Source organism: Pseudomonas citronellolis, from assembly GCF_900112375.1.
GTDB lineage: Bacteria > Pseudomonadota > Gammaproteobacteria > Pseudomonadales > Pseudomonadaceae > Pseudomonas > Pseudomonas citronellolis.
The window spans coordinates 1-41,664 of sequence record NZ_FOLS01000019.1 but is presented as its reverse complement, the minus strand read 5'-3'; the positions used below and the strand labels follow the sequence as shown (position 1 = coordinate 41,664).

Here is a 41,664-nt window from a genome sequence, read left to right as displayed (position 1 = left end):
TTGGCCTTGGTTGCGGGGTGCTTCGGGTTGAACAGCAGCATTCGTGATCGCTGGCGGTGTGGCGGCGTATAACCGCGAACGGTTATACGCCCTACGTCAGGCGCCGTAGACCTTCTGGGGCGGGGTGGCGCGGTCGATGAGGGCGTCGACCGCCTCGCCGATTTCTTCCGGCAGCCAGCGCGCGCCCTTGTCACGTTCCGGGCCGCGGCGCCAGCCGTCGGCGATGGAGAGCTTGCCGCCTTCCACTTCGAACAGCCTGCCGCTGACGTGCTGCGAGGCTTCGCTGACCAGCCAGGCCACCAGCGGCGCGACGTTTTCCGGGGCGAAGTGGTCGAAGCCCGCTTCGGGCTTTTTCATCACCTCGGCGAACACCTGCTCGGTCATGCCGGTGCGCGCCGCCGGGGCCAGGGCGTTGGCGGTGATGCCGTAGCGCGCCAGCTCCGCCGCCTGCACCAGGGTCAGGGCGGCGATGCCGCCCTTGGCGGCCGAATAGTTGGACTGGCCGATGCTGCCCTGCAGGCCGGCGCCGGAGCTGGTGTTGATCAGGCGGGCCTGGACTCTGGCGCCGGCCTTGACCTGCTCGCGCCAGTGGCGCACGGCGTGGCTGGCGATGCAGAAGTGGCCCTTCAGGTGCACGTTCATCACCGCGTCCCAGTCGGCCTCGGTGAGGCTGGCGAACATGCGGTCGCGGCAGATGCCGGCGTTGTTCACCACCGCGTGCAGCTCGCCGAAGGCGGCGATGGCGGCCTGGACGATCTCGCCGGCCTCGGCGTAGTCGGTGATGTCGTGGCAGTCGCCGATGGCGTTGCCGCCCTGGTCGCGGATCAGCGCCACCACGCCGGCGACGGCTTCGCGGTTGATGTCGTTGACCACGACGTTGGCGCCTTCGGCGGCCAGGGCCAGGGCGTAGGCGCGGCCGAGGCCGCCTCCGGCGCCGGTGATGATGACGGTGCGGGCTTTGCAGAGGGGCATGGGTGTACTCCTGGAATCAATGCGGTAAGTCTCTGGGTTCCCGCGTTCGCGGGAATGACGGGGGAACCAATATCCGGGCGTCATTCCCGCGAACGCGGGAACCCAGTGAACCGCTACAGCCGTTCGATAATGGTCACGTTGGCCTGGCCGCCGCCTTCGCACATGGTCTGCAGGCCGTAGCGGCCGCCGCTGCGTTCCAGTTCGTGGAGCAGCGTGGTCATCAGCCTGGCGCCGGTGGCGCCCAGAGGGTGGCCGAGGGCGATGGCGCCGCCGTTGACGTTGGTGCGCTCGTGGGGGTAGCCGGTCTCGCGCAGCCAGGCCAGGACCACCGAGGCGAAGGCCTCGTTGATCTCCACCCGGTCGATGTCGTCCAGGCGCATGCCGGCCTTCTTCAGCGCGTATTCGGTGGCCGGGATGGGCGCGGTGAGCATCCACACGGGGTCATCCGCGCGCACGCTGAGATGGTGGATGCGCGCGCGTGGCGTCAGGCCGTAGCGCCTAAGGGCGCGTTCGGAGACGATCAGCAGCGCGCTGGCGGCGTCGCAGGTCTGGCTCGACACGCCGGCGGTGACGCGGTCGCAGCCGAACAGGCTTTCCAGCTCGGTCATCTTCGCCAGGCTGGTGTGGCGCGGCGTCTCGTCATGCTGCACACCGGCCAGCGGGACTATCTCGCGGGCGAATCGGCCTGCCTCGATGGCGCGTAGCGCGCGCTGGTGCGACTCCAGCGCGTAGGCTTCCAGCGCCTCGCGCCCGAGGCCCCATTTCTCGGCGATCATCTGCGCCGAGCGGAACTGGCTCGGCGGCGTGGCGCCGTAGCGCTTCACCCAGCCCTCGGAGCCGCTGAAGGGGTCGCCGAAGCCCAGCGGCTCGGCGGCGGTCATGGCCGAGGAAATCGGAATCTGCGTCATGGTCTGCACGCCGCCGGCCACCACCACGTCCTGGGTGCCGCTCATCACCGCCTGGGCGGCGAAGTGCACGGCCTGCTGCGAGGAGCCGCACTGGCGGTCCACCGTGGTGCCGGGCACGCCCTGGTCGAGGCCGGCGGCCAGCCAGCAGGTGCGGGCGATGTCGCCGGCCAGCGGGCCGATGGTGTCGACGCAGCCGAAGATGACGTCGTCGTAGTCCGCGTCGGGGATGCCGTTGCGCTGCACCAGCTCGCGCAGCACGTGGGCGCCCAGGTCGGCGGCATGGATGTGCGCCAGGCCGCCCTTGCGCTTGCCGGTGGGCGTGCGCAGGGCGTCGACTATGTAGGCTTCTGCCATTTCGCTCTCCTCAGCGGCCGAAGGTGTGGCCGGCGCCGGCCTGGACAGCGCCGGCGAACAGCGCCTGGCACAGCCGCGCCTTGTGCAGGCTGCGGTCGCCCCAGACCTTGTCCAGGGCCCAGGCGCGCTTCATGTACAGCTGCAGGTCGACCTCCCAGGTGTAACCCATGGCGCCGTGTACCTGGATGGCGTTCTTCGCCGCCAGCTGCGAGGCCTCGGCACAGGCCAGGCGCGCCTGGGACACTTGCAGCGCGGCCAGCCGGTGGCCCTCGGCGAGGGACTGCGCGGCGCGGTACAGCGGGCCCTTGGCGAACTCGATGAGCACCGCGACGTTGGCCATCAGGTGTTTGACCGCCTGGAAGCTGCCGATCGGCTTGCCGAACTGCTTGCGCTCGAAGCTGTAGTCCACCGCCAGGTCGACCATGCGCCGCGCCAGGCCCAGCTGCTGCGCGGCGCAGGCCAGGGCGCCGCGCTCGAAGGCGGCGCCCCACAGGGCGCGGGCCTGCTCGCCGCGGGCGACGCAGGTGGTGGCGGACGGCGTCCAGGCCACGGCGAACAGGCGCCGCGCCGGGTCCAGCACCGCGTTGCCGGTGAACTGCACGGCCTCGCGCGGCACGGCGTGCACTTCATCATGGCTGCCGAGGATCAGCAGGTCGGCGACGTGGGCATCGGCCACCAGCAGGTTGTCCGGGTGCCCCACCGCCAGGCGCGCGCGGCCTTCGGCGATGCGCCCCAGCCAGTCGGCCTTGAGCGCCTCGTGCTCGTCGCCCAGGGCGGCCAGCAGCGGCGCGCCGACCAGCACGGTGTCCAGCAGCGGCTCGGCCAGCGCCGCGTAGCCGCATTCCTGGGCCGGCAGGACCCAGTCGGTTTCGTCCAGGCCCAGGCCGCCGTAGGCCTCGGGCAGGTTGAGGGCGGTCAGGCCCAGCTCGGCCAGTTGCGCCCAGAGTTCGTCGCTGCGCCCGCTGTCGCCGGCCCACAGCTCGCGCTGGCGCTCGGGGGGCACCTGGTTGGTGAGGAAGGCGCGCACGCTGTCGTGGAAGCGCAGCTGGTCGTCGTTGAAGGTGAAGTCCATGGCCATGCTCCTCAGGCGCGCGGCATGCCGAGCATGCGCTCGGCGATGATGTTGCGCTGGATTTCGTTGGTGCCGGCGTAGATCGGCCCGGCCAGGGAGAACAGGAAGCCGTCCAGCCAGCGCCCCACCTCGCCCGCGGCGGGCGCGCCGGGCAGCAGTTCGGCGCGGGCGCCGAGGATGCTCAGGGCGGTGTCGTGCATGCGCTGGTCCAGTTCCGACCAGAAGATCTTGTTGGTCGAGGACTCCGCGCCGATGCGCCCGCCCTGCTGCAGGCGCGAGGCGGTCATGTAGGTGCTCAGGGTGTAGGCCTCGGCATCGAGCCAGGCGCGCATCACCGCCTCGCCGATGGCCGGGTCGCGGTCGGCCGCCTCGCGGTTGTCCAGGTACAGCTGCAGCAGGCGCCGCGCGGTTTCCTGGAAGCGCGCCGGCGAGCGCAGCATCAGCCCGCGCTCGAAGCCGGCGGTGGACATCGCCACGTGCCAGCCCTGGCCTTCGCCGCCCAGCACGTTCTCCACCGGCACCCGCACGTCGTCGAAGAAGATTTCGGCGAACCCCGGCAGGCCGTCGAGTTGGGCAATGGGGCGGATGGTGATGCCGGGGCTGTCCAGCGGCACCAGGATGAAGGTCAGGCCATGGTGGCGGCTGGAGGCCGGGTCGGTGCGGAACAGGCCGAACAGCCAGTCGGCCCAGACCGCGCGGGTGGACCAGGTCTTCTGGCCGTTGATGACGAAGTGCTCGCCGTCGCGCTCGGCGCGCGAGCGGATGGCCGCCATGTCGGAGCCGGCGCCCGGTTCCGACCAGCCCTGGGCCCAGACGTCCTCGCCGCGCGCCATGCGCGGCAGGAAGCGGGCCTTCTGCGCCTCGCTGCCGAACTCCATCAGCGTCGGGCCGAGCAGGAAGATGCCGTTCTGGTTGACCCGCCCGGGGGCGCCGGCGCGGTAGTACTCTTCCTCGAAGATCAGCCACTGGATCAGGTCGCAGCCGCGCCCGCCGTAGGCTTCCGGCCAGGTGACCATGCCCCAGTGGCCGTCGTGCAGGCGTGCCTCCCATTCGCGGTGCAGGCGGAAGCCTTCCTCGGTGTCGTAGGAGGGCAAGGGGCGCTTCGGCACGTTGGCCGCGAGCCAGCTGCGGACCTCTTCGCGGAAGGCCTGTTGTTCGTTGTTGTAGTTCAGGTCCATGGGCTGTCGCCTGCGGTCAGTTGAATTGCGCTTCGCGCTTTTCCACGAAGGAGTCGCGCGCTTCCTGGGAATCCAGCGAGCGGTAGGCCTCGAGGGTGAAGCCCTGCTCCCAGCGGTACTTGTCTTCGAGGTTGCCGTCCTCGATGCCGGTCAGCGCTTCCTTGGCCAGGGCGATCATCCGCGGGCTCTTGGCGGCGATCCTGCGCGCCACCTCCAACGCCGCCTCGCGCAGCTTCTCGCGCGGCACCACGCGCTCCACCGCGCCCAGGCGGTAGGCCTCGTAGGCGTCGATGGGCTCGCCGGTGAAGTACATGTGGCGCACCTTCTGCACCGGGAACAGGCGCTGCAGGTGGGCGCCGCCGCCCATGGCGCCGCGGTCCACCTCGGGCACGCCGAAGCTGGCGCATTCGCTGGCGATGACGATGTCCGCCGCGCCGCACAGGCCGATGCCGCCGCCGAGGACGAAGCCGTGCACGGCGGCGATCACCGGCTTGGGATTGCGGTGCACGGCCTTGAAGCTGTCGTAGTTGCCCTTGTTCACCGCCACGATCAGGTTGCCGTCGGCGGCCAGTTCCTTGATGTCGACGCCGGCGCAGAAGCCGCGGCCCTCGGCGCGGATGACGATGACCCGCACCGCGTCGTCGCGGCCCAGGCGTTCCAGCGCCTCGGCGATGGCCGCCCAGCCGGCGCAGTCGAAGGCGTTCACCGGCGGGCGGTCGAACACCAGCTCGGCGATGTGCTCGTGGATGTCAACGCGAAACGGTGGCATGGCGGTTCTCCTGGGACAGTTGCGGGTCCACCCGGCGGGCCAGCTCGGCGAGCCGCGCCCCGGCCTGGGCGACGATGGTCTGGATGATCTCGGCGCACGGCGGGCGGCCGGCGAGCAACGCGGCGACCTGCCCGGCCGGCAGCACGCCGTCCTGCGGCTGGCCGTCGACCATGGCCTTCTGGATCACCATGGGCGCGTTGGCCGCCAGCAGCGCCTGGCTCAGGCTCAGTTCGCCGCGCTCGCGCAGGGCCTGGAGCATCTGCCCCCAGCCGATGCCGGACAGGCGCCGGTAGGCCAGCGCGCAGTGCAGCGCCAGGCGCAGGCGGCGCAGCGGGCCGGCGGCCTCCAGGGCGTCGAGCAGTTCGTTGCGGATCATCCGCTGCGGCAGGCCGTCGAGGGCGCGGCTGACGATCACCGCCGCCGGGTCCTTCACGCCCAGGTAGCGCGCCAGGGTGGCCTCGGGCACCGGGCTCTCGCGGCTCATCAAAAAGCGCGTGCCCATGGCCACGCCCTCGGCGCCCAGGGCCAGCGCAGCCACCAGGCCGGCGCCGTCGTGGAAGCCGCCGGCGGCCACCACCGGCACCTGCACGGCCTCGCGCACCTGGGCCAGCAGCAGCGAGGTCGGCACCGAGCCGGTGTGCCCGCCGCCCTCCCCGCCCTGCACGGTGACGATGTCGGCGCCCAGCTCCACGGCCTTCTGCGCGTGCTTGAGGGCGCCCACGGTGGGCATGCAGACCACCCCGGCCTCCTTCAGCCGGGCGATCAGCTTCGGCCCCGGCGAGCGGCTGTAGCTGACCGCACGCACGCCGTGGCGCAGCACCAGCTCGACGATCTCGCCGGCGTTGGGTTGGTACATGTGGAAGTTGACGCCGAACGGCTGGGCACTCAGCGCCTTGGTTTCGAGAATCGCCGCCTCCATGCGCTGCGGCTCGATGGTCGCCCCGGCGAGGAAGCCGAAGCCGCCGGCGTTGCCGGTGGCCGCCACCAGGCGCGGGTCGGCCACCCAGCCCATGGCGGTCTGGATGATCGGGTAGCGGCAGCCGAGCAGGCGGCTGACGCGGGTGCTCAGGTCCGCGCTCATCGGCCGCCCTCCGCCGGCTCGCGCTGGGAGCTGGCCATGGCGCGGGCGTCGTAGCCGCCCAGGCGGTCGCCGGAGACCAGTTCGTTGTGGGCGTGGGCGAAGTGGTGCAGGCCGAACACCATGTCCATGGTGGCGCGCTTGCCCATCAGGTCCTCGGCGTTGTTCACCGCCTGCTTGGCCAGCTGCAGGCCCAGGCGCGGCATTTCGGCGATGCGCCGGGCCATGTCGAGGGTCACGTCCGGCAGCACGTCGCGCGGCACCACCTTGTTGACCATGCCCAGCTGCCAGGCGCGCTCGGCCGGCATGCGCTCGCCGAGGAAGAGGAATTCCTTGGCGATGCGCGGGTTCAGTTCATGCACGTGGGCGAAGTACTCCACGCCGGGGATGCCCATGCGCACCACCGGGTCGCGGAAGTAGGCATCGTCGCTGGCGACGATCAGGTCGCACACCCAGGCCAGCATCAGCCCGCCGGCGATGCAGGCGCCCTGCACCATGGCCACGGTCGGCTTGGGCATCTCGCGCCAGCGCCGGCACATGCCCAGGTACACCTCCTGCTCGCGGGCGTAGAGGAACTCGCCGCCGGGCTTGTTGACGTGGTCGTACCACAGGCTGGCGCGCTCGAAGCTCTGGTCGACGTCGCGCCCCGGGGTGCCGATGTCGTGGCCGGCGGAAAAGTGCTTGCCGGCCCCGCGCAGGACGATGACCTTGACCGCGTCGTCGTCGCAGGCGCGGCGGAAGGCTGCGTCCAGTGCATAGGTCATCCGCGAGTTCTGTGCGTTGTGGTACTCGGGACGGTTCATGGTGACCAGGGCCAGCGGGCCCTGCACCTCGTAGAGCACGACTTCCTCGTTCATGGCCGTGCTCCTGCGGCGCGGCGGTCGCCCGGCGGGTCGTCCTTGAGCTGGCGGGCGCGCAGGTTGTGCGGGTCGAGGCGGCGGATGAGTTCCAGCTGCTGCGCCGTGGGCGCTGCGGTGGTCGGAATCCGTGCCGGCAGCGCCAGGTCGAAGCCGGTGTTGTCCAGCACCTGGGCCAGCTCCACGCCGGGGTGCAGCGAGCGCACGCGCATCTGCCGCTGCGGGCCCTGGAAGTCGAGCACGCAGAGGTCGGTGACGACCAGGCGGATGTCGATGTCGTCCAGCGACCAGCCGCGGGCCAGGCGCGCCGGGTTGTAGCCCACCGAGGCGACCATGTCGACCTCGCCCTCGACGAACACCCGGCGGCTGTGCGCCGGCACGAAGAAGGAGTTGGCGTGGCTGATGGAGTTGCCGGGGAAGCCGCGCACCCCGAGCATCTGCGCCTTGGGCCGGGCGTAGTCGCCGATGCAGGAGATGTTCGCCTGGCCGAAGCGGTCGACCTGGGTCGGCCCCACCAGCGCGTGGCGGCGCCCACCCCAGACGTTGTCGAAGATGCGCGAGAAACCCATCCAGCTGTCGAACTTGGGCACATAGCCGTTGCGCGCGCCCAGCGGCACCGGCTCGCCGACCATGAAGGCCTCGGAGTCGGTCATCAAGAGGTCGCGGTTGCAGCTCTGCATGGCCAGGGAAGCGGCCAGCCGGGGGATCACCCCGATGCCGGTGGCGAGCACCTCGCCGTCGTCGCGCCAGCACTCGCTGGCGGCGCTGATCAGCAGTTCGGCGAGGCTGTAGGAAGCGTTTGCGTCAGTCATGGTTCGGCCTCGTCAGAACACCGGCAGGGGCAGCTTGCGGAGCGCGTCGAGCCCGCCGACCTTGTCCAGGTAGGCCGCCTCGCCGTCGCGGATGAATTCGTCGTAGTAGCGCTGCCAGCCGCCCTCCTCCTGGGCCGAGGCGTTGTAGCGCTGCAGGTGCGCCACGTCGAAGCCGTACAGCGGCGCGCAGGCGCTGGGGTGGGCGCCGCCGGGGATGTGCGCCACGCCGCGGGTGAGGTTGCGCTCCCAGAACACCTGGCGCGCGGCCTGCGGGTTGGCGTGGAAGTACTCGGGCTCGACCAGCTCGTCGCAGCTCACGTAGGTGTTGGCGGCGGCGCGGGCGAAGAGATCGTCCATGTAGTGGTCCGGCCCCTCGATCTGGCAGACGCCGCGGGCGTCGGCGCGGTCGACGTGGAGCAGCGCGGCGTCCAGCTTCAGCGCCGGCATGGCGACCCAGTCGCGGCCGTCGGCGTAGGGCGAGGCCACCAGTTTTATCTGCGGGTTGTGCGTCAGCACGTCGGTGCCCAGGCCCACCGCGGTGGGGATGAAGGGCACGTGCATGGCCGCGGCGCGCAGGCCCAGCAGCAGCATGCCTTCGTCGATCTCCATCACCTCCAGCTCGCCGGCCTGGCGCGCCTTGCGGAAGTAGGGCTCCAGCGGGATGAAATCCAGCGAGACGAAGGCGAACACCAGCTTCCTGACCTTGCCGGCGGCGCAGAGCATGCCGACGTCGGCGCCGCCGTAGGCGACGATGGTGAGGTCCTTGAGGCCTGAGCGGAGAATCTCGCGGACCAGGGCCATGGGTTTGCGCCGCGGGCCCCAGCCACCGATGCCGAGGGTCATGCCGTCGCGCAGCTGGGCGACCACCTCGGTGGCCGTCATGCGTTTGTCCATGCTGCTCTCCTTACTGCCGGCCGACGCTGAAGTCGTGGCCCCAATGGCTGACCACGGTGCTTTCGAAGGGGGTGTGCGCCTGCCAGTCCACCTCCAGCCCGCCGTGGCCGTACTCGATGTCGAAGCCGCCGGGGCTGCGCATGTAGAAGGACACCATCTGGTCGTTGGTGTGCTTGCCGAGGGTGGCCGACAGCTGCACGCCCTGGGCGTGCATGCGGTCCAGCGCGCGGCCGACGTCGTCGAGCGCGGCGGTTTCCAGCATCAGGTGCACGCAGCCGCTGGGGATCGGGCATTCGAAGATCGCCAGGGAATGGTGGCGGGCGTTGTTGCAGTGCATGAAGTGGATGCGCTTCTCCGGCTCCTGCGGGTCGGGGGTGAAGCGCACCTTCATCAGGTCGGACAGGCCGAAGCCCAGCACCTGCTCGTAGAAGTCGCGGCAGCGCTCGAAGGCCGGCGCCGGCAGCACCACGTGGCCCATGCCCATGGCGCCGGTGACGAAGCCGCTGACGCCCACCGGCGAGACGAAGGGCCTGAAGTCCTGGCAGGGGCCCCAGAACAGCTCGTGGCGGTTGCCGTCGGGGTCGCGGAACAGGGCGATTTCCTGCACCTTGCGCAGCGCGCAGTCGGCGGCGCTGCCGCGCTCGACCTCCACGTCGGCGCGCTGCAACTCGGCGATGGCCTGCTCGAAGGCGGCCTTGCCGGCCACCTCCCAGCCGCTGGCGCCGTAGCCGTCGCGCTCGTCGCGCAGCACCAGCACGCGGTAGTGGCGCTCGTCCATCTTCAGGTACAGCGCGCCCTCGGGGGCGGCGTCGTCCACCATCATGCCCAGCACCTGGCCGGCGTAGCTGCGCCAGCGCTCCAGGTCGCTGGCCAGGACGGTCACGTAGCCCAGTCCTCGGATATCCATGGGTGCTCTCCTCATCGTTGTCGCGGGCCCGCCGCAGGGGCCACTGGTGATGGGGATTCAAACAGCGCCGGGCAGGCCCAACATCGTCCGATGGGACTAGCGCGAAAGCGGCGCCCGGCGGGGCCTGCGCGCACCCGTCCGGCGCAGCGCCGGACACACCGCGCAGGCCCCTGGCCATCTAGGCCGAACGGACGATTCGATGCCCCCGCGGCGCGTCCATGCTCGCCCGCAAACAACAACGAGCAGCCCCGAGGCGCCCATGAACGCAGCCACCTCCCCGGCCCGGGATCCGTTCGCCCGCGCCGGCATCAGCGCCGCCGCACTGAGCGAACTGCTCGACCTGGTCTACCGCGGCCCCCTGGAAAGCACGCCCTGGGCCAGCCTGCTGGAAGCCCTGCGCCAGCGCTGCGGCGCCAGCTTCGTCACCCTGGTGCTGCGCAACCCCGACCACCAGCGCCCGGGGCTGATCGTCAACGCCTCCGCGCACGGCCCGCACCTGCCCGGCGAGCCCTCCTACAGCGAGCACTACTACGCCATCTGCCCCTTCCTCGACTGGCCCGCCGGGCAGGTCGCCAGCGCCGACCGGGTGCTGGGCACGCCGCAGTGGCTGGGCCATGACTTCTACCGCCACTACCTGGCGCCGCTGGACCTGCGCTACGTGCTGGTGGCGCGGATGCTCAGCGCCGGCGGCATGCACTGCGCGCTGTTCGCCTGCCGCGACCACGCCGGCGAGGATTTCAGCGAGGCCGACCTGGCCCTGGTAGAACTGCTGCTGCCGCACCTGCAACAGGCGGTGGACCTGCACTCCACGGTGGACCAACTGGAATCCGAGCGGCGCCTCTACGCCCTGACCATCGACCGCCTGCTGGTGGGCACCGCCATCCTCGACACCCACGGCCGCCTGCTGCGCTGCAACGGCGCCGCCCAGCGCCTGCTGGACAGCCGCGACGGCCTGGAATGCCGGCAGGAGCGCCTGCAGGCCTTCGCCCGCCAGGACAACCGCAACCTGCAGAGCGCCATCCAGACCGTGCTGCAGCGCCGCGAGCGCGACGACGAGGTGGAAGTCCTGGCCCTCACCCGCCCCAGCGGCGGCATGCCGCTGAACCTGCTGCTGCGGCCCATCGCCCTGCACCACGAAAGCCGCGGCGACGCCCGCCAGCCGGCGGTGGCGGTGTTCATCCGCAACCCCGCCGACTCGCCCCAGGCCTCGCGCACCCTGCTGCGCAGCCTGTTCCAGCTGACCCGCAGCGAAACCGAGGTGGCCATGCAGATGATGGACGGCCTGACCCTCGACGAAACCGCCGATGCCCTGGGCGTGTCGCGCAACACCGTGCGCGCGCACCTGCGCGGGGTGTTCGCCAAGACCGGCGTGACGCGCCAGGCGGAGCTGGTCAAGACGCTGCTCAACAGCGTCGCCTCGCTGGCCTGAACGGGCGGTTCAGAAGATCGACAGGTCGTAGCCGGCGATCAGGCGCACCTCGTCCACGTCCCGCGCCCGCCGCACCGCCAGTCAGAGGTCGCCGATCCGCGCCAGCTCGCGCTGCAGCCCGTCGCGCTCCAGGCTGGCGAAGGGCAAGGCGAAGAAGGCCCGGCAGCGTCGCTCGATGTGCGCCAGGGTGGCGTGGAAGGCGTCGTCCAGCTGCGCTTCGTCGCCCTGCGCCGTGGAAGGGTCCTCCAGGCCCCAGTGGGCTTTCAGCGCCGGGCCGAAGTACAGCGGGCAGGCTTCGCCCGCGGCCTTGTCGCAGACGGTGATGACGACGTCCGGCGGGTTGTCCGCGAAGGCGTCGTTGCCCTTGCTGCTCAGGCCTTCGGTGGCGATGCCGGCACGCTCCAGCGTCGCCAGGCTGCGCGGCAGCACCTGTCCGCCGGGAAAACTGCCGGCGCTCACCGCCTCGAAGCCTTCCGGGGCCAGGTGGTTGAACAGCGCTTCGGAAAGGATGCTGCGGCAGCTGTTGGCCGTGCACATGAACAGGACTCGCATGCAGAACTCCTCCGCTTCGTGGCGGACGTCAGAGGCTCAGGCGCAGCGCCAGGGCCGAGAGGGTGACGAGCAGGACCGGCAGGGTCAGCAGGATGCCGACCCTGAAGTAGTAGCCCCAGGTGATGCGGATGCCCTTGCGCGCCAGCACGTGCAGCCAGAGCAGCGTGGCCAGGCTGCCGATGGGGGTGATCTTCGGCCCCAGGTCGCAGCCGATGACGTTGGCGTAGATCATCGCCTCGCGGACCACGCCCTCGGCGGCGCTGGCCTGGATCGCCAGCGCGCCCACCAACACGCTGGGCATGTTGTTCATCAGCGAGGACAGCGCCGCCGACAGCAGGCCGGTGCCCAGGGCCGCGGCCCACACGCCCTGCCCCGCCAGGCCGTCCAGCAGGCGGGTGAGGAAGTCGGTGAGGCCGGCGTTCTTCAGGCCGTAGACCACCAGGTACATGCCCAGGGAGAACACCACCACCTGCCAGGGCGCCTCGCGCAGCACCCGGCGGGTGGAGATCACATGGCCGCGGGCGGCGACGGCGAAGAGCACCGCCGCGCACAGCGCCGCCACCGCGCTGACCGGGATGCCCAGCGGCTCCAGGGCGAACAGCCCGAGCAGCAGCGCCAGCAGCATCCAGGCACCGACCGCGAAGGTGGCCGGGTCGCGGATCGCCTCCCGCGGCGCCGGCAGTTGGTCCACGGCATAGCGCTGCGGCAGGTCGCGGCGGAAGAACAGGTACAGCGCCAGCAGCGTCGCGGCGACGCTGGCCAGGTTCACCGGCACCATCACCGCGGCGTACTCGGCGAAGCCCAGGCCGAAATAGTCGGCGGAAACGATGTTCACCAGGTTCGACACCACCAGCGGCAGGCTGGCGGTGTCGGCGATGAAGCCGGCGGCCATGACGAAGGCCAGGGTCGCCGCCGGCGAGAAGCGCAGCGCCAGCAGCATGGAGATGACGATGGGGGTGAGGATCAGCGCCGCCCCGTCGTTGGCGAACAGCGCGGAAACGGCGGCGCCCAGCAGCACGCAGAAGGCGAACAGGCGCCGGCCGCTGCCGCCCGCCCAGCGCGCCACGTGCAGCGCCGCCCAGGCGAAGAAGCCGGCCTCGTCCAGCAGCAGGCTGATGACGATGACCGCGATGAAGGTGGCGGTGGCGTTCCAGACGATGGCCCAGACGGTGGGGATGTCGTGCAGCGACACCACGCCCAGGGCCAGGGCGACCAGCGCGCCGGCGCTGGCGCTCCAGCCGACGCCCAGCCCCCTGGGCTGCCAGATGACGAGGACGAGGGTGAACAGGAAGACGGCAGCGGCGAGCAGCATCGAGGCGGGTTCCGGGAGGGGTTCAGCAGCAGCTGGCGCGCACGGGGCGGCCATCCATGTCGCGCAGGCGGGCGGCGCTTTCCTTCAGCCAGTCGGCGTTGGCCTGCAGGGTGACGCGCAGCACCTCATGGACCCAGGCGGGCAGCGCCGGGTTGAGGCGGTAGTACACCCACTGCCCCTGGCGGCGGTCGAGCAGCAGCCCGGCAGCGCGCAGCTGCGCCAGGTGGCGGCTGACCTTGGGCTGGCTGTCGCCCAGCGCGCACATCAGCTCGCAGACGCACAGCTCGCCCTGCTCGGCGATCAGCAGGGTGGCGCGGGCGCGGGTCTCGTCGGCCAGGCACTTGAAGACTTCGGGGGGCGCGATCATCGGGGGCACCAGAACATATGGAAAGCCAAATATACGGATTTCCATATGTAAAAGACAACTCCGGGCGCGCCTTCAAACGCCCCCGGCGGTTGCCGCCGAGGGCACCCGCCGTGCGTCAGGCCAGCAGGTCCTCGTAGAAGGCCCCGTAGGGCTTGTGCGGGTGGGCGATCTGGATTTCCAGGATCCACAGCCCGCCGTTGGGGTGCTCGGCGTAGTCGCCCAGGTCGCCGGCGCGGTAGATGGCGTGGGGGAAGTCGCTGACGCGGTGGCCCTTGATGTCCAGGTTGAGCTTCCAGCCCAGCGCCTCGGCCTGGGCATGGGCGAAGTCGTACAGCGCCACGCCGCTGCAGCGGGTGTCGCGCCAGTGCGCCTCGACGCGCAGGAACAGCTCCTTGGCCGCCGCCGCGCAGGCCGCCATCTCGGCGTCGTCGCCGACCACGAAGGTGGCCCCGGCGTCGCCTTCGTGGCCGCGCCAGACCACGCCCATGTCGATGAAGAAGATGTCGTTCGCGCCCAGCACGGGGTCGCCGTCGGAGCGTTGCTTGAAGGTCTTCAGGGTGTTGGCGCCGAAGCGGATCAGCAGCGGGTGCCAGATGCGCTGCATGCCCAGCTCGGCCAGCACCTGCTTGCCGATGGCGGTGGCCTCGGACTCGCTCATCCCCGGGCGGATGGCCGCGGCGATGGCGTCCACGGCCTCCCAGGTGCGGGCCTGGGCGTATTTCATCAGTTCTGGCGCATAGTTCGCGCCCACGGCTTCCTTGGCGTACACGGCGGTATTCATTCGGGCAGTCTCTGCGGAGTCCTCGGGGTTTCGGCGTATAGAGTTCTACATAGCGATAGCCGAATGCAACCGTCGTCGCAGGTGCCGGATTTCCAGCCGATCGGAAATTACCTGCAGGGACAGGCGCCTGTAGGGCGTATAACGCTCCGCGTTATACGCCGCTTGGCCGTGGCTCCGGGGCGCTTCGAATCCGGCCCCGGAGCGGACGGTGGGTCGTGGTGTGGCGGCGTACAACCGCGAACGGTTGTACGCCCTACGGTGCCATGGGTATCGCTCCGGCAGGTGGTTGGCGTCGCTGGGGACTCCTGTAGGGCGTATAACGCTCCGCGTTATACGCCGCTTGGCCGTGGCTCCAGGGCGCTTCGAGTCCGGCCCCGGAGCGGGCGGTGGGTCGTGGTGTGGCGGCGTACAACCGCGAACGGTTGTACGCCCTACGGCGCCGTGGGGTATTTCGCCAATAGGTGGTTGGCGAGGTGTTCCAGGTGTTCGTCGTCGAGGTGGTTGATGCCGGCTGCGCGGGCCCGTCCGCCGCCGGTGGGGAAGTCCCGGCAGAAGGCGTCGGCCGGCAGTTCGGCGGCGGCCGGCACGCGCAGGCTGAACAGCCAGCCGCCGCCGGCCTTGGCGCTGAGCAGGCCGATGGCATGGCCCGGCGCACGGCTGGCCAGCTGGTTGGCCAGCACCCCGCTCACCCGTCGTGCCCAGGCCTCGCCCGGCAGGCGGTAGAGCAATGCGCCCGGGCCTTCGCGCCAGGAGCGTTGGCCTTGCGCCAGGGCCATGTCGGCGGCGTAGCCGGCGCGCAGGGTGGCGAAGCTCGCGCTGTGGCGCACGAAGTCCAGCGGCTCGGCGTAGGGCCGCAGTTCCTCGGCCAGGGCCAGGGGCTCGAAGTGCAGGTCGGCCAGGCTATCGCCGTAGGCGTTGTAGTTGAGCAGCAGGCCCAGTTCCTCCAGTGCCGTCACCTCCTCCGCCGCCAGGCCGTGGCGTTGCGCCAGGGCACGCGCCGGCCCGGCCAGGCCGTCGCCGAAGGCCGCAGCCACCGCCCAGCGGTGGTGGCGGCCCTGCAGGTGGCGGTCGACCAGGATGCTGGTGCAGACGTCGGCGGCGGTGTCGATGAAGGATTCGAAGGCCGGGTGCGCGGGCAGCTCGCCGGCGTGGTGGTGGTCGAAGTAGCGCACGCGGGCGCCGGCCTGCAGCAGGCGCAGGGTGGGCTCGCGGTTCTGCGCGTGGGAAATGTCCAGCACGGTGACGCGCTCGCCGGGGCCGGCCTGCACCCGTTGCAGCAGGGCGATGTCGCGCTTCACCCCGCTGACCAGGCGCGGCGCCGCGCCCAGTTCGCCGGCCAGGCGCAGCTGCTGCAGGGCACAGAGGCCGTCGGCGTCGCCATTGAAGGCGCAATGTTCGAGCATGCCGGCGCCCTCAGGCCATCAGCTCGCCGCCATTGGCGTCGAGCTGCGCGCCGTTGATCGCGCTGGCGTAGTCCGATGCCAGGAACAGCGCGGCACGGGCGCATTCCTCGTCGCTGCGCATGCGCCCGCCGGGGATGCCGGCGCTGAATTCGGCGCGCACCTGCTCCTCGCTCACGCCACGCGCGGCGGCTGTCTGGCGCACCACCGCCTGCACCGGCTCGCCCCACATCCAGCCGCAGGCCAGGGCGTTGACGCGCAGGCCGTGCACCGCCTGCTCGCTGGCGAGGTAGCGCACGCTCGCCGCCAGCGCGCCCTTGGAGGCGGAATAGGCGGCGCCGCCCTGGTAGGGCTTGCGCACGCCCAGGGTGTTGATCATGACGATGGCCCCGGCGCGCTGCGCCTGCATCGGCGGCAGCACGGCGCGGGTCATGTTCAGCGAGCCGAGCAGGTTGACCTCCAGGGCCTCGCGCAGCGGCGCGTTGTCGCCCTCCTCCACGGCCTGGAAGCCGCCGTGGGAGAAGGCGCTGTTGATCAGCGCGTCGATGCGCCCGAAGCGCGCCAGCGTGGCCTGGGCGAAGGCCTTGCAGGCCTCGGCGTCGGTGATGTCGGTGGCCAGGCGCAGCACCTGGCAGTCCGGCGCCAGGGCCTGGATGCGTTCTTGCGCCTCGGCCAGCCGCGCCTCGCTGCGCGCGCCTATGGCCAGGGCGCGGGCGCCTTCGCGGGCGGCCTCCAGGGCCAGCTTGATGCCCAGCCCCGGGCCGATGCCCGAGACCATCACGACCTTGTCCTTGAGCAGCATGTTGTTTCTCCTGTGAGCTTTTGTGGGGGCGGATTCAGGCGCCGAGGTGGCGCGCGCGGTATTCGGCGTAGTCGCGGCGCAGGCGCTCGTCGTCGAGGCCGAAGCGCTGGGCGTCGTACTGGTGGCTGGCGCGCTTCTCGCGGCCGTTCTCCGCCAGCCAGCGGGCCATGGCCGCGCGGGTGGCCGGGGTGAGGTCGAGGTCGGCGAAGCGGTAGATGCGCTCGACCACGGCGAGCGGATCGCCCAGGGTGTCCTCGAAGCGCACGTCGAGGAAGCGCCCCGCCGGCATGCCCTCGCGCACCGCCAGGGTGTGGCGCAGGGCCCGCGCCATGCGGGTGTTCCACTGCTCGCCGACGGCGCGCGGGTCGGCCGCGTCGCTGTACAGCTGCCAGAGCGTATGGATGAAGCTGGCCAGCGACGGGATGGTCTTGCCCGGCTCGCGGTGGGTGAGCACCACCTGGGCGCGCGGGAACACCTCGACCAGCAGTTCCAGGGTGTGCAGGTGCTGCGGGCTCTTCAGCAGCCAGCGGCGGCCGGGGGCGATGCCGCGGCGGGCCTGCTGCCATTGCAGGAACTGCAGGCTGCGCTTGAGGTAGCGGTAGACCTGGGCCTGGTCCTGGCGGTCGAGCCAGGCGGTGTAGCCCGGCACGTTGACGTAGGAGTCCATGGCGCAGAGGAAGGAGTGCTCCATGAGCATGAATTCCTCGTCGGGCTGCTCGGCGTCCAGCGGGTGGATGGCCAGCAGCTGCGGGAGGAACTCGACCATCCCCGCCACTTCCGCGCGGGCCCGCTCGATGCGCTGCGTGGGCCGCTCCACGGCCTCGCCGGGCAGCGGCGCCGGGTAGCGGGTCTCCCACCACTGCGCCTTGCTGAACTGCGCATCCACCGCCAGGGTGCGCTGCAGCAGCGTGGTGCCGGTGCGCGGCAGGCCGACGATCACCAGCGGGTCGTCGATGGGCTGTTCGAGGATTTCCGGATGGCGCTTGCAGTAATCCTCCAGCACCAGGCGGTTGACCAGTTGCGCCAGCAGCTTCTCGCGCAGCAGCACGCGGCCCTGCTCGGAAAGCCGGGCCTCGTCGCGCAGGGCCGTGGCCAGCACGTCCAGGGCCTCGCGGTAGTCGCCGGGGCCGAAATCATCGAGGCCGCCGGCGCGGGCGCTGGCTTCGGCCAGCAGGCTATGGGCGGAGAAGTCGTTCATGGCGCCAGTTCCTTCAGGTCGGTGAGCTTGACCACGCGGGTGCCCGGGTGCACTGGGCGCTGCGCGCCGACCCAGCGCAGGCAGAGGGTGCCGTGGGGGTGGCCGGCGGTTTCCAGCCAGTTGGGCAGGCCCGGGTCGCGGGCGCTGAGCACCAGGCGCACGCCGCCGTTGGCGTCCAGTTGCGCCGAGTGCTTGTTCAGGCAGATGCGGTGGTAGCGGTAGTCCAGCGACTCCATCCAGTAGTTGTTGATCTGCAGGTTCCAGAAGTCGCACTCGGGCACCTGTTCCACCTCGATCAGCAGCGCCTCGTCCTCGGCCAGCGCCCAGTAGGAGTGGTAGTAGAAGATGTTCGGATCGCCGCCCACCGCCTGGCACAGCGCCTGGTCCGCCGGCGGCAGGCGGTTGGCGTGGGCCTGGTAGCCCTGGGCCCAGTCGGCGAACAGCCGCGCGGTGTTCTCGACGAAGCCGGCGGCGCGCTGCAGGCCCTGCTGCAGGCGCTGCGGGTCCAGCGGCTGCGGCGCGCTGCCCGCGTCCAGGCGCTCGATGCGCAGCTGCGCCGGCTGCTCGCTGGCGCGGTCGAGGAAGGTCTGGCGGACGATCAGCGCGTTGCTTTCCGGCTCCAGGCGCAGCCAGTTGCCGCTGGCCGGTGGCTGCTGGGAAAGGATCAGCTCGAAGCGGCCGTCGGCGTCCAGTTGCAGTTGCCCGGCGTCGATGAAGCCGGTCTGGATCATCCTGCCGTCGGTCTCGTAGCCGCCCTTCTGGGTGCCGAAGCTGAGGTAGGCGACGCTGCCGCGGGTGCCGCTGACGCGGTAGCGCTGCGTGCCGTTGAGGCGGGCGTAGCGGTACAGGTTGTCGGGGTTGTCGGCGCCGATCTTGGCGGTCTCGTGGGACGGGGTGATGAAGCCGGGGAAGTCGGCGTCGGCGAACTCCAGGTGCATTTCCAGGGCGATGCGCAGCAGGCGCGTCAGGTAGCGGAAGCCTTCGGCGCGGGTCTGCGCGTCGGCCGGGGCCTCGGCGCGCAGTATCTGCTCGCCGCTGCGGCACAGTTGCACGCAGAAGCGCGTCCAGCTTTCGCCGCTGACAACCTCCTGCTCGATGGGGTCGGTGGGCATGTCGGTCTCCTCCAGTGGGCCTGGGCAGACCTTAGGGAGGAGCCGGCGGCGGATTCTTCGTCCGCTCGGACGAGGAGCGCGCCGGCGAATGCGCCGAGCATCGGGGCGAGCGCGCCGCGCGGTGCGGCGCACGCACCTGGAGCACACCCATGAGTACGCAGAAGAACCTGGTCCGCTCGCTGACCGTGGACATCGCAGCGCCGGCCGAACTGGTCTGGTCGGTGCTGGTCGACCTGCCCCGCTACCCGCAGTGGAACCCCTACACCGTCAAGGTCGAGTCGAGCCTGCGCCTGGGCGAGCCGGTGAACCTGTTCCTGCCCGATCCTTCCCGCCCCGGCGAGCTGCTGCACGTGGTCGAGCAGCTCGCCAGTTTCGAGCCGCCGTACCTGCTGGCCTGGGAGATGCACGCCAGCGCCGGCAACCCGGACGCCGCGCGCCGCGAGCAGCTCATCGAGAAGACCGGCCCGCAGAGCTGCCGCTACCACACCACCGACCAGTTCCTCGGCGCCACCGCCGATGCGGTCATGGCCAACCACGGCGCCTGGGTCAAGCAGGGCTTCGACGCCGTGGCCCTGGCGCTGAAGACCCACGCCGAGGCGTTGCACGGGGCGGAGGGCTGAAACGGGCCGTCGCGGTTTTTTCGTCTGCTCGGACGAAGAAGCCGCGACGGCGCATTACCTACCGTGGCGCCATGCCGGAGAGAAGTCCGGCCGAACACGAGGAGGTAACCGATGTTGACTCATCTGCAATGGCTGGAAGCGGAAAGCATCCAGATCATCCGCGAAGTGGTGGCCGAGTGCGAAAACCCGGTGATGCTCTACTCCATCGGCAAGGACAGCGCGGTGATGCTGCGCCTGGCGATGAAGGCCTTCGCCCCCGGCAAGCCGCCCTTCCCCCTGCTGCACGTGGACACCACCTGGAAGTTCCGCGAGATGATCGCCTTCCGCGATGCGACCGCGCGGCGCCTGGGCCTGGAGCTGCTGGTGCACGTGAACCCGGAAGGCCTGGCGCGCGGCATCAACCCGTTCGACCACGGCTCGGCGCTGCACACCGACGTGTGGAAGACCCAGGGCCTGAAGCAGGCGCTGGACCAGTACGGCTTCGACGCGGCCTTCGGCGGCGCGCGGCGCGACGAGGAGAAGTCGCGGGCCAAGGAGCGGGTGTTCTCGATCCGCTCCGAGCAGCACCGCTGGGACCCCAAGCAGCAGCGCCCGGAACTCTGGCGCCTGTACAACACGCGCAAGCGCAAGGGCGAGAGCCTGCGGGTGTTCCCGCTGTCGAACTGGACCGAGCTGGACATCTGGCAATACATCTACCTGGAACAGATCCCCATCGTGCCGCTGTACTTCGCCGCCGAGCGCCCGGTGGTGCGCCGCGACGGCACCCTGATCATGGTCGACGACCCGCGCCTGCCGCTGCGCGCCGGGGAAACCCCGGAGCTGCGCAAGGTGCGCTTCCGCACCCTGGGCTGCTACCCGCTGACCGGCGCCATCGACAGCGACGCCGACGACCTGCCGGCGATCATCCGCGAGATGCTCGTCAGCCGCACCTCCGAACGCCAGGGCCGGCTGATCGACAGCGACTCGGCCGGCTCCATGGAGAAGAAGAAACAAGAGGGGTACTTCTGATGAACGCCATTCCCGCGGCCCTGGGCGACGACCTGCGCCCCTACCTGGAACAACAGCAGCACAAGCAGCTGCTGCGCTTCATCACCTGCGGCAGCGTCGACGACGGCAAGAGCACGCTGATCGGCCGCCTGCTCTACGAATCCAAGGTGCTGTTCGAGGACCAGCTCGGCCAGCTGGAGGCCGACTCGAAGAAGCTCGGCACCCAGGGCGAGGCACTGGACTTCGCCCTGCTGGTGGACGGCCTGGCCGCCGAGCGCGAACAGGGCATCACCATTGACGTGGCCTACCGCTTCTTCGCCACCGACCAGCGCAAGTTCATCGTCGCCGACACCCCCGGCCACGAGCAGTACACCCGCAACATGGTCACCGGCGCCTCCACCGCCGACCTCGCGGTGATCCTGGTCGACGCCCGCCAGGGCCTGCTGGTGCAGACGCGCCGGCACAGCTACCTGGTGTCGCTGCTGGGCATCCGCAAGGTGGTGCTGGCGGTGAACAAGCTGGACCTGATGGGCTACTCCCAGGAAGTGTTCGAGCGCATCGAGCGCGACTACCGTGCCTTCGCCGCGCAGATCGGCCTGGGCGACATCCAGTGCATCCCGCTCTCGGCGCTGTGCGGCGACAACATGCTCGAACCCAGCCCGAACACGCCCTGGTACCAGGGCCCGAGCCTGCTGCAATACCTGGAAAGCGTGCCCCTGGAGGAGTCGCGGCAGAGCAGCACCCCCTTCCGCCTACCGGTGCAGTGGGTGAACCGGCCGAACCTGGACTTCCGCGGCTACAGCGGCAACATCGCCGCCGGCAGCATCCGCGTCGGCGAGCGCATCCGCGCCCTGCCCTCGGGCAAGACCAGCGTGGTCAGCGGCATCCTCGGTGCCGCCGGCGAGCAGCAAGAGGCGGTCTGCGGCCAGGCGGTGACCCTCACCCTGGAAGACGAGATCGACATCAGCCGCGGCGACCTCATCGCCCTGGCCGACGCCCCGCCGGAGGTGGCCGACCAGTTCGAGGCCACCCTGGTGTGGATGGACGAGGACGCCCTGCTGCCGGGCCGCCCCTACCTGATGAAGATCGGCACCCGCACCCTGGGCATGAGCTGCACCGCCCTCAAGCACCGGGTCGACGTGAACAGCCTGGAGCACCTGGCCGCGCGCACCCTGGAGTTGAACGAGATCGGCGTGTGCAACCTCGACCTGGACCGCCCCATCGCCTTCGATGCCTACGCCGACAACCGCGACACCGGCGGCTTCATCGTCATCGACCGGCTGAGCAACCGCACGGTGGGCGCCGGCATGCTGCACTTCGCCCTGCGCCGCGCGCAGAACGTGCACTGGCAGGCCATCGACGTGAACCGTGACGCGCATTCCGCACTGAAGGGCCAGGCGCCTCGGGTGCTGTGGTTCACCGGGCTGTCCGGGGCCGGCAAGTCGACCATCGCCAACCTGGTGGAACGCCGGCTGCACGCCCTGGGCAGGCACACCTACCTGCTCGACGGCGACAACGTGCGCCACGGCCTGAACCGCGACCTGGGCTTCACCGAGGCCGACCGGGTGGAGAACATCCGCCGGGTGGCGGAGGTGGCGAAACTGATGCTCGATGCCGGGCTGATCACCCTGGTCTCGTTCATCTCGCCGTTCCGCGCCGAACGCGACATGGCCCGGGCGCTGGCCGGCGAAGGCAACTTCCTGGAGATCTTCGTCGATGCGCCGCTGAGCCTGGCGGAGCAGCGCGATCCCAAGGGGCTGTACCAGAAGGCCCGGCGCGGGGAGCTGAAGAACTTCACGGGGATCGACTCGCCCTACGAGGCGCCGGAGGCGCCGGACATCCACGTCGATACGCGGGTCGAGTCGGCGGAAGCGGCGGCGGAGCGGATCGTGGAGGTGTTGTTGAGGGGGTAGGTTTGGTGGGATGCCGAGGCCCGCTCCCTGCCCGGGGAGCGGGCCTTTGTTTTTCGTAGGAGCGAGCTTGCTCGCGAATGGTGTGTGCCTGGGGCTTTGGGTGTTGGGCTCTAGAGCGCCCTCTCCCTAACCCTCTCCCTGAAGGGAGAGGGGACCGTTGGGCATGCGCGGTTATCTCGACGCTCGCCGGCAAGCACGGTGATATCCGGCAGAAACCTTGCCCTCTCTCGGCACGGACTAGCCCCCTCTCCCTTCAGGGCGGGGCGCGCAGCCGAGGGCTGGGGAGAGGGGCTCTCAGGCCTGGCACCGATATTCCAGCCAACAGCCGAGAATCGCGGACAGAGTCCGCTCCTACGGTTCCAGGGAGCACGGCTTTTCGTAGGATGGCGTTGAGCGAAGCGATACCCATCACCACGACCGCATGGGTTTCGCCAAGGCTCAACCCATCCTACGAAAAGCGCCCCGGCGCAGCCGGCAAGACGTTGCTCCTACAGGGAAGCACCACCGTAGGAGCGGGCCCTGCCCGCGATTCGCGCGCAGGGCGCGCTCCTACATGGGAACGACCTACCCCAACGCCATCTCCCGCAACGCCGCCTTGGTCACCTTCCCCGCGGCATTCAGCGGCAGCGCATCCAGCACCATGGCACGGCGGGGCGCCTTGTAGTTGGCCATGCGCTCGCGGCACCAGGCGAGGAAGGCGTCGAGGTCTATCGCCTGGCCCGGGGCCGGCAGCAGGAAGGCCATGGCCACCTCGCCCAGGCGCTCGTCGGGGATGCCGATCACCGCCGCCTGGGCCACGCCCGGGTAGGCCAGGATGGCCTGCTCGATCTCCGCCGGGTACACGTTGAAGCCGCCGTTGATGAACATGTCCTTGAGGCGGTCGGTGATGCGCAGGTAGCCGCGCTCGTCGAGCACGCCGACGTCGCCCGTGTGCAGCCAGCCCTCGGCGTCTATCGCCTCGGCGGTGGCCTCGGGGTTGTTGAAGTAGCCGTGCATCAGGTTGTAGCCGCGCACCACCACCTCGCCCGCCTGGCCCGCCGGCACCGATTGGCCGTGGGCGTCCACGCAGCGCACTTCCACTTCGGGGAAGGCACGCCCGCTGGTAGTGGCGATGGTTTCTGCGTCGTCGCCGGGGCGGCAGATGGTGACGAAGCCGCAGGTCTCGGTGAGGCCGTAGGCGGTGACTATGGTCTGGAAGCCCAGTTCGCTGCGCATGCGCCGGACCATCTCCACCGGCACCGAGGCGGCGCCGGTGACGGCCACGCGCAGGGAGCCCAGGTCATGCTCGCCGCGCTGCGGATGGGCCAGCAGCGATTGATAGAGAGTCGGCGGGCCGGGCAGCACGGTGACGCGCTCGCGCTCGATGCGCTGCAGCAGCAGCGGCACGTCGAACACCGGCTGCGGCAGGATGCAGCAGCCGCGCATCAGCGCCGCCAGCCAGCCGGCCTTGTAGCCGAAGCTGTGGAAGAACGGGTTGACGATCAGGTAGCGATCACCCTGGCGCAGGCCGACCATCTCGCTCCAGTCGCGCACCAGGCGCAGGTTCTGGCCGTGGGCGGTCATCACGCCCTTGGGCTTGCCGGTGGTGCCGGAGGTGAACAGCAGGTCGCACAGGTCCTCGGCGGTCAGCGTCGCCTCGCGCTCCTCCAGCTGCGCCTCGCTCACCTGCCCGGCCAGGGCCAGGAAGGCCTCCCAGCCCAGGCAGCCGTCGCGCTCGCCGCGCAGTATCACCCGGTGACGCAGCGCCGGCAGCGCTTCGCCGGCGAGCTGCGCCGGGTAGTCGGTGCCGAGGAATTCGCCGATGACGAACAGCGCGCTGGCGCCGCTTTCGCGCAGCACCAGGCCGGCCTCGGCGCCCTTCATGCGGGTGTTCAGCGGCACCAGCACGGCGCCCACGCTCTGCAGCGCGGTGGCCGCGACTATCCATTCCCAGAGGTTCGGCGCCCACAATGCCACCCGCTCGCCATGGCCGACGCCCAGCGCCAGCAGCGCCCGCGCGGCGCGGCGGCGCAGGCCGTCGAGCTGGCGGTAGCTCAGGTGGGTGGCGCCGTCCTCGATGGCCGGCTGGTCGCCATGGGCCGCCGCCGCGGCGGCCAACAGCTGGGGAATGGTCGGGGCGCAGAGCACAGGGGTCATGGCGGGTAACTCGCGAGCGAAAGCGGAAAAGGGCCGGCGCGCCGCCGGCCCGCTGGCGGCAGGCTCAGGCCTGCGGCGGGGCGAAGCGGCGGCCGGCGGAGAAGCCGCCGTCGACGGCGATCATCTGCCCGCTGACGAAAGAGGCGTCGTCCGAGGCCAGGAACAGCGCGACCTTGGCCACCTCCTCCGGCTGCCCGGCGCGGCACAGCATGTGCTGCGAGGCGAAGAAGGCGTGGAAGGCCTCCTGCTCGCGGACCATCTGCGTCATCGGCGTCTCGATCAGTCCCGGGCAGAGGCCGTTGACGCGCACGTTGGCGTGGCCGTAGTCGATGGCCATGGAGCGCGTCAGTTGGTTGATGCCGCCCTTGGCCACGTTGTAGGCGGTGTTGCCGTCGCAGCCCTGCAGGCCGAAGATCGAGCCGATGTTGATGATCGAGCCGCCGCGCTGGGCGACCATCTGCGGCAGGGCGTGCTTGCTGGTGAGCATGCTGCCGGTGAGGTTGATGTCCAGCACCCGCTGCCATTCGCTGGTGGGCGAGCTGGTGACGCTGCCCTGGCTGGCCACGCCGGCGGCGTTGACCAGCACGTCGAGGCGGCCGTGGCGCGCGACGACCTCGCCCATCACCTGCTGCACGTTGGCTTCGTCGCGCACGTCCAGGGCCATGAACAGCCCGGGGAACTCCGCCGGCGCCTGGCCCACGTCCAGCCCCACCACCTGCGCGCCCTCTTCGGCGAAGCAGCGGGCGCAGGCCAGTCCGATTCCCGATGCCGCGCCGGTGACCACCGCGACCTTGCCTTGCAGTCGATTCATTCGCACACCTCTGCTTGTTGTTGTCGGTTTGCCGTGCGCCGGAGTCTAGCGGGGCCCCGGCGGCCGGAGATCGTCCGATGGGACTAGCCGGCACGCAAGGGGCGGCGACCGTTCGGCGAAGGGCGCTGGCTATTTTCGCCACATGGCGGTAACTTTCCGCCATATGGCAAAAACCAGGAGTGCCCGCGCCATGAGCCTCGGCAACGACAACCGCTATCGCCTCCCCCAGGACCCGGACCAGCCGCTGCGCCTGCTCTACGGTGACAAGGGGCCGCACGCCAGCAGCGTGTTCGAGGTGCACGAGATGATCGAGCGCGGCCTGCCGTCGGACGTGGTGATCGCCTTCGCCGAATCCATGGAGCTGGACCGGCAGGCCTTCATCAAGCTCATCGGCATGTCCGAGCGCACCCTGCAGCGCCGCCTCAAGCATCCCGAGCCGCTGTCCGCCGAGCAGAGCAGCAGCGCCTGGCGCCTGGCCAAGGTGCTCAGCCGCGCCGAGGAAGTGCTGGGCTCGCGCCGCGCCGCGGTGGACTGGCTGATGGCCCCGGCCCTGGGCCTGGAAGGCCATGCGCCGGTCGACCTGCTGACCACCCAGGTCGGCTTCGAACTGGTGGACGACTTCCTCACCCGCCTGGACTACGGGGTCTACTGATGCAGCCACTGCCAGGGACCGGCGAGCTGTACCTCTGGCGCCTGGACCGGCGCGAACATGCCGACGGCTGGGACAGCGGCATCGGCGCCGAACTGGCCGGCGGGCGCTGGAACTCCAAGGGCGTGCGCGCCGTGTACGCCAGCGCGGACGCCGCCACGGCCATTCTCGAGGTAGCGGTGCACAAGGGCTTCCCCGCGCTGGACCGGGTGCCCCACGTGCTGACCTGCGCACGCATCCTCGACCCCGCCCGGGTGCTGCGCGTGGAGCCGGGCAGCCTGCCGAACCGCAACTGGCTGGTGCCCGGCATCCCCAGCCACGGCCAGCAGGTGTTCGGCAACGAACTGCTCGCCGCCCACCCGTTCGTCCTCATCCCCTCGGCGGTGGTGCCGCACGGCTGGAACCTGCTACTCAGCCCGGTCCTGGCCAAGGGCGCCTACGAGCTGGTCAGCCAGGAGGCCTTCGCCCTGGACACCCGGCTCAACCCGCCGGCGCCCTGAAAAAAAGCCCGGCCGAAGCCGGGCTGCAACGGGGCGGCACAGCCCCACACTCGAGAACGACCACTTTTCAATCCGGGAAGCGCACCCGCACCTCGCGGCTGCCGGCGCGGCCCTGGCAGGCGAGGGTCCAGCCCTCGGCCAGCTCGGCGGCGCTGAGCACATCGTTGCGCGGCAGCAGCACCTCGCCCTGCTCCACCTTGCACATGCAGGCGCCGCAGTAGCCTTCCTCGCAGGAGGCCGGCGGCGCCAGCCCGGCCTTGCGGCAGCTTTCCAGCAGCGTCTCGCCCGGCGAGCAGGGCACCTGGTGCTCGGCGCCGTCCAGGGCCACCACCAGGCTTTCCACGCAGGCACCGTCATCGGGCAGTTCCACGGCCGCCTGCTCGTCCGCATCCGGCGGCGAGACGAAGCGCTCGACGTGGATGCGCCCCGGCTCGATGCCGGCCTGCAGCAGGGTGCCTTCCACCGTGTCCATGAACTGCCCCGGCCCGCAGATGAAGCATTCGGCATGTTCCCAGCCGCGCAGCAGGTGGCGCACGTCGCTGGCGGCGAGAAAGCCCTGCAGCTCGTCCAGCACATGGATCACCTGCAGCCGCTCGCCGTATTCGCGCACCAGCTCGCGCAGGGCCTCGCGGAAGATCACCGAGGCCGTGTCGCGGTTGGCGTACACCAGGCGGATGCGACAGGCGCGGTGGGCCAGCGCCTCGCGCAGGATGGAGAACACCGGGGTGATGCCCGAGCCGCCGCCGAACAGCAGCAGGTCGCGCTCGTCGCTGCACAGGTGGAAGTGCCCGGCCGGCGGCAGTACCTCCAGCTCGTCGCCGGCGCGCACGCTGTCGTTCATCCAGTTCGACACCCGGCCGCCGGCGACGCGCTTGACGGTGACCCGCAGCGCGTCGTCCAGGCCCGGGGTGCTGGACATGGAATAGCAGCGGCTCAGGCGCTTGCCGTCGACCAGCACGCGGAAGCCGAGGAACTGCCCGGCGCGGTAGTGGAAACGCCCGGCCAGTTCCGCCGGCACGCGCAGCACCAGCGAGCGCGCGTCGGCGGTTTCCTCGATCACCTCGGCGACCGCCAGGCGGAAGCTGCCGCCGGCAGTCGGCGCCTGCGGCGCCAGGGTCTGCGCACTGCCCATCGCCATGCTCCGTTCAGATGCCGCTGATCAGCTGGGCGTTGTCCACGCGGATCTCGGCGCCGTTGATGAAGCGCGACTCGTCCGAGGCGAGGAACAGCACCACGCTGGCGATGTCCCGCGGGGCGCACATGCGGTTCATGGGGTCGGCGTCGAGCACTTCCTGCGGGATCGGCTGGCCGCCGGCCAGGGCCTGGGTCATGGGGGTGTTGACGCCGTCCGGGTGCACGCTGTTGCAGCGGATGCGGTAGCCCTGCTGCTTGCAGTGCAGGGCGATGGAGCGGGTCATGGCCGCCACCGCGCCCTTGGACGCGGAGTAGGCGCAGAAGGCCGGCATGCCGCCCAGGGCCGCCACCGAGGACATGTTGACGATGGAGCCGCCGCCGCTTTCCTTCATCGCCGCGATGGCGTACTTGCAGCCGAGGAAGTAGCCCTCGCCGTTGATGGTCTGCACCTTGCGCCACAGCTCCAGGCTGGTGTCCTCGATGCTGGCCATGGCCAGGATGGCGGCGTTGTTGACCAGCACGTCGAGGCGGCCGAAGCGCTCCAGGGTGGTCTTCACCACGTGCTGCCAGTCGCTTTCGCTGGCGATGTCGTGGCGGATGAACAGCGCCTGCTCGCCGATCTCGGCGGCCAGGGCGCGGCCGGCTTCCTCGTTGAGGTCGCTGAGCACCACGCGGGCGCCCTCCGCGGCCAGCAGCAGGGCGTCCTCGCGGCCGATGCCGCTGGCCGCGCCGGTGACGATGCAGACCTTGCCTTGTACTCGGTTCATGCTTGTTTTCCTTCAGGCGGTTTCGGGGGTGGCGGCGTGCGCCTGCGCTGCCGCGTGGGCGGCGGCGCGGCGGCCGGAATACACGCAGTCGGCGATGGACAGGCCCGACACGTAGAGGTTGGAAGCGATGCCCACGGCATTGCGCCCGGCGCTGTAGAGCCCGGCGATGGGCTGCCCGGTGGCGTCCAGCACGCGGCCGCTGCGCTCGCACACGCGCAGCCCGCCGAGGGTGATGGCCGGACAGGGGTACAGCTTGCTGTCGAAGGACAGGTCCAGCGCGTACCAGGGCCCGTCGTCGAGGTCGGCGAGCATCGCCGGCGACTTGCCGAAGGCGTCGGTGTGCTCGCCGCGCGCCGCCCGGCCGTATTCCTCCAGGGTCCGGCGCAGGTTCGCCGGCGGCATGCCCAGGGCCTGGGCCAGTTGTTCCGGGGTATCGCCGCGGCGGCGGTTGAACAGCAGGTTGAGCAGCACCGGCAGGCGCTGGAACGACCATACCTTGCCCGGCCCGACCTGGCGCACGGACTCGCGCAGCAGGTTGCGGTCCAGCACCAGGATGGCGCGGCCGCCCTGCTCTTCCACCATGGCGTGGCCAAGCTTGGCGCCATACACCTCCTCGTTGCAGTAACGCTCGCCCTCGGCGTTGACGATCACCCCGCGGGCCCAGGCCAGCGGCGGGTTGATGAAGCGCCAGGCGCTGACCTTGTCCAGGTGCTGCGCGGCCGCGCCGACGCCCAGGCCCAGGCGGATGCCGCTGCCGTCGCAGCCCGGCGTGCCCAGGGGCAGCCCGGCCAGGTAGCGCGGCGCGTGCTCGGCGAGCATCGCGCGGTTGAAGATGAAGCCGCCGGCGCTGAGCAACACACCCTTGCGCGCGCGCAGCAGGATCGGCTGAGCGTGGCGCTGTTCGATACGCTGCAGCGCGGCGGTCAGGCGCTCGGCCAGCGGCGGCGCGTAGGGATGGATGGCCGTGGCCAGGCGCCCCAGCCAGGCATGGCGGCGCGCCGCGGCGCTGCCCGGCGGCAGGCGCCAGGCCTCGACGCCGACCACCGCGCCGCTGGCGTCCTGCACCAGGCGGCGTACTTCGCACTGGCTATAGAGCTGCACGTCCTTGGCCCGTGCCGCCGCGCGCAAGGCGCCGAACAGCGCGGCGCCGGACATGCCACGGCCCTTGGTGCGATGGCCACGCGGCGCCGGCCTGGCCAGGCTGGCGTAGGCCGGCACGGCTTCGTTGCCGGAGTAATAGAGGTAGTAGCGGTCGCTGGGATAGGAAGTCTTTTGCGGCGGCACGCTGGCCTCGTAGCGCGCGCCCTGGCGTTCCAGCCAGGCCAGCTGCTCGACGCTGCGCTGGCAGAAGTCGCGCAGGGTCTCGGCCTGCACCACGTCGCCGACCTCCTCGCGCAGGTAGCTGAACATGGCCTGCGCGTCGTCGGCATAGCCGGCCTGCCGCTGCTGCGGCGTGCCACCGCCGGCATAGACCACCCCGCCGCTGCGGGCGGTGGCGCCGCCGCCGGTGAAGCGGTCCAGCGCCAGCACCTGCAGGCCGCGCTCGCGCGCTTCCAGGGCGGCGCAGGCGCCGGCGCCGCCGAAACCGACCACCAGCAGGTCGGTCTCGGCGTGCCACTGCGGCGGCGCGCCCTCGGCCAGGCGCAGCGGGGCGATCGGCTGGGTGGCGGCCATGCCGGTCAACCCGCCGCCGCCACGCTCGGCGCCTGCACGGCGACGGCGGTGGTGTAGGTGCCGTTCACGTAGATCAGCGGGGTGATCCGCGGGCTGTGGCGGATCTCGCGGATGCGCCCGATGAACACCGTGTGGGTGCCGTAGGCGAAGCGCCCGTCCTGCTCGCAGATCACGCTGGCCTGGGCGTCGGCCAGGTAGGGCACGCCGCATTCGGCGGCGCGCCAGTCGCCGCTGGCGAAGCGCCCCTCGCCCTTCACCGGGCCGCTGCACAGGTGCGACAGGTGCTCCTGCTCCTGGCCGAGGATGTTCACGCAGAAGTCGGCGCCGGCCTCCAGCACGCGGTGCAGCGAGGCGGTCTTGTTCACGCAGATCAGCAGCGACGGCGGCTCGGTGGACAGCGAATCCACCGCCGTGGCGGACATGGCGAAACGCTCGCGGCCATCGCTGGTGGTGATGATGGTCACCGACTTGGCCAGGCGGCGCATGGCCTGGAGCATGTCGGCTTTGAGTTCGTCCTGGTTCATCGCACGGGGCCTCGCTGTAGGCGTTGTTGTGCGATGGATTCTGTGGCCGCCCCGGTGGCCCAACATCGTCCGAGGGGACTAGGCGGCCCGGCGCCGCGGCATATGGTCCGTTTGTGGGATGCGGGCGCCGCGCGGGCGTTGCCAAATGCCCGCGAAGGCCCCTGCCGCCGAGCGCCGGGGACCGAGCACAGCCCCCGCGCGGGGCGATCACAGGAGAACAACAAGATGCTCGACCAGGAACTGATCCGCCAGCGCCTGCGCCAGCGCGCCCGCGAACTGGTGCCGGTGCTGCGCGAACGCGCCGCCGACGCCGCCCGCCAGGGCCGCCTGCCCGAGGAGACGCTGCGCGACTTCCACGACGCCGGCTTCTTCCGCATCCTCCAGCCGGCGCGCTGGGAAGGCTACGAGCTGGAGCCGAAGGACTTCTTCGAGGTGCAGATGACTCTCGCCGAGGGCTGCATGTCCTCGGCCTGGGTGCTGGGCGTGGTGGCCATCCACAACTGGCAGCTGGCGCTGTTCGACGACCGCGCCGCCCAGGACGTGTGGGGCGCCGACTCCAGCGTGCTGATCTCCTCCTCCTACATGCCGGTGGGCAAGGTCACCCCGGTGCAGGGCGGCTTCCGCCTGTCCGGGCGCTGGGGCTTCTCCAGCGGCAGCCAGCATTGCCAGTGGGCCTTCCTCGGCGCCCTGGTACCGCCGAGCGAGCCGGGCGGCGCGCCGGACTACCGCACCTTCCTGGTGCCACGCAGCGACTACCAGGTGCTGGACAACTGGAACGTGATGGGCCTGGAGGCCACCGGCTCCCACGACGTGCTGGTGGAAGACGCCTTCGTCCCCGAGCACCGCACCCACCGCGCCCTCGACGGCTTCATGCAGAACAGCCCGGGCAACGCGGTGAACACGGCACCGCTGTTCCGCCTGCCGTTCGGGCAGATCTTCGTGCGCGCGGTGTCGTCCTCGGCCATCGGCGCGCTGCAGGGCGCGGTGGACTGCTTCATCGAGCACAACCGCGCCCGCGTCGGCGTCAACGACGGCCGCAAGATGGGCCAGGACCCCGGCGCCCAGCAGGCCCTGGCCGATGCCATGGTCTGCGTCGACGAATGCCGCACCGTGCTGCTGCGCAACTTCGAAACCATGATGCAGCGCGCCCGCGACGGCCAGGGCCTGAGCATGCCCGAGCGGGTGAAGATGCGCTACGACTCGGCCCTGGTGGCGGACAAGTGCGCCCGCGCGGCCGGCGCGCTGATGTTCAACAGCGGCGCCTCGACGATCTTCCGCGAGCACCCGATCAACCGCGCCTTCCGCGACATCCACACTGGCCGCGCGCACGTCGCCAACAGCCCGGCGAAGTACGCCTGGAACCTCGGCGGCGTGAGCATGGGCGCGGACTCCACGGACTTCTTCCTCTGACGAAACGGCTTCGTAGGATCGGTTGAGCCCGCTGCCCCGGCGATGGGTATCGCTTCGCTCAACCCGTCCTACGTTCCTGAATCAAACCGGCGTTTCGGCGTAGTCCGTTCGGGCGATTCCGCGGCGCCGGCGAACCCCGACCATGGCCTTCAGGCAGAGCCCATCGGCCCGCCACACTGACAAGGGACGAACCCCATGAAATTCTCTCTGATCTACGAAGCGCAGACGCTGGACAGCACCCGCGAAGGCGACCGCCGCATCTTCGACGAGACCGTCGAACAGGCCGTGCTGGCCGACAAGCTGGGCTTCGACACCTTCTGGTGCGTGGAGCACACCGCGCTGACCAACTACTCGCACATGTCCGCCCCGGAGACCATGCTGGCCTTCGTCGCCGGCAAGACCGAGCGCATCGGCATCGGCCACGGGGTGGTCTGCCTGCCGCCGGCGATGAACCACCCGGTGAAGGTCGCCGAGCGCATCGCCACCCTCGACCTGCTGTCCCACGGCCGCGTGCACTTCGGCGTGGGCAAGGGCGGCACCCAGCAGGAGGCCGGCACCTTCGGCTACGACCTGGCCACCCTGCAGCCGCAGATCGACGAGGCCATGTACCTGATCCCGAAGATGTTCGTGCAGGACGAGATCGAGCATAACGGCGACTTCGTGAAGATCCCCAAGCGGCCGATCCACCCCAAGCCCTACCAGGCCCCGCACCCGCCGATGTACCTGGCCTGCACCAACACCGAGTCGCTGAAGAACGCCGGCGGCCGCGGCATGGGCGCGCTGGTGCTGGGCTTCGGCGGCCCGGAGGAGATCGCCAAGAAGGTCGCCGTGTACCACGAGGCCTGGGACACCCGTGAGGCGAAGAACCAGGTCGGCTTCCGCCCCAACCGCCACATCGCCGCGCTGTGCCCGGCCATCGTCCTGGACGACAACGAGCAGGCCCGCGCCATCGGCATCCGCGGCCAGCGCTATTTCATGGAATCGCTGGCCTACTGGTACGCCGGCGGCGAGCGCCCGGACCCGGCCAAGTGGCAGGACGACACCTTCGTCGACGGCAACGGCCAGGCGGTGATCCGCTCGCGCTTCGCCTCCGAGGAAGTGACCGTGGACTTCTCCGACCCGAGCATGGCGATGATGAACCCCAACCACGCCTACGGCACGGTCAACGACTGCATCGGCTACGTGCAGCGGCTGATCGACGCCGGCGCCGACGAGATCCTGTTCATCTGCCAGATGGGCACGGTGCCGCAGTGGGCGCAGCTGGAAACGCTGAAGAACATCGGCGAGAAGGTCATCCCCTACTTCCGCAACAAGCAGCAGGCCGGCTGACCGCCAAGGGCATCGTTCCCCTTCGACGGGCCTCCATGAGGCCCGTCCTTCTTCCGGCGGCCTGCCATACTCTCCGGCATGACCCACGCCACCTTCCGCTTCTACGAAGAGCTAAACGACTTCCTCCCCGCCGACCGCCGCCGGCGCGAGTTCGCTTGCGCCTGCCCGCCGGCGGCCACGGTCAAGCACATGATCGAGGCCCTGGGCGTGCCGCACACCGAGGTCGAGCTGGTGCTGCTCAACGGCGAGTCGGTGGGCTTCGAGCGCACCCTGCTCGACGGCGACCGCGTGGCGGTGTACCCGGTGTTCGAGCGCCTGGACATCAGCCCGTTGCTGCGCGTGCGCGCCCGGCCGCTGCGGGTGCTGCGCTTCGTCGCCGACGCACACCTGGGCGGCCTGGCGGCGCTGCTGCGCATGAGCGGCTTCGACACCCTCTACCACAACGCCTTCGACGACGGCGAAATCGCCGAGATAGGCGCGCACCAGGGCCGCATCGTGCTCACCCGCGACCGCGAACTACTCAAGCGGCGGATCATCAGCCGTGGCTGCTACCTGCACGCGCGCAAGCCGAGGGAGCAACTGGGCGAACTCTTCGAACGGCTGGACCTGGCGCGCAGCGCGCGGCCGTTCAGCCTGTGCCTGCGCTGTAACCATCCCCTGCGCGAGCTGCCGGCCGAGCAGGCGCGGCCGAAGGTGCCGGCGAAAGTAGCCGAGCGGCATAGCCGCTTCCTGGCCTGCGACCAATGCCAGCGGGTGTTCTGGGAAGGCTCGCACTGGCGCAGCATGCAAGCGCTGCTGGAGCCGTTGTTGCAGGAATCGTAGGGCGTACAACCGTTCGCGGTTGTACGCCGTTTGACCTTGGCTGCCGGCCCACTCGATTCCGGGCTTGGCGTGACCCGGCATTCTCCCAGGCTCGACCATGGCGTAGCCGGTGAGATGGGTGTAACGGCGTACAACCGCGAACGGTTGTACGCCCTACGGTTTCCGCGTTCGCGGGAATGACGGGGTGTCAGGATGGTGCCTGTCCTCCTGACCGCTCAGGACAGCCCCCTCTCCCTTCAGGGAGAGGGTTGGGGAGAGGGAACGGAGTCAACCCAAAACACAGCAGCCACCAGGTAACTCCATTCGCTCCCAATCCCCTTCAAACCACCCTGGCCGGATGCTGCACCCGCGGCGCCCCCAGTTGCTCGCGCCACGACGGCGGCTGGCGGCCATCGGCCTCGCGGATGCCATAACGCAACGCCAGCTCTGCACTGACCAGCGTCTGCCCGGACAGCTTCATCAGCTCAGGATCATCCAGCAACGCCTGGATGATCCGCCCATTGAACTGCGGCGTCTCGGCCATGGCCAGGAAGGCCTCGTACTGCTCGGCGCGGGCCTGGCCGGCGATGGCGGTGCGTTCGGTCAGTTGCGGGCCCAGCCACAGGGAGACCGTCGCCACCCGGCTGTGCTCGAAGTCGATGGCCATGTCCGCCGCCAGCTTGTCCACCCCGGCCTTCTGCGCGCCGTAGGCCGGGCCGTGCATGTAGCAGCCGGCGCCGAACGAGGAGACGAAGGCCACCAGCGCCCCGGGCGCCTTCAGCAGCAGCGGCGCGGCGTGGTAGCTGGCGACGTAGGCCGAACGCAGGCCGACGTCGAGGATGTCCACCAGGTCCAGCGGCTTCTCCCAGAACGGGCCCGGGTCGATCAGTTGCTCGTGGATGAAGGCGACGTTGTTCACCAACAGGTCCAGGTGCCCCTGCTCGGCCTCGATGCGCTGGAACAGCGCGCGCACCTGGGCGTCGTCGGCGTGGTCGCACTGCACGGCGATGCCCTTGCCGCCGGCCGCGTCGATGGCTTCGGCGGTCTCGTGGATGCTGCCGTGCATCACCTGGCCGCGCAGGGTGGCGCCGCCGGACTGCAGCGAGCGGCCGCTGACGTAGACGGTCATGCCGGCGGCGCCGAGGGCCTCGGCGATGCCCTTGCCGACGCCACGGCTGGCGCCGGTGACCAGGGCGATGCGGGGAGTCTGATCAGGCATTGTGCTGTGCCTCCTTGCTGGCGCGGGCCTGCCCGGCCCGCTGCTGGATGTGTTCGGCGGCGAGGAAGCCGAAGGTCATCGCCGGGCCGAGGGTGGAGCCGGCGCCGGGATAGGTCGCGCCCATCACCGAGGCGGCGGAGTTGCCGATGGCGTAGAGGCCGTCGATGGCGCTGCCGTCCTCGCGCAGCACGCGGGCGTACACGTCGGTGAGCAGGCCGCCCTTGGTGCCGATGTCGCCGGCATCGACCTTCACCGCGTAGAACGGTGCCTTCAGCAGCGGCGCCAGGCAGGGGTTGGGCAGCACGTGGGGATCGCCGTAGTAGCGGTCGAACAGCGACTCGCCCTTGTGGAAGTCCGGGTCCTGGCCCAGCACCGCGTAGCGGTTGAAACGCTCCAGGGTGCGCGCGAGGCCGGCGCCGTCCACGCCGATCAGCGCGGCCAGTTGCTCGATGCTGTCGGCCTTGTGGTAGTAACTGCGCAGGTGCTTCGGCACGCGGTTGTCGGGCTGCGCGTAGCCGGGCAGCAGCGCGCCGCAGGGGTATTTGCGGCGGAATTCGGCGTCGAACACCATCCAGCAGGGCACGCTGCGCGCCTGCTCGCTGTCGTGGGCGTACATGGCGTAGACGATGTCGGTGTAGGGCGCGGCCTCGTTGACGAAGCGCTGGCCGGCGGAGTCCACCAGCACGCAGCCCGGCAGGGTGCGTTCGACGAACAGCGCGCGCTGCTTCTCCTCGCCCTCGACGCGGGTGGTCGGCGCCCACCAGCTGTGCTCCATCAGCGCGGTGGCCGCGCCCAGCACCTGGCCGGCGCGGATGCCGTCGCCGCTGTTGTACGGCGGGGTGGCGCTCCATTGCGCCTGCGACGGTTGCGGGTGGTACTGGCTGCGCATCGCCTGGTTGCGCTCGAAGCCGCCGGCGGCGATCACCACACCCTGTCTTGCGTGGACGCGCAAGGTGCGGCCCTCACGCAGCAGTTCGGCGCCAGTCACACGACCGCCCTCCTCCACCAGCGCCTGCAGCGAGGTGTCCAGCCACAGCGGTACCCGGCGGTCGAGCAGCGAACGGCGCAGCGCGGCGACCAGGGCGTTGCCCAGGGTGAGGAAGCGGTCGCGCGGCGAACGCAGGCGCCCGCCCAGGTCGCGCCAGTAGCGCCAGAGGATGCGCAGGGTCAGGCCGACCCAGCCGGGGCCGCGGCACAGCAGCACCCGCGCTTCCTTCATGGTCATGCCAATGCGCCCCATCATCAGGGTGCCCGGCGAGGGCGCGCGCAGGCGGACGAATTCATCGCCCAGCTCGCGGGCGTCGAACGGCAGCGGGTCCATGGAGCGGAAGCCCGGCTTGCCGCCGGCCACCTCGGGGTAGTAGTCGGCGTATTCCGGTTGCGCCTCGAAGCGCACCCGGCTGTTGGCCTCCAGGTATTCGACCATGCGCCGGCCGTGCTCGACGTAGGCCTCGACGCGGCCGTCGTCCACTGCGTTCTGGCTGACCGTGCGGATGTAGCGCACCGCTTCCTGCGCCGAATCCTGGCCGCCAAGGGCGGCGATGCGGTGGTTGCAGGGTATCCAGATACCGCCGCCGGACACCGCCGAAGTGCCGCCGTAGCGGTCGCTCTTTTCCACCAGCAACACGTCCAGGCCCAGGTCGCGGGCACGCAGCGCGGCGGTCATGCCGCCGGCGCCGCTGCCCACCACCAGGACGTCGCATTCATGGTCCCACTCGCGGCTCCGCTGGCCGCTCGCCCTTGCGTTCATGCGCTTTTCTCCGGGAGCTGGCGTGGGCCACGCCCACGCTCGAGCGCCGATTCTTCGCGCAGCCCGCGGGGCCGGTCATCGTCCGATGGGACTAGCGCCAGAGCGGCCCGCCCACGTCCCGCCGGCTTAGTCCCTTCGGACGATGTTGGCGCGGCCGGGTGACCACATAGTCAGCCCCGCCACCCTCCCGCCAACACAGTTCCCGGGCCTGGCCGGACGTGCCTGCCCGAGCAGAGGACGAGATGACAAGAATAAGAAACGCCTTCCAGCCGTTGCCCCTTGCCCTCGCGATCAGCGCCACCGGCCTGTTCCTGGCCGGCCAGGCGCAGGCGCTGTCGTACCAGCTCAACGATGACCTCAAGGTCAACTGGGACACCACCGTCAGCTACAGCCTGGCCTGGCGTACCGAGAAGCGTGCCCACGCGCTGTCCAACGGCGGCGCCAACCCGGCCATCGCCAACGGCGACGACGGCGACAACGCCTTCGACCGCGGCAGCCTCATCAACAACCGCGCCAGCTTCCTCACCGAGGCCGACTTCCGCTTCCGTGACGACTACGGCCTGTTCGTCCGCGCCACCGGCTTCTACGACGACGTCTACCACCGCGGCAACGACAACGACACCGGCACCTCCAACTGCTTCGCCGGCGGCCGCTGCTCCAAGCCCGACGAGTTCTCCGGCGACACCCGCGACCAGGCCGGCGACGACCTGCGCCTGCTCGACACCTACGCCTACGGCACCTGGAACCTGAGCGGCCACACCCTCAACGCGCGGGTGGGCAACCAGGTGGTGGCCTGGGGCGAGAGCCTGTTCAACGGCTTCGGCATCTCCGGGGCGATGAGCCCGGTGGACGCCACCAAGGCCAACACCCCGGGCATCGAGATCAAGGAGCTGTTCCTGCCGGTGGGCCAGGTGTTCGCCCAGTACGGCCTGACCGACGACCTCGGCCTGCAGCTGTACTACCAGTACCAGTGGAAGCGCAACGAGCTGACCCCGGTCGGGCACTTCTTCTCCACCACCGACTACATCGACGAGGGCGGCTTCAACGACTCCACCGGCCAGCAGCGCCGCCTGGGCGACGACACCCCCGGCAACGGCGGCCAGTACGGCGCGGCCCTGACCTACACGGTGGAGCAGCTGAACAACACCGAGTTCGGCCTGTACTACCTGCGCTTCAGCGACCACAGCCCGCAGCTGGACTTCCTCACCGACTGGAACACCGGCGCCTACCGCGCGCGCTTCTACGACGACATCCACCTGTACGGCGCCAGCTTCTCCAGCATGCTCGGCGACACCAACGTCAGCGGCGAGATCAGCTACCGCGACGGCCAGCCGGTGCTGGTCGACACCGGCCTGACGCCGCAACCGGTGCGCGCCAAGGTGGCCCAGGCGCTGGTGTCATTCATCCACTCCTACGGCACCCTGCCCTTCGCCGACAACACCACCCTCACCGGCGAGGTCGGCTACAACCGCGTGATGGACAACGACAAGACGCCCAGCTTCAACGTCTTCGTGCCCACCGCCGGCGGCATCGTGCCGATCACCACGCCCAACACCGACAAGCTCTACTACGACCGCTCCGCCTGGGGCTACACCCTCAGCGTGTCGCTGGACTACAACAACGTGTTCAACGGCTGGGACCTGAGCGTGCCGATCGTCTTCAGCCAGGCGGTCAACGGCAACTCGTCCATGCCCGGCAGCTTCGGCATGGGCGAAGGCGACGACCGCTTCGCCGTCGGCACCACCTGGCGCTACCTGAACAACTTCACCCTCGAAGCCCGCTACAACATGTTCCTCGGCAACCCGAGCGAAACCACGCTGGCGGACCGCGACAACCTTTCGCTCACCGCGAAATACAGCTTCTGACCCAGCCGGAGGAGCCAGACCATGAACCACAAACCCTATCTGCTACCCCTGCTGCTGTCCGCCGGGCTCGCCTGCCTGGGCGGCCAGGCGCAGGCCAAGGTCAGCCCTGAAGAGGCCGCGCGCCTCGGCCAGGACCTGACGCCCATGGGCGCCGAAAAGGCCGGCAACGCCGACGGCAGCATCCCCGCCTGGAGCGGCAAGTGGCGCGGTGCGCCGCCGCAGGTGAACTACACGCCGGGCGACCGCTACGCCGATCCCTATGCCGACGAGAAGCCGCTGTTCGTCATCACCGCGCAGAACATGGAGCAGTACGCCAGCCGCCTCACCGATGGCGAGCGCGCGCTGTTCAAGCGCTACCCGGCGACCTTCCGCATGCCCGTCTACCCCTCGCACCGCGACTTCCGCATGAACGAGAAGGTCGAGGCCAACATCAAGGCCAACGCCACCAGCGCCGAGCTGGTGGAAGGCGGCAACGCCGTGCGCAACGCCTTCGGCGCCTCGCCCTTCCCCATCCCCCGGAACGGCTACGAGCTGATGTGGAACCACGCCCTGCAGGCCCGCGCCAACAGCGAGGAGGCGGTGTACGACCAGGCGGTGATCTACTCCAACGGCAACCAGGCGCTGCAGACCGTGCACTACCAGATCCTCGCGCCCTGGTGCGACCCCAAGGGCTCGCTGCAGAACTATGACGGCGGCATCATGAGCCACTTCATGATCACCACCTTGAAGCCGGTGCGCTCCAAGGGCGAGATCATCGGCGGCAACGAGTTCTTCGACCCGGTGGCCAGCCCGCGGCAGAGCTGGCAATACCTGCCCGGCACGCGCCGGGTGCGCCGCGCGCCCACCGTCGGCTACGACACCCCGACCGGCGCCGGCGGCTTCCGCACCATCGACGAGGACCGCCTGTTCAACGGCGCCCCGGACCGCTACGAGTGGAAGCTGGTCGGCAAGAAGGAAATCTACATCCCGTACAACAACTACAAGCTCGACGACCCGAGCGTGAAGTACTCGCAGCTGCTCACGCCCAACCACATCAACCCGGACTACATGCGCTACGAGCTGCACCGGGTGTGGGTGGTGGAAGCGACCCTCAAGCCCGGCGCGCGGCACATCTACGGCAAGCGCACCCTGTACCTCGACGAGGACAGTTGGTCCGCCGCCCTGGCCGACAACTACGACAACCGCGGCCAGCTGTGGCGCACCAACATGCAGACTTCGGTCTACGCCTACGACATCCAGGTCAACCAGGCGCGGGTCGCGCTGTTCCACGACCTGATCGCCGGCTCCTACCTGGCCGACCGCATGGCCAACGAGCAACAGCCGCCGCAACTGAACACCGCCAAGTACGACGACAACTACTTCACCGCCGCCAACATGCGTAAGCTCGGCCAGTAAGGCCACCCCGAAGCCCGCGCGGACAACCGCGCGGGCTTCGTCTTTTGCAGAAGGTCTTTTGTACGAGGAAAACCCCATGCGACCACTCCTGCGCACCGCCATCGCCCTCGCCGGCCTGGGCCTGGCCGGCAACGCCAGCGCGCTGAACATCCTCCTGACCAACGACGACGGCTGCCGCGCGCCGGGCATCGCCGCGGTCTACCAGGCGCTGAGCGCCGCCGGCCACCAGGTCACCCTGGTCGCGCCGGACACCGACAACAGCGGCATAGGCGCGGCCAGCGTGGTGCTGCCCGGCCAGGCCCTGGCCATCCAGCGCCTGGCCGACCGCCAGTACTGCGTCGGCGCCCCGGCCGGCTACGCGCTGCCGGCGGGCAAGAACATGGCCATCGGCACCCCGGTGGACGCGGTGAACGTCGGCCTCGACCTGCTGCTCAAGGACAACCCGCCGGACCTGGTGGTCTCCGGCAGCAACTTCGGCGACAACGCCGGCCCGCTGATCCAGCTGTCCGGCACCCTCAACGCCGCGCTCTGGGCCATGCGCCGCGGCGTGCCGGCCCTGGCCGTGTCCACCGCCATCGACCTGCAGCTGATGCAGCGCGACCAGAAGGCCGCCCTGCAACGCACCCTCGACGCCCAGGCCGACAGCGCCCAACTCGCCGTGCGCGTGCTCGACCGCGCCCTGGCCAGCGGCCGCGCCGCCCACGAACGCTGCAGCAGCGGCAAGGACAAGGCCGCCTGCAAGCTGAACCTGCTGGGCCTGCCGGCGGGCCAGGGGCTGAACCTCAACTACCCGGCGCGCCAGGCCGCCGAGGTCCGCGGGCTGGTCTACGCGCCGGTCAGTGACTGGTCGCCGATCGTCTTCGCCGTGCAGGGCGACAAGGACGGCGCAAGGGTGAACCTGGCGCGGCCGAGCGAGCCGAACGAACGCCAGCGCAAGGAGGATGCCTTCCTGCTGACCCAGGGCTACGCGGTGCTGAGCGTGGTGGGGACGGACCTGAACGGCAGCGGCGAAGGGGAGCGCCGGGCGGAGGGGTTGCTGGAGGGGGTGAAGCCTTGAGGGGGGGTCGGGGGCTCACGTGGGGCATGGTGTTTGTGGTGGTTCAATTTCCTCGGACACCTCGATAGGTGGAAAATCCACTGAATAGAGGAGTCATTCATGAGCCGTAAACGCAGAGCATTCGATGCCAGCTTCAAGCTGCAAGTCGTCCAGATGATCAAAGACCAGGGCCTGAGCATTACGCAGGTCTGTCGAGACATGGACCTGGGAGAGACGGCAGTTCGCCGCTGGGTTCAGCAATACGAAGCCGAGCTGTCGGGGCAGGCGGGAGTGGGTAAGCCGCTGACACCCGAGCAGCAGCGGATTCGTCAGTTGGAGGCCGAGAATCGCCAGTTGAAGCAGGACAACGACCTGCTAAAAAAGGCCTCG

39 protein-coding genes are annotated in these 41,664 nt (G+C 70.2%); 13 read left to right on the top strand and 26 right to left on the bottom strand.

What is annotated here, in order from left to right:
* Window positions 1-96: 96 nt before the first annotated feature.
* The 10 genes from BM060_RS18370 to BM060_RS18325 all read right to left on the bottom strand — a co-directional run bounded on the left by BM060_RS18370 (window position 97) and on the right by BM060_RS18325 (window position 9,801).
* The gene (locus BM060_RS18370; RefSeq protein WP_074981687.1) at window positions 97-972 is read right to left on the bottom strand and encodes an SDR family oxidoreductase; all 876 of its coding nucleotides are present in this window, start codon (window positions 970-972) and stop codon (window positions 97-99) included.
* Between the two features lie 113 nt (window positions 973-1,085).
* Window positions 1,086-2,234, bottom strand: a complete 1,149-nt coding sequence (locus tag BM060_RS18365; protein ID WP_074981685.1) for an acetyl-CoA C-acetyltransferase — start codon at window positions 2,232-2,234, stop codon at window positions 1,086-1,088.
* 10 nt (window positions 2,235-2,244) lie between these two features.
* Window positions 2,245-3,306, bottom strand: a complete 1,062-nt coding sequence (locus BM060_RS18360) for an acyl-CoA dehydrogenase family protein (protein WP_074981683.1) — start codon at window positions 3,304-3,306, stop codon at window positions 2,245-2,247.
* Between the two features lie 11 nt (window positions 3,307-3,317).
* Window positions 3,318-4,484 (bottom strand): acyl-CoA dehydrogenase, encoded by a 1,167-nt coding sequence (locus BM060_RS18355; RefSeq protein WP_074981681.1) that lies wholly within the window; start codon window positions 4,482-4,484, stop codon window positions 3,318-3,320.
* A 16-nt stretch (window positions 4,485-4,500) separates the two neighbouring features.
* Window positions 4,501-5,253 (bottom strand): enoyl-CoA hydratase family protein, encoded by a 753-nt coding sequence (locus BM060_RS18350; RefSeq protein WP_074981679.1) that lies wholly within the window; start codon window positions 5,251-5,253, stop codon window positions 4,501-4,503.
* On the bottom strand, window positions 5,234-6,334 hold the full coding sequence (locus tag BM060_RS18345) for an NAD(P)H-dependent flavin oxidoreductase (protein ID WP_074981677.1): 1,101 nt from the start codon (window positions 6,332-6,334) through the stop codon (window positions 5,234-5,236). Before BM060_RS18345 ends, BM060_RS18350 begins: the two co-directional genes overlap by 20 nt.
* Window positions 6,331-7,188, bottom strand: coding sequence for an enoyl-CoA hydratase (locus BM060_RS18340; protein WP_074981675.1), 858 nt, complete (start codon window positions 7,186-7,188; stop codon window positions 6,331-6,333). Before BM060_RS18340 ends, BM060_RS18345 begins: the two co-directional genes overlap by 4 nt.
* Complete coding sequence (locus tag BM060_RS18335) at window positions 7,185-8,000, bottom strand: CoA-transferase subunit beta (RefSeq protein ID WP_074981674.1); 816 nt, start codon at window positions 7,998-8,000, stop codon at window positions 7,185-7,187. The genes BM060_RS18340 and BM060_RS18335 overlap by 4 nt, the downstream gene beginning before the upstream one ends.
* A 12-nt stretch (window positions 8,001-8,012) precedes the next feature.
* Window positions 8,013-8,894 (bottom strand): CoA transferase subunit A, encoded by an 882-nt coding sequence (locus BM060_RS18330; RefSeq protein WP_074981672.1) that lies wholly within the window; start codon window positions 8,892-8,894, stop codon window positions 8,013-8,015.
* Between the two features lie 10 nt (window positions 8,895-8,904).
* Window positions 8,905-9,801: a VOC family protein gene (locus BM060_RS18325; protein ID WP_074981670.1), complete on the bottom strand. Its 897-nt coding sequence runs from the start codon at window positions 9,799-9,801 to the stop codon at window positions 8,905-8,907.
* 259 nt (window positions 9,802-10,060) lie between these two features.
* On the opposite strand from BM060_RS18325, the gene BM060_RS18320 reads away from it, so the two are divergent.
* Window positions 10,061-11,230 (top strand): helix-turn-helix transcriptional regulator, encoded by a 1,170-nt coding sequence (locus BM060_RS18320; RefSeq protein ID WP_074981668.1) that lies wholly within the window; start codon window positions 10,061-10,063, stop codon window positions 11,228-11,230.
* A gap of 81 nt (window positions 11,231-11,311) precedes the next feature.
* On the opposite strand, the gene BM060_RS18315 is transcribed toward BM060_RS18320, so the two are convergent.
* From BM060_RS18315 to BM060_RS18280, 8 genes are all read right to left on the bottom strand, one after another.
* Entirely contained in the window at window positions 11,312-11,782 is a 471-nt protein-coding gene (locus tag BM060_RS18315; protein WP_074981666.1) for an arsenate reductase ArsC, read from the bottom strand.
* Between the two features lie 28 nt (window positions 11,783-11,810).
* On the bottom strand, window positions 11,811-13,094 hold the full coding sequence (locus BM060_RS18310; protein ID WP_009619491.1) for an arsenic transporter: 1,284 nt from the start codon (window positions 13,092-13,094) through the stop codon (window positions 11,811-11,813).
* Between the two features lie 22 nt (window positions 13,095-13,116).
* The gene (locus BM060_RS18305) at window positions 13,117-13,461 is read right to left on the bottom strand and encodes a metalloregulator ArsR/SmtB family transcription factor (RefSeq protein WP_069866041.1); all 345 of its coding nucleotides are present in this window, start codon (window positions 13,459-13,461) and stop codon (window positions 13,117-13,119) included.
* Window positions 13,462-13,576: 115 nt separating this feature from the next.
* On the bottom strand, window positions 13,577-14,242 hold the full coding sequence (locus tag BM060_RS18300; protein ID WP_074981665.1) for a M24 family metallopeptidase: 666 nt from the start codon (window positions 14,240-14,242) through the stop codon (window positions 13,577-13,579).
* Window positions 14,243-14,673: 431 nt separating this feature from the next.
* Window positions 14,674-15,645 (bottom strand): acetyltransferase, encoded by a 972-nt coding sequence (locus BM060_RS18295; RefSeq protein WP_074981663.1) that lies wholly within the window; start codon window positions 15,643-15,645, stop codon window positions 14,674-14,676.
* 10 nt (window positions 15,646-15,655) lie between these two features.
* A complete protein-coding gene (locus BM060_RS18290; RefSeq protein WP_074981661.1) occupies window positions 15,656-16,444 on the bottom strand; it encodes an SDR family oxidoreductase in 789 nt (262 codons plus the stop codon).
* Between the two features lie 34 nt (window positions 16,445-16,478).
* The gene (locus BM060_RS18285; protein ID WP_074981659.1) at window positions 16,479-17,642 is read right to left on the bottom strand and encodes a sulfotransferase family protein; all 1,164 of its coding nucleotides are present in this window, start codon (window positions 17,640-17,642) and stop codon (window positions 16,479-16,481) included.
* Window positions 17,639-18,754 carry a DUF1214 domain-containing protein gene (locus BM060_RS18280; RefSeq protein WP_074981657.1) on the bottom strand — a complete coding sequence of 372 codons (1,116 nt, stop codon included), beginning with the start codon at window positions 18,752-18,754 and terminating at the stop codon, window positions 17,639-17,641. Before BM060_RS18280 ends, BM060_RS18285 begins: the two co-directional genes overlap by 4 nt.
* A 149-nt stretch (window positions 18,755-18,903) precedes the next feature.
* On the opposite strand from BM060_RS18280, the gene BM060_RS18275 reads away from it, so the two are divergent.
* From BM060_RS18275 to cysN, 3 genes are all read left to right on the top strand, one after another.
* Window positions 18,904-19,374, top strand: coding sequence for an SRPBCC domain-containing protein (locus BM060_RS18275; RefSeq protein ID WP_074981654.1), 471 nt, complete (start codon window positions 18,904-18,906; stop codon window positions 19,372-19,374).
* Window positions 19,375-19,485: 111 nt separating this feature from the next.
* Window positions 19,486-20,382, top strand: a complete 897-nt coding sequence (gene cysD, locus BM060_RS18270; RefSeq protein ID WP_074981652.1) for a sulfate adenylyltransferase subunit CysD — start codon at window positions 19,486-19,488, stop codon at window positions 20,380-20,382.
* Complete coding sequence (gene cysN, locus BM060_RS18265) at window positions 20,382-22,274, top strand: sulfate adenylyltransferase subunit CysN (protein ID WP_074981649.1); 1,893 nt, start codon at window positions 20,382-20,384, stop codon at window positions 22,272-22,274. The genes cysD and cysN overlap by 1 nt, the downstream gene beginning before the upstream one ends.
* A gap of 564 nt (window positions 22,275-22,838) precedes the next feature.
* On the opposite strand, the gene BM060_RS18260 is transcribed toward cysN, so the two are convergent.
* Window positions 22,839-24,410: a FadD3 family acyl-CoA ligase gene (locus tag BM060_RS18260; protein ID WP_074981647.1), complete on the bottom strand. Its 1,572-nt coding sequence runs from the start codon at window positions 24,408-24,410 to the stop codon at window positions 22,839-22,841.
* A 64-nt stretch (window positions 24,411-24,474) separates the two neighbouring features.
* Window positions 24,475-25,221: an SDR family NAD(P)-dependent oxidoreductase gene (locus BM060_RS18255; RefSeq protein WP_074981645.1), complete on the bottom strand. Its 747-nt coding sequence runs from the start codon at window positions 25,219-25,221 to the stop codon at window positions 24,475-24,477.
* Window positions 25,222-25,411: 190 nt separating this feature from the next.
* Here BM060_RS18255 and BM060_RS18250 point away from each other — a divergent pair, with 190 nt between their 5' ends.
* Window positions 25,412-25,873, top strand: coding sequence for an Xre family toxin-antitoxin system antitoxin (locus tag BM060_RS18250; RefSeq protein WP_074981643.1), 462 nt, complete (start codon window positions 25,412-25,414; stop codon window positions 25,871-25,873).
* Window positions 25,873-26,370 carry an RES family NAD+ phosphorylase gene (locus tag BM060_RS18245; protein WP_074981641.1) on the top strand — a complete coding sequence of 166 codons (498 nt, stop codon included), beginning with the start codon at window positions 25,873-25,875 and terminating at the stop codon, window positions 26,368-26,370. The genes BM060_RS18250 and BM060_RS18245 overlap by 1 nt, the downstream gene beginning before the upstream one ends.
* Before the next feature lie 67 nt (window positions 26,371-26,437).
* Here the strand turns inward: BM060_RS18245 and BM060_RS18240 are convergent, their stop codons facing one another.
* From BM060_RS18240 to BM060_RS18225, 4 genes are read right to left on the bottom strand one after another with little or no spacing between them, the layout of a single operon-like run.
* The gene (locus BM060_RS18240) at window positions 26,438-27,502 is read right to left on the bottom strand and encodes a ferredoxin--NADP reductase (protein WP_074981639.1); all 1,065 of its coding nucleotides are present in this window, start codon (window positions 27,500-27,502) and stop codon (window positions 26,438-26,440) included.
* Window positions 27,503-27,515: 13 nt separating this feature from the next.
* Complete coding sequence (locus tag BM060_RS18235; protein ID WP_074981637.1) at window positions 27,516-28,271, bottom strand: glucose 1-dehydrogenase; 756 nt, start codon at window positions 28,269-28,271, stop codon at window positions 27,516-27,518.
* 12 nt (window positions 28,272-28,283) lie between these two features.
* The gene (locus tag BM060_RS18230; protein WP_074981635.1) at window positions 28,284-29,945 is read right to left on the bottom strand and encodes an FAD-binding protein; all 1,662 of its coding nucleotides are present in this window, start codon (window positions 29,943-29,945) and stop codon (window positions 28,284-28,286) included.
* A gap of 5 nt (window positions 29,946-29,950) precedes the next feature.
* Window positions 29,951-30,469, bottom strand: coding sequence for a flavin reductase family protein (locus tag BM060_RS18225; RefSeq protein WP_074981633.1), 519 nt, complete (start codon window positions 30,467-30,469; stop codon window positions 29,951-29,953).
* Between the two features lie 225 nt (window positions 30,470-30,694).
* Between BM060_RS18225 and BM060_RS18220 the strand changes: the two genes are divergently transcribed.
* The 3 genes from BM060_RS18220 to BM060_RS18210 all read left to right on the top strand — a co-directional run bounded on the left by BM060_RS18220 (window position 30,695) and on the right by BM060_RS18210 (window position 34,030).
* Window positions 30,695-31,879, top strand: a complete 1,185-nt coding sequence (locus tag BM060_RS18220; protein ID WP_074981631.1) for an acyl-CoA dehydrogenase family protein — start codon at window positions 30,695-30,697, stop codon at window positions 31,877-31,879.
* Window positions 31,880-32,074: 195 nt separating this feature from the next.
* Window positions 32,075-33,208, top strand: coding sequence for an LLM class flavin-dependent oxidoreductase (locus BM060_RS18215; protein WP_074981629.1), 1,134 nt, complete (start codon window positions 32,075-32,077; stop codon window positions 33,206-33,208).
* A gap of 78 nt (window positions 33,209-33,286) precedes the next feature.
* Window positions 33,287-34,030, top strand: a complete 744-nt coding sequence (locus tag BM060_RS18210) for a Mut7-C RNAse domain-containing protein (protein ID WP_074981627.1) — start codon at window positions 33,287-33,289, stop codon at window positions 34,028-34,030.
* Window positions 34,031-34,349: 319 nt separating this feature from the next.
* Here BM060_RS18210 and BM060_RS18205 read toward each other — a convergent pair whose 3' ends face one another.
* Both BM060_RS18205 and BM060_RS18200 read right to left on the bottom strand, forming a co-directional pair.
* A complete protein-coding gene (locus tag BM060_RS18205; RefSeq protein WP_074981625.1) occupies window positions 34,350-35,228 on the bottom strand; it encodes an SDR family NAD(P)-dependent oxidoreductase in 879 nt (292 codons plus the stop codon).
* Entirely contained in the window at window positions 35,221-36,978 is a 1,758-nt protein-coding gene (locus tag BM060_RS18200) for an FAD-dependent oxidoreductase (RefSeq protein WP_074981623.1), read from the bottom strand. The genes BM060_RS18205 and BM060_RS18200 overlap by 8 nt, the downstream gene beginning before the upstream one ends.
* 242 nt (window positions 36,979-37,220) lie before the next feature.
* Between BM060_RS18200 and BM060_RS18195 the strand changes: the two genes are divergently transcribed.
* The 4 genes from BM060_RS18195 to BM060_RS18180 form a co-directional block, all read left to right on the top strand.
* The gene (locus BM060_RS18195; RefSeq protein ID WP_083426794.1) at window positions 37,221-38,843 is read left to right on the top strand and encodes a DUF1302 domain-containing protein; all 1,623 of its coding nucleotides are present in this window, start codon (window positions 37,221-37,223) and stop codon (window positions 38,841-38,843) included.
* A 21-nt stretch (window positions 38,844-38,864) separates the two neighbouring features.
* Window positions 38,865-40,238: a DUF1329 domain-containing protein gene (locus BM060_RS18190; protein ID WP_074981621.1), complete on the top strand. Its 1,374-nt coding sequence runs from the start codon at window positions 38,865-38,867 to the stop codon at window positions 40,236-40,238.
* Window positions 40,239-40,314: 76 nt separating this feature from the next.
* Window positions 40,315-41,295, top strand: coding sequence for a 5'/3'-nucleotidase SurE (surE, locus tag BM060_RS18185; protein ID WP_074981619.1), 981 nt, complete (start codon window positions 40,315-40,317; stop codon window positions 41,293-41,295).
* A 99-nt stretch (window positions 41,296-41,394) separates the two neighbouring features.
* Window positions 41,395-41,664: transposase (locus BM060_RS18180; RefSeq protein WP_143096597.1), on the top strand; the 270-nt coding region annotated here is incomplete at its 3' end.

What these genes read in the sequence shown, in the direction of transcription:
- cysD (WP_074981652.1), top strand. Translation starts at nt 19,486, where the DNA reads ATGTTGACTCATCTGCAATGGCTGGAAGCGGAAAGCATCCAGATCATC.
- BM060_RS18320 (WP_074981668.1), top strand. Translation starts at nt 10,061, where the DNA reads ATGAACGCAGCCACCTCCCCGGCCCGGGATCCGTTCGCCCGCGCCGGC.
- BM060_RS18315 (WP_074981666.1), bottom strand. Translation starts at nt 11,782, where the DNA reads ATGCGAGTCCTGTTCATGTGCACGGCCAACAGCTGCCGCAGCATCCTT.
- BM060_RS18345 (WP_074981677.1), bottom strand. Translation starts at nt 6,334, where the DNA reads ATGAGCGCGGACCTGAGCACCCGCGTCAGCCGCCTGCTCGGCTGCCGC.
- BM060_RS18250 (WP_074981643.1), top strand. Translation starts at nt 25,412, where the DNA reads ATGAGCCTCGGCAACGACAACCGCTATCGCCTCCCCCAGGACCCGGAC.
- BM060_RS18255 (WP_074981645.1), bottom strand. Translation starts at nt 25,221, where the DNA reads ATGAATCGACTGCAAGGCAAGGTCGCGGTGGTCACCGGCGCGGCATCG.
- BM060_RS18210 (WP_074981627.1), top strand. Translation starts at nt 33,287, where the DNA reads ATGACCCACGCCACCTTCCGCTTCTACGAAGAGCTAAACGACTTCCTC.
- BM060_RS18260 (WP_074981647.1), bottom strand. Translation starts at nt 24,410, where the DNA reads ATGACCCCTGTGCTCTGCGCCCCGACCATTCCCCAGCTGTTGGCCGCC.
- cysN (WP_074981649.1), top strand. Translation starts at nt 20,382, where the DNA reads ATGAACGCCATTCCCGCGGCCCTGGGCGACGACCTGCGCCCCTACCTG.
- BM060_RS18235 (WP_074981637.1), bottom strand. Translation starts at nt 28,271, where the DNA reads ATGAACCGAGTACAAGGCAAGGTCTGCATCGTCACCGGCGCGGCCAGC.
- BM060_RS18190 (WP_074981621.1), top strand. Translation starts at nt 38,865, where the DNA reads ATGAACCACAAACCCTATCTGCTACCCCTGCTGCTGTCCGCCGGGCTC.
- BM060_RS18340 (WP_074981675.1), bottom strand. Translation starts at nt 7,188, where the DNA reads ATGAACGAGGAAGTCGTGCTCTACGAGGTGCAGGGCCCGCTGGCCCTG.
- BM060_RS18230 (WP_074981635.1), bottom strand. Translation starts at nt 29,945, where the DNA reads ATGGCCGCCACCCAGCCGATCGCCCCGCTGCGCCTGGCCGAGGGCGCG.
- BM060_RS18285 (WP_074981659.1), bottom strand. Translation starts at nt 17,642, where the DNA reads ATGAACGACTTCTCCGCCCATAGCCTGCTGGCCGAAGCCAGCGCCCGC.
- BM060_RS18205 (WP_074981625.1), bottom strand. Translation starts at nt 35,228, where the DNA reads ATGCCTGATCAGACTCCCCGCATCGCCCTGGTCACCGGCGCCAGCCGT.
- BM060_RS18195 (WP_083426794.1), top strand. Translation starts at nt 37,221, where the DNA reads ATGACAAGAATAAGAAACGCCTTCCAGCCGTTGCCCCTTGCCCTCGCG.
- BM060_RS18360 (WP_074981683.1), bottom strand. Translation starts at nt 3,306, where the DNA reads ATGGACTTCACCTTCAACGACGACCAGCTGCGCTTCCACGACAGCGTG.
- BM060_RS18220 (WP_074981631.1), top strand. Translation starts at nt 30,695, where the DNA reads ATGCTCGACCAGGAACTGATCCGCCAGCGCCTGCGCCAGCGCGCCCGC.
- BM060_RS18355 (WP_074981681.1), bottom strand. Translation starts at nt 4,484, where the DNA reads ATGGACCTGAACTACAACAACGAACAACAGGCCTTCCGCGAAGAGGTC.
- BM060_RS18240 (WP_074981639.1), bottom strand. Translation starts at nt 27,502, where the DNA reads ATGGGCAGTGCGCAGACCCTGGCGCCGCAGGCGCCGACTGCCGGCGGC.
- BM060_RS18225 (WP_074981633.1), bottom strand. Translation starts at nt 30,469, where the DNA reads ATGAACCAGGACGAACTCAAAGCCGACATGCTCCAGGCCATGCGCCGC.
- BM060_RS18365 (WP_074981685.1), bottom strand. Translation starts at nt 2,234, where the DNA reads ATGGCAGAAGCCTACATAGTCGACGCCCTGCGCACGCCCACCGGCAAG.
- BM060_RS18275 (WP_074981654.1), top strand. Translation starts at nt 18,904, where the DNA reads ATGAGTACGCAGAAGAACCTGGTCCGCTCGCTGACCGTGGACATCGCA.
- BM060_RS18295 (WP_074981663.1), bottom strand. Translation starts at nt 15,645, where the DNA reads ATGCTCGAACATTGCGCCTTCAATGGCGACGCCGACGGCCTCTGTGCC.
- BM060_RS18370 (WP_074981687.1), bottom strand. Translation starts at nt 972, where the DNA reads ATGCCCCTCTGCAAAGCCCGCACCGTCATCATCACCGGCGCCGGAGGC.
- BM060_RS18305 (WP_069866041.1), bottom strand. Translation starts at nt 13,461, where the DNA reads ATGATCGCGCCCCCCGAAGTCTTCAAGTGCCTGGCCGACGAGACCCGC.
- BM060_RS18335 (WP_074981674.1), bottom strand. Translation starts at nt 8,000, where the DNA reads ATGACTGACGCAAACGCTTCCTACAGCCTCGCCGAACTGCTGATCAGC.
- BM060_RS18245 (WP_074981641.1), top strand. Translation starts at nt 25,873, where the DNA reads ATGCAGCCACTGCCAGGGACCGGCGAGCTGTACCTCTGGCGCCTGGAC.
- BM060_RS18325 (WP_074981670.1), bottom strand. Translation starts at nt 9,801, where the DNA reads ATGGATATCCGAGGACTGGGCTACGTGACCGTCCTGGCCAGCGACCTG.
- BM060_RS18215 (WP_074981629.1), top strand. Translation starts at nt 32,075, where the DNA reads ATGAAATTCTCTCTGATCTACGAAGCGCAGACGCTGGACAGCACCCGC.
- BM060_RS18330 (WP_074981672.1), bottom strand. Translation starts at nt 8,894, where the DNA reads ATGGACAAACGCATGACGGCCACCGAGGTGGTCGCCCAGCTGCGCGAC.
- BM060_RS18300 (WP_074981665.1), bottom strand. Translation starts at nt 14,242, where the DNA reads ATGAATACCGCCGTGTACGCCAAGGAAGCCGTGGGCGCGAACTATGCG.
- surE (WP_074981619.1), top strand. Translation starts at nt 40,315, where the DNA reads ATGCGACCACTCCTGCGCACCGCCATCGCCCTCGCCGGCCTGGGCCTG.
- BM060_RS18310 (WP_009619491.1), bottom strand. Translation starts at nt 13,094, where the DNA reads ATGCTGCTCGCCGCTGCCGTCTTCCTGTTCACCCTCGTCCTCGTCATC.
- BM060_RS18290 (WP_074981661.1), bottom strand. Translation starts at nt 16,444, where the DNA reads ATGCTGCTCAAGGACAAGGTCGTGATGGTCTCGGGCATCGGCCCGGGG.
- BM060_RS18200 (WP_074981623.1), bottom strand. Translation starts at nt 36,978, where the DNA reads ATGAACGCAAGGGCGAGCGGCCAGCGGAGCCGCGAGTGGGACCATGAA.
- BM060_RS18280 (WP_074981657.1), bottom strand. Translation starts at nt 18,754, where the DNA reads ATGCCCACCGACCCCATCGAGCAGGAGGTTGTCAGCGGCGAAAGCTGG.
- BM060_RS18350 (WP_074981679.1), bottom strand. Translation starts at nt 5,253, where the DNA reads ATGCCACCGTTTCGCGTTGACATCCACGAGCACATCGCCGAGCTGGTG.